The sequence below is a fragment of the Kitasatospora sp. NPDC057936 genome (genome assembly GCF_042887525.1).
Classification (GTDB): Bacteria; Actinomycetota; Actinomycetes; order Streptomycetales; family Streptomycetaceae; genus Kitasatospora.
In genome coordinates, this window is the sequence record NZ_JBHVPD010000037.1 from 1,470 (window position 1) to 57,964 (window position 56,495).

A 56,495-nucleotide genomic window follows, 5' to 3' on the forward strand; every position below is an offset into this window, starting at 1 on the left:
CATTCGCTGCCCGCCCCGCCGCCGTCCGCGCTTTAGGCGCCGGACACGAACTTCTCGTTGCCCGCGCCGGGGACGCAGTCGAACAGGATGATCCGGTTGTTGTTGTCCCAGACCGGGCCCGCGCCCGCCACGTTGAGGCAGCGGCCGCTGGCCGGGTTGAGGAACTGGCCGTCGGCGGTCACCCGGAACGTCTCGTTGGCCGCGCCGGGCACGCACTGCCACAGGATGATCGGCGTGCTGTTGTCCCAGGTCGGACCGGCACCGGAGACGTTGAGGCAGCGGTTGCTCGCGGGGTTGACCAGCTGGCCCGAGGCGGTGAGCTGGAACTGCTCGTTGGCCTGGCCCGCGGCGCAGTCCCACAGCACGATCGCGTTGCCGTTGTCCCAGGGGCCCGCGCCCCAGACGTTGAGGCAGCGGTTGCTGGCCGGGTTGAGCATCGCGCCGGTCGGGCCGGCGGTCTGCTTGTCGGCGGAGGCGAGGGCGAACGTCTCGTTGGCCTGGCCGGCGACGCACTGCCACAGGATCATCGGCGTGCTGTTGGCCCAGGTCGGGCCCGCGCCGGAGACGTTGAGGCAGCGGTCACTGGCCGGGTTGTACAGCTGGCCCGAGGCGGTCAGCTGGAACGTCTCGTTGCCGGCGCCCGGGACGCAGTCCCACAGGATGATCGGGTTGCCGTTCGCCCACGGGCCCGCGCCCGCCACGTTGAGGCACTGGCCGTTGGCCGTGGTGCGCAGCTGGCCCGAGGCGGTCAGCTGGTACGCCTCGTTGCCGGCGCCCGGGACGCAGTCGAACAGGATGATCGGGTTGGCGTTCGTCCACGGGCCCGCGCCGGACACGTTGACGCAGCGTCCGCTGCCCGGGTTGACGAGCTGGTAGGCGCGGTTGACCAGGCCGCCGATCCAGGAGGCGAGGTCGTCGACGCGGGCCTCGGAGGCACCGGTGCGGGTCTCGGCGGGGTCGGTGCCCAGGCAGCCGCCCTGCCAGGCGCGGCTGGTGACGGCGGCGACCGCCGGCTTGCCGTTCTCGGTGCGCAGCGCCGGGGCGCCGGAGTCGCCCTTGCAGACGGTGTCGGCCGCGGTCTTGGCGGTGAGGTCGGTGCCGGCGGCCGAGACCGCGGAGACGGTGAGCGCGGCGCTGTGCGGCGCGTTCGGCACCCAGGCGCTCGCGGTGCGGCCGAAGCCGGCGACGGTCAGGTCCTCACCGGCCGTCGGCGCGGCGGTGGAGACGGCGATCGGGGTGACGTCGTAGACCGGCGCGGCCAGGCGGGCCATCACCAGGTCGCGGTCGGCGCGCGGGGCGAACTCGGTGACCTCGACCGTGTGGCCGCCGACCGTGGCGGTGGTGCGGGTGCGCGGCAGACCGGTCGGGGCGGTGGTGGGGTCGGCCGGGTTGCCGGCGACGCAGGCGGCCGCCGACAGCACCCACTGCGGGGCGACCAGGGTCGCGGTGCAGGCGCGCGAGCCGGGGTGACCGGCCTGGCCGACCGTCAGCGTCCCGACCGCCGGGTAGGTGCCGGCGGGGGCCGTTGCGGCGGGCCCGTCGGTGGCGTTGAGCTCCAGCAGCGTGGTCGAGCCGCTGGTGCCGCCCTCGCCGACCGGCGTCCAGTCGTTCTTGTTGACGGCCACGCTCGTGACCGTGCCCGCCGTGTTCAGCGTGGCCTTGATCGTGTGGTCGTCGCCGCGGATGTTGTAGACCTGCGGGATCTCCAGCGACAGGTACCCGGTGGACCCGGTGATCCTGAAACAGACCTCACTGGGGTTGGCCGCCCGGCTGTACAGCTGCACCAGGCCCGGCCCCGAGGCGCAGTCGGCGAGCACGATGTGCCCGTCGCCCGCCTTGAGGGTCACGTTGTGGTCCGCCAGGACCTTCGCGGCGCCCGGGTAGGAGTAGTCCTCCACCACCGCCGGTGCGACGGCATCCGCAGCCGATGCCGTCACCGCCGGAACCGACCCGGCGATCACCGGTATCGCCACCATCAGGCCCATGGGCCAGGCCAGTCTTCGAATTCCGCGTATGACGCGATTCCCGTGCACAAACTCTCCCGAAAAGGACATGCCCAGGGAGGTGCCAACACCCCCCAGAGCCGGCAAAGAAAAGACCAGCCGGACGGTATCGGTTCACATCCGTGCACGTCAAAGAGTAAATCCGCACCCGGGCGGCACATCTGACACCGCTTTGCACAAAAACTCCAGGATGTGTCCCGGTCTCCGGAAAACACCGCCGGACGCCCGCCGATCATCCCGGTGAACTCCGCGCCCGGCTGCCATCCTGACGGTCATGGACCCCGTCACCGCCGTCCTCGCCCGCACCTGGCCCGTCACCCTGCGCACCCCCCGCCTCCTGCTGCGCCCGGTCGCCCCCGGGGACGCCCCGGTCATGGGCGAGCTGCTGACCGACCCGCAGGTCCGCGCCTTCCTGGGCGGCCCCGCCTGCGCCGAACGGGTCGAAGCCCGGCGGCGCGAATACCCGGCGAAACCGGGCGCGTGGGCGGTCGCGCCCGCGGCCGGCGGCGCGGCGATCGGCCTGGTCACCCTGGCCGCCGACTACCGCCGCGAGGGCCGGGCCGAGGTCTCCTACCAGCTGCTGCCCGCCGCCTGGGGCAGCGGCCTCGGCCGGGAGGCGGTCGCCGCCGCCCTCGCCTGGTGGGCGCGGACGGTGCCGGACGGCACCCCGGTGATCGCCGTCACCCAGCGGGCCAACCACCGCTCCCGCCGCCTCCTGGCGGCGCTGGGCCTGCAACTCGCCGACACCTTCGTGGAGTTCGGCGAACCCCAGTGCCTCTACACGACCTGACCGCGCCCCTCAGGCACCGGCCGGCGGCCCGGTGCACGGGTGCAGGACGACACCGCCGCGCAGCCGCACCCCGCCGGGCAGGTCGAAGCTCGCCCGCCGGTCCGCCACGGTGATCCGCTCGACGGCGACGGTCGCCCCGGCCGTGCAGCGCCCGGCGCGCACGGCCGCCAGTTTCCCCGCGCGCACCACGGCGATGAGCCCTTCGAGGTCGAAGACCACCTCGATGTCCACCCGGAGGGTGCCGACCGGCTGGTCGTCGACGAAGACCTTCACCGTGGGGTGGTGGACCGAGCGGACCCGGTGGTCCAGCAGGGCGACGACCTCCTCGCTGCCGGGCACCTCGCAGGTGCGCCGCGCCGCCTCGGTGAGCTTCGTGTAGGTGAGCCAGCCGCCCGCCAGGAGGTCGATCATGTCCAGCCCCAGGAAGCCGTGGACGACACTCTCGGCCTCCTGCCCGGCCGCGTGGGACAGCGGCCTGGTCAGGCCCTCCAGGGCACTGAGCGCTCCCTGCCGGCGGAGGGTGTCGGCGAACGGCTCCACCGCCCCCAGGAACGTCGCCAGCGAGTACGGGTCATCCGTCGCGACGATCGTCATCGTGCAGCTCCTCGAAGCTCGGCGGAAGGCGTCGGCCCGGTTTCGGCTCCAGCCGGACGCTGTGCCCGGCTGCGTCACCCCCGCCGCCGTGCTCGGTCAGCCCGGTCTCGGGGTTCCCCCATGTGCCCGGCGCGGCCGTCACGCGGGCCGTCACGGGGGGCGGCCGCAGGCGGTGGCGCAGCGTGAGAGCCGTCGTGGCGGCGAGGACGGCAGCGCCGAGGACGATCCAGAGCCAGGTCCAGTGGTGCGGGTGCGGGTGCGGGTTTGGCGTGGTGGTGGTGACGACGAGCGGGAGGACCTGGGCCACCGCGTGCGTGTCCGTGCACTCCTCCACGATGGAGTGGGGGCCCGGGGAGACGGTGGGCGGGAGGGTGACGAGCCCGGTGAACCGCCCGGAGCCGTCGGCCTGGATCGGGTGCGAGGTCGGCCCGTTGTCCAGGGCCAGGACGAGGCTGGGGCAGGCGCTGGCCCGGCCCGAGACGCGTACGACCGCGCCCGGTGAGGCGGTCACCGCCCGCAGGGGGGACGGCGTCGGTGCCGGTGCCAGGGCGCGGAAGTGCGCGTCGGCCGTGATCCCCGGGACGGACGCGCAGGACGCCCGCACGGTGTGGTCACCGACAGTGGCGTCCGGCGGCACGGTGATGCGGGTGGCGAGGTGCCCGTCGGCGTCGGGCGTGCCGGAGACGGGCGGCGCGCCGGTGTCCCAGGCCAGGGCGACGGCGTCGCCCGCCGGGCAGGCGAAGCCCGTCCCGGACACGGTCGTGGCGGAGCCCGGCGCGCCCTGGCCCGGATCCGCCGCCAGGGTGGCCGGTGCAACGGTCACCGCGTCGTCCCGCGAGACGTCCCCGCATGTCGCCGTGACCCTGTGTTCGACGTCTGCGGCATCCGAGGGCACCGGGAACGTGCCGGAGGCGCTCCCGTCATTGCCGATCGGGAAGTGCGTGATGCCGGGCCGCTCGTCCCACATCACTTCGACGGTGGAGCCGGGCGGGCACGTGCCGTACCCGGACACCGTCACCCGAACGGTCCCCAGCCGCGGCGCCCGGGACGGTCTCAGTGTGATGGTCGGCTTCTGCGCGGCCGACGTCGATGGCGACGGCGACGGCGAGGGCGACGGCGAGGGCGAGGGGGAAGGCGACGGTGAAGGCGAGGGCGATATGGCGAGGGACACGGCGGTCAGCAGCACGGCAACGCCGACCGACACCGCCTTCACCGCCGACTCCGTCCTCCGGCCCCCGACGCCTGGCCCCCGGTCATTCTCACCGCCGCGCCGTTCGCATGCATCCCGCGCGTCACAGCGCGCAGCAGCCCTCCCGCCGCAGCGCCTCGCCGACCGCGAGCCAGTCCACGCCCCCGGGCGCCGCGACAGCCGGCCGCCGCGCCCCCTGCCCGCCGCCGCCGTCCACCAGCTCCGAGGGCCGGTACACCACCCCGTCGCGCATCACCCACGCCGTGCGCACCAGGTCCGCGAAGTCGTGCAGCGGATCCCCGTCCACCACCAGCAGGTCCGCCAGCTTGCCCTCCTCCACCGTGCCGAGGTCCTCCGCCACGCCCCACAGCCGCGCCGGCGCGGCCGTCGCCGTGCGCAGCGCCTGGGCCGGCGACAGCCCCGCGTAGCGGTGCAGCGCCCGCAGCCCCAGGTGCACCTGCAGACCGACCGGGGTGAGCGGCGCGTCGGTGCCCAGCGCCAGCGCCCCGCCGTCGTCCAGGATCCGCCGGTAGACGGCCATCTCCCGCTGCAGGGCGCGCAGTTGGTCCGGCGTGGGCGCGATCCTCGCCTGTTGGCGCACCACCGCCGCGTCCCACGGCGGCATCAGCGCCGTCACCCGGGGATCCTCGGCCAGCGACGGGTCCGCGCCCACCAGGCAGAACGCCGAGAACGGCGTGATGATGATCGCGAAGTCCCCGCCCCGGTAGATCTCGTGGACGTCCTGGTAGCTGCGCCCGGTCGGCGAGGACACCCGCCCGTACTCCTGGCGCTGGGTGGCCTGCAGGTGCGTCGTCAGGTCCTGCCCCACCTGCACCCCGGGCGTCAGCAGGTGGCTGCCCGAGGGCACCCCGAGCTCGTGCGCCGCCCGCGCCGCCTCGGCCATCGTCGAAGCCGGCGCCCGCACGTACGTCTTGACGAAGTCGTACTCCAGCGCCGCCGCCCGCTCCATGCTGCGCCGCACCCCCTCGGCGGTGCGGTGGGCGCGGCCCATGCTGTAGGCGACGCGGGTGCCGTCGTGCAGCTCGCCGGTGCTCAGGAACCGCGGCCCGGCCATCTCCCCGGCGTCGACGGACTCGCGCAGGCGCGCCTGCTCGTAGGCGAAGCCGCCCAGCGAGGCGGTGCCGGTCACCCCGTAGGCGAGGTTCAGGCGCAACTGCCGCCCGCCGTAGGTGTTCTGGTACGGGTGGGTGTGGGAGTCCCACAGGCCCGGCAGCACGGTGCAGCCGGTGGCGTCGACCAGCCGCTCCCCGGCGCGGCGCGCGCCCCGGCGGTGCGGCTCGACGGAGGTGACGCGGTTGCCGGTGACGACGATGTCGACGTCCTCGCGCACCTCCTCGCCGGTGCCGTCCCACAGCCGCCCGGCGTGGATGCGGGTGACGTCCGAGCGCGCCGGCAGGCTGCGGGCGGTGCGCAGCGTGAGCGCGACGGTGCTCGCGCCGCCCCCGTCGCGCCCGATCAGCCGCAGCCGCCGGCCCGACAGGTACAGCAGCCGCTGGGAGTCGCCCGACCAGGACGGGTGGTCGGCCGCCTCGTCGGTCAGCCGCCGCGCCTCGCCCGCGGGTGTGCCGTCCGCGCCCACCGGCAGCACCCACAGCGCCGAGTCCACGACCAGCGCCAGGTGCCCGCCGTCCGGCGACCACACCGGGCCGCTGTCGCACCGGTCGGCCACCGAGGTGTCCGGCAGCGGCAGGTAGGCCCTCGCGCTGCCGTCGCGGGTGTCGATCACGCGCACCACGTTGTAGCCCTCGCGGAAGCGGTGGTTGAGCCGGTTGCGGTCGCACAGCGCGACGTAGCGCCCGTCCGGCGACCAACTCGGGCGCCCCGGCAGGCCGTTGCCGCCCAGCGGCGCCGCCGGCCTCGTCTCGGCGCCGGTCGCGAGGTCGACGATCAGCAGGGTGCCGGTGACGTCCTGACAGGCCAGGCGGGTGCCGTCGGGCGACAGCGCCGGGTTGAACCGCCCGCCGCGCGCCACGACCGTGTCCGCCCCGCTGTCCAGCACCAGCCGGTGTACGGCCCCCAGACCGTCGCCGCCCGCGTCGCCGTTCGCGGGGCCGTCGTACACGTACACCACGCTGCGCCCGTCGCGGCTCCAGGAGGGCATCTGCACGTAGTGGGCGGGGGAGGCCTGGAAGAGCTTGCGGGGCCGTCCGCCGATCGGCGCCAGCCACAGGGCGTTGAGCGCGCAGAAGACGACGGAGCGGCCGTCGGGGGAGAGCGCGGGCAGGTGGACGCCGCGCACGTCGCGCTCGTCGGTGGAGGCGAAGTCGCGCGCCTTGCGGCGGTAGCGGGGCCGCGGCACCTCCAGGCGGGCGGTGAACGGGATCTCCTTCGCGCCGTCCAGGGCGGGGGAGCGCTCGGTGAGGCGGCCGTCGGAGAAGTGGACGAGCCCGCCCTCGGGCGTCCAGGACGGCGGCAGCGGCGCGACGTCCTCGGTGCCGGAGACCACCGTGCCGTCGACGGCCAGCGACGAGCTCGCGACCTGGTAGGGGGCCGAGACCTCGCCGAACCACACGTACGCCACGCGGCCGTCGCGCGCGACGGCCGGGCAGGCGACGGTGCCGCTGTCCACGGTGCGCTGCACGCTCACCGGGCCGCCGGCGGCGGGGACGGCGGCGATGGTGCGCGCGCCGGCGGCGTCGGCGCGCACGAACAGGATCCGGTCGCCGTCCGGGTGCCAGGCGGGGTCGTAGTCCTCGGCGTCGGCCCGGTCGGTCAGGCGGGCCAGCCGTCCGGTGGCGACCTCCACCGTCCAGATGTCGTACGAGCTGCCGGTCACCGCGTCGCCGCCGCGCTCGGAGGAGAACGCGAGGAAACGGCCGTCGGGGGACCACGAGACGCCGCGGTCGTCCCACGGACCGGAGGTCAGCTGCCGCAGGTCCGACCCGTCGGGGGCCATCGTCCACAGGTGGAAGCCGCCGCCCTGGTAGGCGCAGAACGCGAGCGCCGAGCCGTCGGGCGACCACGCCGGGCGGGTCGGCTCCAGCCCGGGGGCGGTGAGCGCGCTCGCCTCGCCGCCGCCGCGCGCCAGCGCCCACAGGACGCCCTGGACCTCGATGACCAGGCGCTGCCCGTCGGGGGAGAGGGCGGCGCAGGCGTTGGTGCCCGCGGTGAACGCCAGCGTCCGCGACCGGCGGCCCTCCTCGGCGTCCCCCGCCGCGACGGCGGGCGGTGCGAGGGGCCCGAGCGCGGCCCCGGCGCCCGCGAGCGCGGCCGCCCCGATGAACCCCCGCCGACTGACGTTCGACACGTTCTCTCCCTCGTCGCACCCGAACGGACGGAGCCCCGACGTTACCCGCCCGACTGTTGACGTATCGTCAAAACCTGTGTCACCGCAGACATTTAACGTCCCATGGCGGGGATAGCATGAAGAAATTTAGATGTAAAGGATAAAAAATTATGATGCTGCCCCTCCTTGAACGAGGAGGGGCAGCATCCAAAGGCGGACAAGCAGCACAAGAGAACACGGGGGAGACGGCGGTGCCCCCTTGGCACGCCAAGGGGGCACCGCAAGCAAAAGCATCACCTGGTCACTCCGGCAGGGCCGGGCGGCGTCTCCAGTGACGAGGTGGCGGTAACCGGCCTCTGCCCGGCAGGATCAGTGACCATGCGAATCCTGGTGATGGGTGGAACCTGGTTCCTGGGTCGGGCTGTGGTGGCGGATGCCCTGGCCCGAGGATGGAGCGTATCGACGTTCAACCGCGGCCTGTCGGGTGATGACATCCAGGGAGTGCACACCATCCACGGCGACCGCACGAATACTGATGATCTCAACCATCTTGCGGAGCAGGGACCCTGGGACGCTGTGGTGGACACCTCGGCGTCCGAACTTCCCCCGAGCACTGTCCTCAAGGGAGCTCGAACACTGGAGCCCGTCAGCGGCTCGTACGTCTACGTCTCCACAGTGAGTGTCTATGCCGGATGGCCCGATCTACCGCTGCGGGTCGGCGACGCGCTACTGGACGGGCCCCCTGACGCCGACAAGGACTACGGACGGAATCCAGAAGGCTGGAAGGGGCCGAACCTCCACTACGGCCGGCAGAAGGCCGGCTGCGAGCGCGCGGTGCTTGCGGCTTTCGGTGAGGCCCGGGCATGTTTCCTTCGGCCGGGTGTGATCCTCGGGCCGGGAGAGTACGTCGGTCGCCTTCCTTGGTGGCTGAGCCGTACGCAGCGAGGTGGCGCGATCCTGGCTCCCGCACCCAGCGGTCAACCGATTCAGCCGGTCGACGTACGCGACGTCGCGACGTTCGCACTGGACCGGGCCGCGGCAGCGACGGGCGGCACCTACAACGTGGCCCACCCGGACGCCATCACCTTTGCCGAGTTCCTCGAAACGTGCCGGAACGTGACCGGCGGCTCCGGTCACCCGGTGTGGGTGGAACCGGAGGTGCTGCTGGAAAACGGGGTGAAGGAGTGGACGGAGCTGCCGCTGTGGCGGACCAATGCCGGGGTCTGGGCGGTGGACGCCGGCAGCGCGGTGGAGGCCGGGCTGCGCTGCCGGCCCCTGCGGGAGACCATCGCGGACACGTGGGCGTGGTGGCAGGCTGACGGACGCCCCGTGGACCACCCGCGCTGGGCCGACCACGGGATCGACCTGGACAAGGAAGCGACGATCCTGGCTTCGCTGAGCTGATCAGCCTTCAACGGCAAGCGGTCCCGCGCCGAGCTGGTGCGGGGCCGATTGCCGGGCAAAGTCCTCGATCCTCTCACCCAACTCGACAGCGAGCGTGGCCTGCGCGTACTGGCCGTCGGTGAGCCCGCGTCGCACCCGCGTCGCACGGGCCAGAAGCCCGGTGGCACGTTGCTCTGCCGGCACCGTCCACATCGCTTCAAGAGCCTGCGCCGCGCCGTCGAGGTCACCTCGCAGAAGCCGAGCGGCGGCCAGGTCCGCACCAGCGCCACCCATCACGCGGGCTGAGCGGGCGGCTGAGCACCTCGCACGTGCGAGATCCAAGGCCTGAGCCGCGAATGCCTCGGCCCGGCCTCCGTCGCCGATGAGCAGACAGGTGGAGGCGTTCGACATCGCCGCACGCTCCACGGTGAACCCGAACTCGCCGCCCACATCGTCGTGAAGATCATCCCTGCGCCCACTTCCGTCCGCCACGGAAGCATCCAGAGCCCTCTGCGCGGAGACTGCATCTCCCAGGTGCCCGAAGGCGCGGGCCTCGATGGCCGCCAGCCTGCGCTGCGCCACGTCGCCCAGGCCGTTGAACCCCTGCGCTGCGCGCGCGAGCCGTGCGGCCTCGGCCGGCCGACCCGAGAAGTAGGCGATGTACGCAAGCGTGCCGCCGGCGAACGCCCGCAGCGGATCGAACCGGGCCGCTTCCCCGTACAGTGCGGCCGATCGCGAAAGCCGCCTCGCTCCATCGAGCGAACCGAGATCGAAGGCAGCGGTTGCCAGAAGCGCGCAGGCCTGCCCGGCAATGATCAGCAGCTCCTGCTGCTGGGCGGGGACCTGGGTGCGGTCGCGGTTGGCCTCGGCCAGCTCCCGCATCTCCTTCGCCTTCTGGAAGACGACATAGGTCGGTGTGGTGACGTAGCCGCGCGCCAACGTGGCCACGTCGTCGCGTAGCTGGTCAAGCGCGATGTCGGAAACGGACGCGGCCGCGGCTGCGCCGGCCTCGTTCTGGGCGTCCCGTGCAGTCATGTCGATCTCGTCTTCCAGGTTGAACGCGGGTGCGGGTAGATCCGAGGGAGGCGGATCGAACAACGTCGCAGCATCGATGCCGAGCATGTACTCCAAGACCCGGCAAGTGTCCGGTCCTGGCAGTGTCTTGACCCTGCCGGAGGTCCAGCGGCGGAACTGGGCCTCGGACACCGTGAGATTCCGGGCGCCATCGTCAAGGCATTCGGACGCCGCACGCCGGAAGTGCCGTTCGAAGTCGACGTATCGCCAGCGGCGTTGGTCCACCAGGATCTTGAGCAGTGTGTGAGTGGTCGCTCGCATCTCGGTTCCTTTGAACGCCCGGCGTCGGGCACCGGGCCAACTCCCTCACCCCAGAGGACCTTCCCAACATCACCCGACGCAACCCCATTCCGCCACGCGATACCCGGATGCCACCTTGGTGCCATGTCGGTCACCCGGAAGAGTGCCAGGTGATACCTGCCGCGTGATGGTGATGACATGCCGTTTGCGCCGACCCTTGGTCAGCAGCCAGGCGTTGGCCGAAGTTCACGGCTCACCTGTCGTGGCCGCATCCCCTCACGCTTAGCCGTTGCGCGTCCCGGCTTCACGCCTCCGCTGTCAACGGCCCGTCCATCCTGGGAGTTCATATGCCCAGCAGCACCGCCACGGGGCAGTGCTCGACCCTCATCCCTCAAGGGATCGGCGAGGCCCGGCGCTTCAAGGCCGTGGTCTACCTCTCCAAGACCGGTACCGCCTTTCCCGAACTGGAAATGCAGAGTTGTGAGGAGTACGCGCAGGAGTTCGGCTGGGGCATCGCCTTGACCGTGGTGGACGAGGAGGTGGAGAAGTCCCCGGACCGACGGCGGATGCTCCAGGCCGCCTTGCAGAAGATCACGGACGGGGAGGCCGACGCGATCCTGGTGCCGAGCAAGGCGGCCATTTCGCCCATCGAGGGTGAGTACAACGAGTTCGCCGCACGAGTCGAGAAGGCCGCAGGGTTCGTTCAGGTGGCAGCCCGACGATGACCGGCCGGTACACGATCATCCCCGCCGACACCCTCAACGGGGCCTCGTACCCGGTTTGGGTCGTTCGCGACCACAAGACCGGCACGCTGGTGAAGGCGCTGCCGCCGGCCGACTCGCCGCTGCGCTTCTACTCGTACCACCGCGCCCGTACATGGGTGGCGCGGAACGAACGGTCCTGCCCGGACATGGAGCACGCGTGATGTCCGCGGTCCTTCCTCCGTGTCGCTACGAGATCCGCCTGATCGACTCGCGCAGTCCGCACTTCCTCCTGCTGGAGTGCTGGGGGATCTGGGACCGCGAACAGCACCAGTACGTGCGTGTACCGGGCTCCTCGGAGCGGATCAGGCGCTTCTACACCATGTCGGCTGCTGAGGCATGCCTGCGCAACTCCCTTACCAGTCAGTGAACAACGGAGGAGATCACGTTGCACGACCTCGTCGCGAGTCCGTTCCTCGACAACTTCGTTGTGCTGCTGCCGGGCCGGCTGGAGGGCATCCGGCTGCCCGAACGACGGTTCCGGGAGCTGGAGCGCGCCCGTGACTCCGGGGCCGGTCTGCCGTTCTGGCTCGCGGACGCCGCCCGCGCCCGCTGGGGCATCAAGCCGACGATCCGACCGGCCGGCGAAGCCGTGCTGATCCGCGACGCCCCGGTGTACGGGCACAGCCGCGGGAGCTGGGAGATCAACCTCGGCTGCGACCTCGACTGCCAGCACTGCTACCTCGGGGAGAAGCGGTTCGCGGGCCTGGACGACAAGGGCAAGCGCCGCCTGCTGCTGACTCTGCGGGACGCCGGGATCCTGTGGCTCCAGATCACCGGAGGCGAGGCGCTGATCGACCCGCATTTCGCCGCCTCCAGCCGGCTCGCGCACGACCTGGGAATGATGATCGAGGTACTGACGAACGGTACGCGGCTGTCGAACCCCGCCACCCTGGAAGCGCTTGCCGCATGCAGGCCGTACAGGGTCACCGTCTCCCTCTACGGGGCCACCGTGGAGACGTACGACTCGTTCACCCGGCGCCGGGGCGCCTTCAAGCGGGTCACGCGCGGCCTGGCTGCCGGGATCGAGGCCGGCCTGCCACTGAAGCTGACGCTGATCGTCACCGCGCAGAACGCGCACGAGCACGACCGAATGCGCGGACTGGCAGCCGAACTCGGGCTCCCCTATGAGGAGTACACCCACATGTCGCCGACGATCTACGGCGGCGCCGAATCGCTGGCGTCCCAATCGCCCGCTCACCTGAAGCCGCTCGAACGGTTCACAGGATGCAACGCGGGACACACGTTCCTGCACGTCGACCCGCACGGACGGGCTTCGATCTGCAAGGTCGGCCGCGATGAGCAGATCGACCTCCTGGCCGAGGGAGTCCAGGGCCTCGCCCGGCTCGGCGGAATCGCCGACCGCCTCATGCTTCGCACCGGTGGGTGCTCCGGCTGCCTGCTCTCCGGCAACTGCTCGGTTTGCCGGCCGCTGGCCAAGCGCTACCAGGAAGCGAAGGCACCACTGAACACCTACTGCCGGCACGGACAGAAAGGAAGTGCAGCATGACCGCTGTCGTGGTCGAGATGACCGCCACCCGGTCCAACAGCGAGGAGGAGCTGGAGTTCATCGACGACATGGAGGTCCACGGGGCCGAGGCCCTCCCCGGGTGCGGCGACGACAACCCGTACAACTGAATCACCCGTGAGGCCCGGCGTGTTGCCGGGCCTCACGGCCTTTTCTGGGAGCCTGTACCCATGCCGACCACCCGCATCCACTGGGGCGACCTACCCGCCGCTGTTCACAAGGCTGTTGAGATCGAACTGGGAACCCCGGTCCTCTCCGCCGTAACCGTCGGATCCGGCCGGAACTCCGAGATTGCCGTCAAACTCACCACCGCCGAGGGCAACGCCTTCGTCAAGGGAATGCAGCAGAGCCACCGGTGGGCGTGGACGCAGCGGCGAGAGGTGGCGATCAGCCCGTTCCTCGAAGGCCTAGCCCCCAAGCTGCTGTGGCACCTGGAGGCCCACGGTTGGAGCCTCATCGCCTTCGAACACGTCAAGGCCCCCCATGCCGACTACCGGGCGGCCGGAGACTTGGAACTGATGGTCGACTCCCTCAGCCGGCTCGTCTCTACCCCATGCCCTCCGATCGAGCTCCGTCGTGCCGAACAGCGATGGGCCGCCTTCGTGGACGACCCCGAAATGCTGTCCCGATTCGCCGGCGCCTCCCTGCTGCACACCGACCTGAACAACGAGAACGTCCTGATCCGAGGAGACCGCGCGCTCCTGGTCGACTGGGCGTGGGCCACATGCGGAGCACCGTGGATCGACCCGGCTCTCTGGGTGATCTGGCTGATCGCCGCAGGCGGCCACAGCCCGGCCGAGGCAGAGGCGTGGGCCGCCAGGGTCCCGGGATGGACGACCGTCGATCCGAAAGTGCTGGACGTCTTCGCGCAGGCGCAGTCCCGCATGTGGGCCGACATCGCCGGAGACGATCCGGACTCGTGGACCGCCGGGCTGAATCAGGCGGCTCGGCAGTGGGCCTGCTACCGGAAACGTCACTGATGCTCGCGAAGCCGGCACCCGCCCGGGCCCTGGCCGACCGGCTCATGGTCGTCCCGCCGAAGGACCTGAACCCACAGGCCCCGGCCACCGGCCGCTACAGCAGTGCCATCGCCACGGTGGCGGGCGAGAACCGGGTCTCCCACCCCGACCTGGCGGTGGCCCTGCTCGACCAGACCGACGCGCCCACCCACCACCGTGTGCAGTGGGCCGTCTCCCACCGCCCCACCCGGCACGGCGCCCCGGGCGGATCGGTCAGTCGATCTCCACGTGGTAGACCGTGCAGTCCGGCAGGTCCCCGCCGTCGTCCTGGCCGAAGCGGTGGGAGCCGGTCTGGCCGTGGCACTCGTAGTCGAACAGGCCCGAGTTGTGCCCCGACTGCCAGTGCCGCACCCCGTACGCCTTCGCGTACGACTCGCCGGAGTTCGCCCAGCACGTCCACTTGCCGCCCCCGTCGCGGGCGGCGAAGAACTGGGCCGGGCCGTCGCACGGCCACGCGTCCGTCCGCACGGAGGACGGCTGGGCGGCGGCCGGCGCCGCCAGGGCGACCAGCGGGGCCGCGCCCGCGACGGCCAGGGCGACGACGGCGTGCAGGAACCTGCGCATGAGTGGTTCTCCCTCGCGTTCCAGATGCTGGTGAGCGGCCCCCGTCGGGCCGCTCACCAGCACCCTAGGAACCGGCGGGCCCCACCGGTCCCTGACACCTGTCAGGAGCACGGCCATGATTGACTGGCCGTCAACAGCAGGGCCGGACAAGGGGCGGACAATGACCGACGACCAGCGCGTGTACATCGTGACCGGCGGCGGGACCGGCATCGGCGCCGCCACCACCCGCCTGCTGCGCGCCGCAGGCCACCACGTGGTCGTCTCCGGCCGCCGCCCCGAACCGCTGCACCGCATCGCCGAGGAGACCGGCGCCCTCGCCCACCCCGCCGACACCGGCGACCCGGCCGCCGCCGACACCCTCGTGGACGCCGCCCTGGCCGCCCACGGGCGCCTCGACGGACTCGTGCTCAACGCCGGCACCGGCGTCGGCGGCGCCGTCGGCGACCTCACCCCGGAGAGCTGGGAGGCCGTGATGCGCACCAACGTCACCGGCCCCTTCCTGCTCCAGCGCGCCGCCCTGCCGCACCTGCTGGAGGCCCGCGGCGCCGTCGTCGCGGTCGCCTCCGTCTCCGCACTGCGCAACGGCCGCGGCGACGCCGCCTACGCCACCTCCAAGGCCGCCCTCCTCCAGCTGTGCCGCTCCCTGGCCGTCGACTACGGCGGCCGCGGCCTGCGCGCCAACATCGTCTGCCCCAGCTGGATCCGCACCGACATGGCCGACCGCCGGATGACCCGCTTCGCCGCCGAGAGCGGCCTCGACACCCTCGACGAGGCCTACCGCGCCGCCACCCGCCTGCTGCCCGCCGCCCGCCCCGGCACCCCGCAGGAGGCCGCCGAAGCCATCACCTGGCTCCTGTCGCCCGCCGCCTCCTTCGTCAACGGCGCCGTCCTCACCGTCGACGGCGGCGGCACGGCCGTCGACCCCGGCACCCTCGCCTTCGACTTCCACATCGAACCCCGCGCGCCGCGCCCCTGACCGGCAGCCGGACGGGGAGAGGCGCGGCCGCACCGGCGCCCCGGCCGGACGGGGCGCCGGGCCGGGCGGTCACGGCGCGGGGGCCGGGACGTCGCCGTGGAGGATCATGCGGTGGACGCGGCGGAGGTCCTGGCCGGGGTGGACGGCGAGGTCGTCGCGCAGGCGGCGGCGGGTGCGGTCGAAGACGGCGAGGGCGTCGGCCTGGCGGCCGCCCAGGTAGAGGGCGTGCATCAGCATCGCGGCGACCGGCTCGTTGAGGGGCTGGGCCTCGGCGAGGGCGGACAGTTCGGCGACGGCCTCGCGGTGGCGGCCCAGCCGCAGCTGCCAGCCGAGTTTGCGCTGGGCCAGGGCGGTGCGGTGCTCGGTGAGCCGCAGGCGTTCTTGTTCGGCGAGCGGGCCGGGCTGGCCGGCCAGGGGCTCGCCGCGGAACAGGTCCAGGGCCAGGGCGCACAGGCGGACGGCCTCGGGCAGGTCGCCCGCGCGTTCGGCGGTGCCGGCCGCGGCCCGGAGGTCCTCCATGCGGGCGACGTCCACGGCCACCGTGCCGGGCACCAGCCGGTAGCCGTCGCGGTCGCTGGCGATCACCGCGTGCGGTCCCCCGCCCGTGCGCAGGGCCTTGCGCAGGCGGTAGACGTAAACGGGCACGACCTTGGTGCCGGGCGGCTCCTCGCCCCAGACGCCGTCGACGAGTTCACGCTGGCTGACGGCACGGCCCGGGCGCAGCGCGAGCGCGGTCAGGACGGCCTGCTGGCGCAGGTGCCCGAGGTCGAGGGGGCGGCCGTCGTGCCAGGCCCGCAGCGGTCCGAGCAGCGAGATCCGCAGCGGCGGTCCGGGGGTGCGGCGGGTGCCGTCCGCGGGCGTGGGCCCGGTGGTGCGGCGGCGCGGGCCGTGGCCGGGGGAGACCAGGCCGGAGTCGAAGGCGTGGACGACGGCGGCGGTGCGGTCGGGCAGGCCGAGCCTGGCGAGGAGGCGGGCGAGGAGCCCGGCCACGGCGCGCGGCGGGATGGCGAGGGCGGCGGCGATCTCGTCGTCCTTCAGGCCGCAGCCGACGGCGTAGAGCAGGTCGCGTTCGCGCGGCCCGAGCGCGGCGTCGGCCGGGCGGGCGGTGATCGTGGTGGTGCTGGGTGGCGGCGTGGTGATCGGCATCGTGGCCCCCGGACACTGGATGGCTCTCTGCGGTGGACGCCGTCGATGCTGGTCCGGCCGCCGGGCCGGGGACAGGCCAAGCCACCGGCCATATCCGGCCGGTGACGGGTGGCCGGTCCCCCGTCCCCCGTCCCCCGTCACCGGCCGCCCGCCGCGCCCGCCGCCCCCCCCGCTCACGGGGCGCCGAACACCACCACCGAGTTCTGGCCGCCGAAGCCGAAGTTCTGCTTCACGGCGACGTTGATCGGGGCGGACCGGCCGGTGAGCGGCGTGTAGTCGAGGTCGCAGTCGGGGTCGGGGTGCTCCAGGTTCGCCGTCGGCGGCACGTACTTGTCGCGGATGGCGAGCAGCACGCCGACGCTCTCCAGGACCCCGCACGCGCCGCAGGCGTGCCCGATGACGGACTTGGGCGCGGTGATCGCCAGGTTCCGGGCGTGCGGACCGAAGGCGCGCTTGAGGGCGGCGGTCTCGGCCCGGTCGTTGAGCGGGGTCGACGTGCCGTGCGCGCTGACGAGGTCCACGGCGTCGGCCCCGACCCCGGCGTCGGCCAGGGCGAGGGTGATCGCCCGGGCCGCGATCGCGCCGTCCGGCCGGGGGGCCAGGGCGTGGTGGGCGTCGCAGGTGGTGGCGGCGCCGAGGACCTCCCCGTGAACGGTGGCGCCGCGGCGCAGCGCCGAGCGCTCCGACTCCAGGACGAGGACCGCGGCGCCTTCGGCGGGCACCATGCCGTCCCGGTCGCGGTCGAAGGGGCGGGACGCGGCGGCGGCCTCGGCCGCGGGCCGCCGGGAGAGGGCGTCCAGGAGGGAGAAGGAGGCCAGGCACGGCAGGTCGAGCCAGCTCTCCACGCCGCCGACCAGGACGACGTCGGCGGTGCCGTCGCGCACCGCGCGCAGGCCGGCGCCGATGGCGTCGGTGGAGGACGCGCAGGCGGTGGAGATGGTGAGCACCGGGCCGGTGATGTCCAGTTCCTGGGCGACGAGCCCGGCGGCCTGGTTGGGCAGCAGGCGCAGCAGGCCGAGCCGGTCCATGCGCGACCAGCCCTCCCTGCGCAGGACCGTCACCTGCCGGGCGGCCTCGTCGAGCCCGCCGCCGCCGGTGCCGACGTACAGGGCGCCCGGTGGCGTGTGCAGGCGCGCGTCCGCCCGGGCTTTGACGGCGGCGGCGAACAGCAGTTGCTGGAAGCGGGAGGTGCGACGCACCTGCGGGGCGCTCAGGTAGTCCCGGGGGTCGAAGCCTGTGACGACGCCGCCGACCCGGCAGGGCAGCGGTTGTTCGAGGTCCAGCGCCGAGACCGCGGACTTCCCGGCGGCCAGGGCGGCCCACAGCTCCTCGGGGGTGGGGCCCGCGCACGACTCGACGCCGATCCCGGTGACCAGGACGCGGTGGCGCACCGCCCGGGGCGTCACAGCGTCTCCGGCAGCGCGCCGCCCGCCGCGCCGCTTACCGCGCCGGCCCGGGCACCGCCCGCCGCGCCGCCCGCCGCGCCGCTTACCGCGCCGGCCCGGGCACCGCCCGCCGCGCCGCCCAGCGCGTCGACCACGTCGCCGACGGTCTGCAGGTCGCCGATCCGGATACCGGTGTCCGCGAGCTCGACACCGAATTCCCGCTCCAGGACGACGAGCAGTTCCAGAGCTTCCATGGAATCGAGGCCGAGAACCGGACGGCCGGGTTCACCGGCGTAGAACAAGGCCGATTCCCGGGTGATGGAACCCGGGTTTTCGCCCAGGTCCGGGCGGATCTCGGAAATCGCCCGGACGACCACGGGCAGCACCTCGGTCATGATGAATTCCCTTCGTGATTCCGCTGGGTTCGTGGGGTGTTTTCAGGGACGGGGTGTTTCAGGGATGGATCGCGGAGAAATACACGCAGCGCCGCGTGATCGTGAAAGGCGTGCGCTCGTACTGCTGCTCCAGCGCCTCGGCGAGCAGGCCGGCGGCGGTGTCCCGCTCGATCCCGGGCAGTGCGGCGGCGGCGAACATCGGGGTCGAGCACAGGGCGGTGAGGAACTCCCGGCCGAGGGTGAACTCGCGTTCGGTGCGCTCCACGCCGGTGAAGCCGGCCGCGGCGAGGGCGGCCTGGTAGTCCCCGGCGGTGCGCCGCAGCCCCGGCGGGCGGCCGGTGACGGCGGCGGTGCGGGCCGGTGTCAGGCCGCGGGCCCGGGCGGCGCGGCGGGCCGCGCCGACCAGCTCGGCGTACAGCGGAAGGTCGGCGGCGCTCTCCGCGCCCGCGTAGAAGGCCGAGTTGAACACGAGGCGCCCGCCGGCGGCCAGCACCCGCCCGATCGCGGTGAGCGCCTCGCCGAGGTCCGGGACGAGGTGGATGCAGTTGGCGAGCACGGCGGTGTCGAAGCCGCCGGCCGGGAACAGCCCGGCGACGGCGGCCGCGTCGCCCTCGACGAAGCGGGCCCGGTGGCCCAGGCGGGTGCGCGCCGCGTCGAGCAGGGCCGGGTCGGGGTCGACACCGGTCAGGGCGACGGCCGGGTCGCGCAGCAGCAGTTGCTCGCTCACCGCGCCGTCCCCGCAGCCGACGTCCAGGACGGCCTGCCCGGCGCCGACCGGGACGAGGTCGAGCAGCGCGCGGTTCAGCCCGGCGTACGCCGGGTCGCGGCGCAGGGCGGCGTAGTCCGTGGAAGGCCCGCTGTCCGTTCGTGTGCTCATCAATTGACTCCCCGTGAATTCGGCGTCCCTCGCGACGTGCTTCCCGCGTTCTTTCCGGAATTGTTTCCGGCACGTTTCCGGTGCGCTCCCGGTGTGCCGTGAAGCCCGGTGAACGGCGCCGACGCTAGCAATGGCCGCGGCCGTCGACAAGCGATTCCCGGCCGCCCGGCCGTCCCCGGGCCGCCCGGCCAGCGGAAATGTTTTCGTTTCATCCCCGCTTCATCGCCGCCGGATAGCTTCGGCGGCCCGCACGGAAAAGATCCCCGCATCCTGGCCCCGGAAGTCCGGGGGCTCTGCATTCGAGGCGCCGTCAGCACCGCGGGCGTCACAAGGAGAGCGTCAGTGGAATTCACAGAACTGGGCGACCGCACGACGCCCGCCGGCCGGCTGGTGTTCTGGACGCCGGCCGCCCCCGCCTCGGCCTGGGCCGACGACCCGCGGGCGCCCGCACTCGTCCACGAGCACCACGTCCGCGCGGCCGCCGCCCGCGGCGCGCGGCAGGTGGACCCGGCGTGGATCGGCGTGTCCTTCCGCGTCGGCCCCACCGGCCGCGAGCGCCTGGCCCACGCCCTCGCCGCCTGGCTGCGCGCCCACGAGCACCTGCGCAGCCACCTGCTGCCCACCCCCGGCGGCTGCGCGCGCCGCACGCTGCCCGCGGGCGCGGTCGGGCTGCGCCGCGAGGAGATCGGGGTGTTCGCCGACGGTGCGTCGGTGCGCCGGCAGATCGAGGCGTTCTTCGACCGCGTCGGCCCGCTGGCCTGGCCGCAGGTGCTCTTCGCGACGGTCGAGGACGTGACGGCCGGGGACGTGACGGCCGGGGACGTGACGGCCGGGGACGTGACGGCCCCGGGCGGGGTGACGGTGTTCGCGGGCGCCGACCACGGCGTCGCGGACGGCTTGACGCTCGCCATGGTCCCCGGTCAGATCCGCGACCTGCTGGCCGGCGGCGCCGGGCACCCGGCGGGCCCGACCTTCCTCGACTTCGGCGCCGCGGAGCCGGCCCTGGCCGAGCGGCTGCCCATGCGTCCCGAACACGTCGACCGCTGGCGGGCGTTGCTGCGCGGCGACGCCGGAGCGGCCCCCGCCTTCCCGCTGCCGCTGGGCGCCGGCGACGCCCCGCACGCGCAGCGCAGCACCGGGCGCTGGCTGCTCGACGCGCCGACGGCCGCCCGCTTCGCCGCCGCCTGCCGCGCGGGCGGCGGCACCACGTCCGCGGGGCTGCTGTCCTGCCTCGCCCTCGCCGCGGCGAGGGTCGCGGGCACCCGGCAGCTGTCCGCGGTGGCGCTCGCCAACACCCGCCCCGACCCGTGGCGGGCGGCGCCGGGCTGGTTCGTGGGCCTGCAGCCGGTCCGCATCCCCACCGCCCCGGGGGCGACCTTCGCGGACACGCTCGGGCACGCCGCCGCCGAACTGCGCCGCCACCGCCCGGGCCCGGGCAGCTCGCTCGCGCACGTGCGCCGGATGCTGGGCCGGGACGTCCGCCTCCGGTTCGTCGTCTCGTACCTCGACGTGCGCCGGGTCGACGGCACCCCGCCCGAGCAGGAGGACCGGATGCTGCGCAGCCGCGTCCACAGCCCCGGAGAGGTGCACGTATGGCTGACCAGGAGCGAGCGGGGCGTGCACCTGACGACGCGCTTTCCCGACACGGCCGTGGCGCGCACGAACGTCGCCCGCTTCGAGCGGGCCGTCGCACGGATCGCCGCCCGGACGGCCCTCGCCTCCCGCACCGCGACCGCCCCCGCCGCCGCCCCCGCCGCCGTCCCCGTCCCCGTCCCCGTCCTCGTCCCCGCTTCCGCCCACTGCCCGGAGGAGATGCTGCCGTGCGGATGACCCAGATCCTCGACTGGCGGCCCGCGCCCGGGGAGGTGGTCGAGTTCCTCCCGGTCGCCGACCGCGCCCCCGAGCCGCACGACGTACCGCCCTCCGGCTTCCAGCGCGCCCACCTCGGGATGGCCGCCGCCCGCCGCGCCACCGGGCAGCGGCAGTCGCCCTGGGTGGCCCTGGCCTTCGACCTGCCCGGCCGGGCCGACCCCGAGGCGCTCGCCGGCGCCTGGCAGGAACTCGTGCGCCGGCACGAGGCCTACCGCGCCTGGTACGAGCCGCGCGGCGACGGCCTGGCGGGCTTCCGCCTGCCGCCGCAGGCCCTCACCGTGCGCCCGGTGCGCGTCGGCACCTTCGCCACCACCGCGGACCTGCGCGACCACCTGCACCGCCGGATCGACGAGCACACCGCGCCCGGCCGCCCCGGCCCGGGCCTGCTCGCCGGCGTCGTCCTGCGGGGGACCAGGTCCACCGTCTACGCCGCGATCGACCACGCCTACACCGACGGCCACTCCATGGCCCTGCTCTTCGACGAGCTGCGCACCCACTACGCCGCCCGCGCCACCGCGGCCACCACCGGACCCACCCCGGCGGCCGCGGCCGCCACCGGACCCACCCCGGCCACCACGCCGGCCGGCCCGGACGAGGCCGTCGGCTACCTGGAGTACAACCGCCGCGAGCACGAACGCTCCCTCGCCCTGACCCCCGACGCCCCCGAACTCGCCCTCTGGTCCGCCTTCCTGGCCGCCGGCGACGACGGATCCGCCACCGCCTCCGGCGGCTTCCGGGCCCTGTCCGGCTTCCCCGTCGACCTGGGCACCGACGGCCACGCGCTCGTGCCCGGCGTCCGCCTGCACTACCCGGTGCTCACCGGCGCCCAGGCCGAGGCGTTCCGGGCCTTCTGCGCCCGCCACGGCGGCGGGTTCGCCGCCGGCGCCTTCGCCGCGCTCGCGCTCGCGCAGCGGGAGTTCACCGGCAACGACGTCTACCGCGTGCTGACGGCCGTGTCGACCAGGGCCTACCCGCGGCTGCTGCCCGTGCATGGCTGGCTGGTGAACTTCGGCCCGCTGCTCTTCCGGCTGCCCGCCGCGCCGGACCTCGCCGCGGCGGTCCCCGCCGCCCAGCAGGGCTTCCAGCGCGCCCGCGCCGCCGGCGACGTGCCGCTGCACCGGGCGCTGGACCTGCTCCCCGGTACGGCGCTGCCCGTCATCCCGCCGATGGTCTCCTACCTGGACGGCCGCGCCGCGCCCGGCTCCCGCGACTTCCTGCGCACCGACGCCACACTGCTGACCGGCCCGGACGGCGCGGCGGGCGTCTCGATGTGGTTCAACTGGTTCCGCGACCGGGCCGACCTCGTGGTCACCGTGCCGGACACCCCGCAGGCCGTCCAGGGCGTGCCGAAGTACCTCGACCGCGTCCGGGAGATCATCCTCACCGCCGCCACCCGCCCGGCCCCCTGACACGCCCGGCGGGTCGGCCCGGGCATCCCGTGCCGGCCCGCCCCACTTCGTCACGCTCGGTGGCGACGGAAGCCCCCTCCTGGGGCGACCGTCGCCACCGCGACCACGGACCGTCATTCCCCTCACCGTTTCGAGTGATTCCGGGCCTGCGCTGTATCCACGGGTGATTAAGATCCACTTTCCGTGACCGAAAGTCAGAACACCCGCACGGCCCGGGAGAAGGCCGACGTCGTCGTCCTCGGCGCCGGACCCGCCGGGCTCACCCTCGCCAACCTCCTCCACGCCCGCGGCATCGACTGCGTCGTCCTGGAACGCGCCGACCGCGCCCACGTCGAGACCCGCGCCCGCGCCGGCTTCCTCGCCGCCAACACCGTGCGCACCCTCGACCGCCACGGCCTCGCCGACGGCCTGCACCGGCGCGGACAGCCCCACGGCACCTGCGAGTTCCGCACCGACGGCGGCAGCTTCCGCCTCGACTACGCCGGCCTCGGCCGCCGCGAGGCCCACACCGTCTACCCCCAGCAGGACCTGGTCACCGACCTGCTCGCGCACTACCTGGCCGCCGGCGGACGCATCCGCTTCACCACCGAGGCCCTCACCGTCCACGACGCCCACGGCCCCCGCCCCACCGTCGCCGCCCGCGACACCGGCGCCGGCACCGACGGTGAGACCGTCCACTGGCAGGCCCGCTACGTCGCCGGCTGCGACGGCCGCCACGGCGCCGCCCGCCGCTCACTGCCCCCCGGCACCCCCCGCCATCACCGCGACCACGGCATCTCCTGGCTCGGCCTGCTCGCCCAGGCCCCGCCCAGCCTCGACGCCGTCGGCTACGCCGTCCACCGCCGCGGCTTCGCCGGCCACATGGCCCGCACCCCCGACGTCACCCGCTACTACCTCCAGTGCGAACGCGGCACCGACCCCCACGCCTGGTCCGACGAACGCGTCTGGGACGAACTCGACACCCGCATGCGCAGCGCCGACCACCACCCCCTGCACCGCGGCCCGATCATCCAGCGCACCGTCATCGACCTCGAATCCGACGTCATCCAACCGCTGCGCCACGGCTCGCTCCTCCTGGCCGGCGACGCCGCCAGCCTGCCCGCCCCCGCCGCCGCCAAGGGCGCCAACCTCGCCGTCCTGGAAGCCGAACTCCTCGCCGACGCCCTCACCGACACCCTCGCCCACGGCGACACCGGCGCCCTCGACCGCTACTCGAGGACCAGCCTGACCCACATATGGCGCGCCCAGGAGTTCTCGCACTGGATGATCCAGCTCCTGCACGCCCCGCCCGGACCGGACGGCGAATCGTTCTTCCACGAATCCATGCGGCGCTCACGCCTCGACTCGCTGCGCACCTCCCGCGCCTTCCAGGACTGGTTCGCCGAGAGCTACGTCGGCATCTGAGCCCACCACGGCCGCACCACAGCCGCACCACCCGCACGACCGCATCCGCACGACCACACCCTCACGAGCACCGAACCAAGGACGCCCACTCGATGACGACGACGCCCCCGGACGATGCGACCCGCCTGCACGCGACCGCCGACTTCGTCCGCCAGCAGGACACCGCCGACCTCCTCCCGCTCCTGCTGCCCGGCCTCGACGGCCCGGAACTGCGCGCACTGGCCGACCACTGCCACTTCGCCCACGCCGCCCTGCTCCTCCTGCCGCCCGACGAGGCCACGCTGCGCGCCCAGCTCGCCGCCTGCGCCCTGGACCCCGACACCCCGCAGCACCCCAGCGTCGTCGTCCGCGACCGCCTCGCCCACCGCCACGGCCTCGACCCCGCCGCCCTCGACGTGCGCATCCTGCGCCCGCCCGTCACCGGCCCCGGCGAGGAGCCCCGCCTCGTCGAGGTCTTCGCCCTCACCGTGCCGCCCGGCTCCGCCCTCGCCGAACTCGCCGCCCACGAACGCGCCCACGAGCACGAGACCCACCTCGCCTTCGAGGTCACCCGCCCCGACCCGCTCGTCCTGCGCGGCCTGTGCGACCTCCTCGCCCGCCACGGCGCGGCCCCCGACGGCGGCGGCTACAACCCCCACGAGGACGGCACCGTCCTCTACTTCACCGCCCCCGCCGACGCCAAGACCGGCTACCGGCGCATCGAGCTCTACGTCCCCGGCGACCACCGCCCCGCTCTCGCCGCCCACCTCCACGACTCCCGCGCCCACCAGCCCGCCGAAACGCTCCTGCGCCTGATGACCGGCGCGTGGACGACCCAGGCCCTCGCCGTCAGCGCCGAACTGAAACTCCCCGACGCCCTCGACACCACCGCCGCCACCGCCACCGACACCCTCGCCCGCCGGATCGGCGCCCACCCGCAGAGCCTCACCACCCTCCTGCGCTACCTCGCCATGCTCGGCGCCGTCACCGAGGCCCCCGACGGCTTCCGCCTCACCGAACTCGGCGCCCTGCTGCGCACCGACACCCCGGGCTCGATGCGCCCGCTGGCCCTGATGTACGGCGGGCCGTTCTACGAGTCCTTCGGCCGCCTCGCCCACACAGTGCGCACCGGGCAGACCGCCTTCGACCACCTCTTCGGCGAGAACCACTTCGACCACTTCGCCCGCGACCCCGAACTCGCCGAGCTCTTCGACCGCTCCATGGCGGCCAGTTCGCGCATGTTCGAGCCGGTCCCGGCCCACCCCGCCCTCGCGGCCGCCGCCCAGGCGCCCGCCCCCGCGACCGTCGTCGACGTCGCCGGCGGCAACGGCGAACTCCTCGGCCGCATCCTGGCCGCCCACCCCCGCCTGCACGGCGTCCTGCTGGAACGCCCGCACGCCGTCGAGGCCGCCCGCGGCCTGCTCGACGCGGCCGGCACCGGCGGGCGCGTCGACTACCGGGCGGGCGACTTCGCCGACGTCCCGGCCGGCGGGGACGTCTACGTCCTGTCCCGCGTGCTGCACGACTGGGACGACGAGCGCTGCCGCGAGATCCTGCGCCACTGCGCCCGCGCGATGCCCGCCCACGCCGACCTGCTCATCATCGAACGCGTCCTGCCCGCCGACGGCTCGCCCTCGCTGGCGACCGCCTGGGACCTCCACATGATGTGCAACGTCGGCGGCCGCGAACGCCGCGCCGACCACTACGCCCACCTCCTGGCCGACGCCGGCCTCCACCTCGTCGGCCAGAGCCCCCTCCCGCTGGGCGCCACCGTCCTGCACGCCCGCAAGGCCGTGATCCCCGCCCCCGCCCACGGGTCCGCCCCCGACCCGGTCGCCACCACCGGCCGCTGACGACGAACGCCGACGGCGTCCTCTCGCGGGAGGACGCCGCCGGCGCGGGCGTGACCCGGCGTCAGCGCAGGCCGGCGAACAGGTCGTCCTCGGGCAGCGGCGCGTTCGTGGTGTCCCGCACGCGCACGAAGGTCTCCAGGCCCATCAGGTCCGTGAAGCGCTCCTGGCCCATGCGCAGGAAGAAGATGTTCTCGCCCTGGCTCGCGTGCGCCCGCAGCGCGTCGAACTTCCGCCCGCCGAACTCGGTGGTGTCCACCCAGGTGGTGACGGCCTCGTCGGGCAGGCCGATCTCCGGCATCTGCTCGGCCTCGCTCCCCTCCCCGGACCGCTCCGGCTGCGGCTCGTCCTCGGCGAACTCCCGCATGGCCTCGCCGAAGCGCCGCATCGTCGAGTGCGGCACGGTGGTCCAGTACACCTTGGGCGTCAGCCCGCTGCGCTCCAGCGCGGCCATGGTGATGCGGTGGGCCTGGATGTGGTCGGGGTGGCCGTAGAAGCCGTTCTCGTCGTAGGTGACGACGACGTCGGGCCGGTAGTGCAGCATCAGGTCGGCCAGGCGGGCGGCGCCTTCGGCGACGGGGGTGCCCCAGAACGAGCCGGGGGCGTCGTTGGCCGCCCAGCCCATCATCCCGGAGTCGCCGTAGTCGAGCGTCTCCAGGTGGCCCACCCCGAGGACCTGACAGCTGGCCTCCAGCTCCTTGCGGCGCAGCGCGGCGACGGCGGCGGGGTCGTGTCCGGGCTCGCCCGGCTTGACGCCGCCGGGGCCGTCGCCGCAGCCGCCGTCGGTGCAGGTGACGAGCACGGTGCGGATGCCCTCGGCGGCGTAGCGGGCGAGGACGCCGCCCGTTCCGGTCGCCTCGTCGTCCGGGTGGGCGTGCACTGCCATCAGGGTCAGCGGCCGGTCAGCCATGGGTCCGTCCTCGGTCGGTCGAGTGATCAGTGCCCAGTCTGCGTCAGGACCGGACCGAAGGTCACATCACTTCTGCCCGTTTCCGCGCAGTGCGCCGGCCGCCCGTTCTTCCGTGAACGGGCGGCCGGGCCCGTCAGGCGCGGTGGTACTGCACCGGCGAGTGGACCTGCCCGCCGAGCGCGGCGGCGGCGTGGCGCGCCCAGGAGGGGTTGCGCAGCAGCTCGCGGCCGATCAGGACGGCGTCGGCCCGGCCTGCGGCGAGGATGTCCCGGGCCTGGGCGGGCTCGGTGATCAGGCCGACGGCCGCCACCGGCATGCCGGCCCCGCTGCGGACCGCCTCGGCGAAGGGCACCTGGAAGCCGGGGGCGGCGTCGATCTTCGCGTCGGGGACGAGGCCGCCGGTGGAGACGTCCATCAGGTCCACGCCGCGGGCCTGGAGCTCCTTGGCCAGGCGCACGGTCTCCTCCAGCGTCCAGCCCTCGCGCCCGTCCTCGGGGTTCTCGGCGATCCAGTCGGTGGCCGAGACGCGGAACAGCAGCGGCAGTTCCCCGGGCCACACGGCGCGCACGGCGTCGACGACCTCCAGGGCGAAGCGGGTGCGGCCCTCGAAGGAGCCGCCGTACTCGTCGGTGCGGCGGTTGCTGGCGGGGGAGAGGAACTGGTGGATCAGGTAGCCGTGGGCGCCGTGGAGTTCGACGGCCTGGAAGCCGGCCTCCAGGGCGCGCCGGGCGGCGTCCGCGAACTGCCCGACGATCTCGCGGATCTGCTCGCGCGTCAGCTCGTCCGGCGTGGTGTGGTCGGGGGAGAAGGCGACGGCGCTGGGGCCCACCGGGGTCCAGCCGTGCGGCTCGTGCGGGGCGAGCGCGCGCCCGCGCTCGACCCAGGGGCGCTCGGTGGAGGCCTTGCGCCCGGCGTGGCCGAGCTGGATGGCGGCGACGCTGCCCTGGTCCTTCAGGAAGGCGGTGATCCGCCGCAGTGCCTCGGTCTGGGTGTCGTTCCACAGCCCGAGGTCGTAGGGGCTGATGCGGCCCTCGGGGGAGACGGCGGTGGCCTCCACGATGATCAGGCCGGTGCCGCCGGCCGCCCGCGCCGCGAGGTGGGTGAAGTGCCAGTCCGTCGCCACCCCGGCCGCCCCGCCGTCGGGCGCGGCGCTGTACTGGCACATCGGCGGCATCCAGACGCGGTTGGGGACGGTCAGTTCCCGCAGCGTGTAGGGGGTGAAGAGGGTCGTGCTCATGGAGGCTCCCCGGCGGCATTGATTGCAGGTGCACTATCTGCTGCAACAATAATTGCGGACGCTTGCCATTGCAAGGGCGGGCTTTCCCTGAGCAGCGAGGTCCCGGGCTGACGATCCGTCATATCCCGTTTTCCGGTGGCCACCCCGTAGTCGCGCGGCTAGGGTGGGCGACGATCCGTCGGGCTCCTGACGGGCCGAGCAGGGGGCGGGATGCGGATGGCGGCCACTGCCGGCATGAGGTCACGGGCGCACCGCTTCGGCGGCAGGCCCGCCGCGCCGCCCACCACCCCGGGCCGGCTGCGCCGGACCGTGGTCGCGCTGGTCCTGTGCACGGCGGCGCTGTGGGGGACGCTGCAGACGGCGCTCTCCGGCGCGCACACGACGGTGTCCGCCGCCGAGGCCCACGCCGATCCGGCCCTCGTCGACACCGCGCAGCTGTCGTACCTGCTCGCCGACGCGGACCGGGTCGCGGCCGGGAGCTTCGCCTCGGGGACGGTGCGCCTGAGCGGACCGGGGCAGCGCTACCAGGACGACCTGAAGTCCGCCCACCAGGCGCTCGCCCGGGCCGCCGAGCACGACGCGACCGGCCCGGCCGGCAGCGGGCGCCTGCAGGCCGTCGAGGGACTGCTCGTCGAGTACACCGGCCTGATCGAGCAGGCGCACGCCACCGAGAGCCAAGGCGCCCTCGGCACCGCCTACTTGAGCTACGCCACGAACCTGATGCACAAACCCGGCGACGGAGTCCTCGCCCAGGTCCGGCAACTGCGGGCCGCCGAGCAGCAGGAACTGGACCGGCAACGGCAGAGCGGATGGCTCGCCCCGGCCGTGCTGCTCGGCGACCTCGCCCCCGCGCTGCTCGCCCTGGTCCTGCTGGTCGCCACCCAGCGCTTCCTGAGCCGCCACTTCAACCGGCGGCTCAACCCGTGCCTGCTCACCGCGTCCGTCCTGCTGCTCGCGCTGGCCGGCTGGACGGCGGCGGCGACCCTGCACACCGACCGGGCCTTCGCCACCGCCGCCGACGAGGCGCTGCCCCGGCTGACCGCCGCCTGGCAGGCCCGCGCACTCGCCGCCGACGCGGCGGGCGGCGACGCGCTGGCGGTGGTCCAGGCCGTCCCCGGACAGGACCTCTCCGACGACTTCGCCACCTACACCGGCCAGTTGGCGGACCGTCCGGTCACGCCGGGAGAGGTCGCGGCGGCCGAGAGCGAGCCGCCCGCGTTCCACGGCATCCTCGCCGACCTGATCGACGCCGACCTCCGCCCCGACTCCTCCCCAGCGAAACGGGACGCCGCCGTGCACACCCTCCAGGACTTCCGGCAGTTCACCGCGGCCGACGCCGAGCTGCGCCGGCAGGCCGCCACCCGCGGCCCCGCCGCAGCGGCCGCCGCCGACCCCGCCGTGACGGCCACCGCCGTCGGCCCCGGCCCCGCCCAACTGGGCGGCGCCGGCACGGCGTTCGACGCCGACCTGGCCCGGCTCGCGGAGCCGGACCGGCAACGGCTGGCCGACGCCGAGTCGGCGGCCCGCTCCGACCTGGGCCTGGGCCGCGCGCTCCCGGTGCTGTGCGCCGCCATCGCGCTGCTCTGCCTGGGCGGCCTCTGGCCACGGATCGACGAGTACCGGGCCGCGCGATGAGCACGGCGGGCCGCTGGGCCCGGGCCGCCCTCGCCCTGCTGCTGGTCGCCCTCGCCGGCCCCACCGCCTGCAGCGGCGGCCGGTCGGGACCGGTGGTCCACGTGCTCGGCACCTGGACCGGCAGCGAGCGGGACTCGTTCCTGGCCATGGTCGCGCCGTTCGAGCAGCGGACCGGGATCAAGGTGGACTACCAGGGCTCCCGGGACTCCGACACCGTCCTGGCCGACCGGGTCGGCAACGGGACACCGCCCGACCTCGCCGTCCTCTCCAGCCCCGGAAAACTGGTGCAGTACGCCCGGGCCGGCCGCCTGGCCCCGCTCGACGGCGCGCTCGACCTGCCGGGCATGGCCGCGCAGTACGGAGAGAGCTGGGTGCGGCTGGGCGCCGTTGACGGCAAACAGTACGCCGTGTTCGTCAAGGCCACGGTGAAGAGCCTCATCTGGTACTCGCCCAAGGCCCTTGCCGCACACGGCTGGACACCACCCGGCAGCTGGGACCAGCTGAACACCCTGGACCGGCAGATCGCCGGGTCGGGCGTCCCCCCGTGGTGCGTCGGCCTGGAGTCGAGCTCCGCCTCCGGCTGGCCGGGCACCGACTGGCTGGAGGACATCGTCCTCGCCCAGTCCGGACCGGACGTCTACGACCAGTGGGCGAGCGGCGCGCTCGCCTGGAACTCCCCGGCGATCAAACGGGCCTGGCAGACCTGGGGAGACGTGGTCGCCGCCAAGGGCATGGTCCGCGGTGACGCCCGCGGCATGCTGCTCACCGGCTTCGCCGGCTCGGGCGGCTCGCTGTTCGGCCCGCAGCCGGGCTGCTACTTCGAGCACGCGGCGTCCTTCATCACGGACTACTACCGGCAGGGCGACCCGCGGCTCAAGGCCGGCGAGGACTACGACTTCGCCCGGTTCCCGGCCATCGACGAGGGGTTCAAGGGCACCGAGGAGGTGGCGGGCGACCTGCTCGGCATGTTCCACGCCACCCCGGCCGCCCAGCAGCTCGCCGCCTACCTCACGACACCCGAGGCGCAGCGGATCTGGGTGGCCCGCGGCGGCGCGCTGAGCCCCAACCGCCAGGTGCCCGCCACCGTCTACCCGGACGCCCTGTCCCGCCGCCTGGGCCAACTGCTGGTCGACGCCCGGGCGGTACGGTTCGACGCCTCCGACCTGATGCCGGACGCGATGCAGAGCGCGTTCTACCGGGCCGTGCTCGCCTACGCCAACGACCCCTCGCAGCTGGACACCCTGCTCGCGGACCTGGACCGGGTCCGGGCCGCCGTCCACGCCTGACCGGTGCTCGCCGACCAACCGCCGAGCGACCCACGGCTGACCGGGCCGGCGCCCGGTTGCTCCGCCCGGGCGGCAGGCGCCAACACGGCGCGCCCGCGACCGGCACCGGCCGCAGGAGGCGCCTACAGTCCTTGCGTGAGCGACGACCCCACCCGCACCAAGGCCGCGAAGGAACTGGACCTCCCGGAGGGCTGGGTCTCGGGATTCGCCATGGCGGCGCTCGCGCTGATCATCGGGTTCCTGAGCTACGAACTCTCCCAGGACACCACGCCCAACCTGGGCCAGCTCGGACTGTCGGGGATCGTGAGCCTCATCATCGGCACCCTGGCGAACCCGCAGGGCAAGGGGCAGCGGTTCTGCTGGTGGGCGCTGCTGGGCTGCACCTTCCTCGGCGCCGTCACCGGCGCGCTGATGACCGGGCTCACGGACCGGTCCGCGGCCGCCCCGGCGCTGTCGATCTTCGCGGCGGCGTTCTTCGGCCTGCTGGTGGACGGGGAGAAGCTGTCGGTGGGCAGCCCCGGGAAGTGAACCGGGCGGGCGCCGGCCGCCGGCACCCGCCCGGTCTGTTCCCGGAGGCGTTCTCAGCCCGCGCGCGTGCAGAGGTAGAGCTGCCGGCCGCCGGAGTCGTCGCCCGCCGCCCGCCAGCGCGATCCGCCGCCCGGTGAAACGGCTGAACCTGACCGCCGCGAGCAGCGCCAGCGCCGCCACCCTCAGGACCACCACGACCGGCGCCAGCCACGGCAGGAACGACGGGAACTCCCGGGCCAGGAAGACCGACCAGAGGGCGGTCCCGGCGACCGCGGCCGGAAACGCCCATGCCCGCGCGCCGCCGCGGTGGAAGCCCTGCCACAGCAGCACGGTCCCCGCACCGCACAGCGCCGCCAGCGGGGCCGCGATCACCCCCGTGTCAGTGGCGTGCGCTACGTTCATCACGGCAAATCGAGTGGGGGTGTTCCATTATGTTGTCCGGCCGTAGGTATCGGCTCGAACTCGACGCGGCACAGGCCGAGTTGTGCGATATGTTCGGCGACCTGTGTCGGTCGGTGTGGAACACTGCCCTTGAGCAGCGCCGGGAGTACAGGCGGCGCGGGGCGTGGATGAACTACGTGCCGCAGGCCGCCGAGCTGGCCGACGCCAAACGGGAGTTCCCGTGGCTGGCGGAGGCACCGTCGCAGGTGTTGCAGCAGACTCTTCGGGATCTGGACCGGGCGTGCCGTGAGCACGGCACGCTCAGGGTCCGGTGGCGGTCGAAGGTGCGCTGGTCGCCGTCGTTCCGGTTCCCGGCCGGAAACCTGATCAGGGTTGAGCGGATCGGGCGGAAATGGGGGCGGGCGAAGCTGCCGAAGCTCGGATGGGTGCGGTTTCGCTGGTCCCGGCCGCTTGGCGGCGATGTGCGCTCGGCGACGGTCAGCCGGCAGGGACGGCACTGGTTCGTCTCCTTCCTGGTGGAGGACGGCAGGTCCACGCCGGAGCGGCACGCGATGTCGGACACGGCCGTCGGGGTGGACCGAGGAGTGAAGGTCGCCGCGACGACCAGCACGGGTGTTTTCCACGACCGCCCGTACACCACGCCGGGTGAGGCGAAGCGGCTGCGGCGGTTGCAGCAGCAGCTCTCCCGGTGCGAGCGTGGCAGCAACCGGCGCCGGGTGGTGGTGGCGAAGATCAATGCGATCACCGGACGTGTCCGCGACCGGCGTGCGGACTTCTGTGCGCAGACCGCCTCCAGCCTGGCCACCGACAACGCGCTGGTGGTGCTGGAAGACCTCAGAATCAGGAGCATGACGGCCTCGGCAGCCGGCACGGTCGAGGAGCCGGGCCGTAACGTCCGGCAGAAAGCAGGACTGAACCGGGCCATCCTGGACAAGGGCTGGTACATGCTCGAACTTGCGCTGCGCAACGCGGCGCGCACCACCGGCACGGACATCGTTCTGGTGAACCCCGCGTACACGTCGCAGACCTGCCATGCCTGCAGGCACGTGGACCCGAAGAGCCGCGAGAGCCAAGCGGTCTTCGAGTGCACCGCCTGCGGGCACCGGGACCACGCCGACGTGAACGCCGCGAAGAACATCCTCAACGCCGCAGGGCATGCGGTGTCAGGGCGTGGAGACCTCGGCACTGGCCGGTCTGTGAAGCGCCAACCACCGGCCACGCGCACACGCACGGGGCGAAGCCCCCGCGCGGCCCGCGGTGCTGGAATCCCCGTGCTTTAGCGCGGGGAGGAAATCAAACCTACGGCACGTCGATCGGCCCACCCCGCCGCCGACCTGTGAACGATCCGTGCGCCTCCCGGCCGTGCCGCCGGCCCGCGGTCCGCCGCCGTCAGCCCTTCGGCGTCCGTCCGGCGCCGGCGAGGAGCGTGCGGACGGTGGCGGCCATGGTGTGCCGCGCCTCCTCCGGGCTCTGGCCGCAGCTGCGCCAGTGGTGCCAGGCGCTCCACGTGGTCACCGCGTCCAGGCCGTCGAGCAGCTCGCTCCGGGCGGGTTCGGGGAGCGGGTCGAGTTCCGCGGCGAAGACCTGGGCGAGCCGCAGGCGGGCGAAGTCCATCATCTGCCGCACCGCCTCCTGGATCCGCGGGGACGGGTTCTCCAGCCGCATGACGGCGAGTCTGGTCGGGGTGACGCCCTCCAGGATGCGGGCGCGCTGCTCGGTGAGGGCCGTGACCCGCAGCTCCCGCGGCCCCTCGGTGGGAAGCGGCCCGATCCGGGCCGCGAGCTGCTCCAGGCGCCGGTTGACGGCCACCTCGGCGAGCTCGGCCATGTCGGCGAAGTGGTGGAACACCAGTCGGCGGGAGACGCCCGCCCGTGCGGCCACCTTGTCGGCCGGGAAGTGCGACTGGTTCTCATCGAGCAGCGACAGCACCGCGTCGGCGATCTTCTCGCGGGTCTGCCGCCCGCGTTCCGTGCGCCCGTCGGCGGCGGGCGCGGCGGCCTCGGACCGTTTCACGTGGGGCTCCTCCGCACTCTCGTTGACATTCTTGCACCGTGAGTGCAAGTCTACGCGTTGCACGGGGAGTGCAATAAGTTTCCGGTGGGGGCGGCGCGCCCTTCCGCCGCGTACGAAAGGCCGTTCGCCGCAGATGTTCACCACGGTGGGGCGCTGGTGCGCCCGCAGACCCAAGCGCGTCGTCGCGGCCTGGCTCCTGCTCCTGGCCGCCGCGCTCACCGCCGTCGGGCTGCTCGGGCGGGTCACCAGCGAGGACGTCTCCATCCCCGGCAGCGACAGCCAGGCCGCGCTCGACACGGCCACCCGCGCGTTCCCCGCCCCGCCTTCCGGCAAGCAGCCGGTCCTGTTGCACACCCCCGCCGGCGCCGCCCCGCTCACCGCCCCCGGCGCCGCCGCCGCCGTCCGCAGCGCCGCCACCGCCATCGCCGCGGTGCCGCACGTCGTCGCCGTCACCACCCCCTACGACCCGGCCGGCGCCGCGGCGACGAGCGCCGACGGCCACACCGCCTACCTCTCCGTCGAACTCGACGTCTCCGGACGGGAGGTGACGCCCGAGACGACCGACGCCGTGCTCGCCGCGGCCGCACCGGCCACCGCCGCCGGCATCGAGGTGACCCCCGGCGGCCAGCTCGCCGCGGCGGTCGACCGGGGGAGCACCGGGCGCAGCGAGGCCATCGGCCTCGGCACCGCCCTGGTGATCCTCGCCCTCACCCTCGGCAGCCTCCTCGCCGCCGGCCTGCCGCTGCTCGCCGGGGTGGTCGGTCTCGGCATCGCGCTGCCCGTCCTCGGCCTGGTCGGCCACCTGATGGACGTCCCCCAGGCCGGCGAGACCATCGCCGCGATGATCGGCCTGGGCGTCGGCATCGACTACACCCTCTTCGGGCTCACCCGCTTCCGGGAGCTGCGCGCCGCCAGGGCGGGCGTCGAGGACGCGGCCGTGCGCACCACCGCCGGTTCCGGCAAGTCCGTCGCCTTCGCCGGCAGCGCCGTCGTCGCGGCACTGGCCGGCCTGGCCCTGGGCGGACTGCCGCTGCTGTACGCCCTGGCCCTCGCGCCCGCGATCGCCGTGGTGGTGGCGCTGGGCGTCAACCTCACCCTCCTGCCCGCGGTCCTCGTCCTGCTCGGCACGCGCCTGACACCCCGCCCGGCCGCCCCCGCCCCGGACGGGCGCCCGCGCGGCTGGGGCCGGATCGCCGCCCTGGTCGCGGCCAGGCCGTGGCCCCTGCTGCTGGCCGGCCTCGCCCTGCTCGGCGCCCTCGCCGCCCCGGCGGCGCACCTGCACCTCGGCCAGCTGGACGCCGGCGCCAAGGCCCGGGGCACCATGAGCCGCACCGCCTACGACCGCATGGCCCAGGCCTTCGGCCCGGGCGCCAACGGCGTGCTCCAGGTCGTCGACGTCCTGCCCGCGCCGGTGCAGGCGGGCGCGGGGAGCACCGACCCGCGCCTGACGGCCGTCACCACCGCCCTGCGCGCCGCCGAGGGCGTCGCCGCCGTCGGCCCGCCCGCCCGCCCTCGCCGCCGACGGCCGCACCGCCCGCTGGCAGGTCACCCCGGCCACCGCCCCCTCCGACCCGGCCACCACCGCACTCGTCCGCCGCCTGCGCTCGGACGTCCTGCCCGCCGCCACCGCCGGCAGCGGCCAGGTGCCGCACGTCGGCGGCGCCCCGGCGGCCCAGGCCGACCTCAACGCGCGCATCGCGCAGCGGATGCCGCTCGTCGTCGGCTTCGTCCTGACCGTCGCCGGCCTCCTCCTGCTCCTCGCCTTCCGCTCGCCCGTCGTCGCCGTCAAGGCCGCCGTCATGAACCTGGTGTCGGTCGCCGCCGCCTACGGCGTGCTCACCGCGGTCTTCCAGCACGGCTCGGGCGCCCGGCTGATCGGCCTGGAGGGCGCCGTCCCGATCCCCGGCTACGTGCCCCTGCTGATGTTCGCCGTGCTCTTCGGCCTGTCGATGGACTACGAGGTCTTCCTGCTCAGCGCCGTGCGCGAGGGCTACCTGCGGGAGCGGGACAACCGCCGCGCCGTGGTGGCCGGCCTCGCCGCGACCGGGCGGATCATCAGCTCCGCCGCCCTCATCATGGTCGCGGTCTTCCTGAGCTACCTGCTGTCCGACGACCCCGTCGTCAAGATGTTCGGCGTCGGCCTGGCGAGCGCCGTCGCCCTGGACGCGACCGTCGTCCGCGGCCTGCTCGTGCCCGCCACCATGGTCCTGCTCGGCGACGGCAACTGGTGGCTGCCCCGCTGGCTCGACCGCCTGCTGCCGCACGTCGACATCGAGGGCGACGGCCACACCGGGCACCCCGCCGCCGCCGACCCCGCCCCGCCCAACTCATTCGCCGGAAGCCCTTCCTGATGTGTCATCACATCCGCGGGCTCAGTCCTCGTCGAACGGTTCGTCGCTCCACCGGAACCAGGCGCGGCCGTCCTCGATGTGCAACAGGAACTCGGCGACCGGACCCGACGGGGCCACGAGCGACAGGGCCCGCGCGATGCGGTCGTAGACGTCGTCGAAGCGCTCGATCCCGTCCGCCTCAAGGAGGGCCAGCGACTCGTCGAACCACGGCTTCACCGCGGCGAACGCCGGCGTGGGGACGAAGCGCCCCTCCAGCCACGGGAAGTCGGACCCGTCGACCAGGATCTCGCCGAGCAGTTCCTCCTGCCGCACCAGCCGCCAGACCCCGTCCCCGAAACCCATCCCGCCGGCCCTCCGTCCCGCCGCCCACCGCCGTCGCGGCAGCCTCCCACACGGCACGGACACCGCCCGGCGCCAGCGCGCGAAAAGGCCCGGGTCCGGGCGGCCGAGGGGGAGACGGCCGTCCGGACCCGGGAGCTTGGGGGCGGCGCGCCCGGTGGGGCGCCACCACACGCGGTGGACCGCGTCGCGGGCCCGGCCGAGGTAGAGCCCCTCCCTCCGGCACCGGCCCGCGGTCCGGGCGGGTCGCAGGCTCAGGAAGCTATGCGGCGCGCGTCAACGGACCGTCGACGATCAGTAGACGAGCAGTCGCCCGCGGTAAATCGGTTGGGCCGGTCCGCTCCTTGCTGTTACTGTCTGTGCAGCCGTGAAAGAACGTGAGGAGGTGTGAGACCCATGAAGGCTGTATCCGTGTGGGTGCTCCCCCTCGTCGTCACGGTGGGCGATTGACGTTTGGTGTCGCCCGGGAGCCCCTGCGACAAGGCACTCCCGAAAGGCAACACCATGAACGCATCCTCTTCCCCGCACCCCGTCCCGGGCCCGCGCGAGCACGCGCTCACCGTCACCCGTACCGCCGACACGCAGTGGCAGGCCCTCGACGGCGACCTGGTCGTCGGCCGTGCCGACGCCTCGAACAGGCCCGACGGGCGGCTCTTCGTCAGCATCGACGCCTGGCACGACGCGGCCCGCGACCGCCTCGCCGCCACGATGCTCGCCGACCTGCCGGCGCCGCTGCACACCGTCGCCGACGAAGCCGACCACGACGCGGTGGCCGCCTGGCAGCGGCTCGGCTTCACCACCGCCCGCCGCGAGCGGACCTACGTCGTGCCCACCGACCCGCACACCACCGGGCTCGCCCCGGCACGGCCCCCGGCGGGCGTGACGATCGTGCCCGCCGGCCAGGCGCAGGAAGGCCCACTGCACGACCTGGACCGCGCCGTGCGCGACGAGGTCGGGGCCGGCCCCGGCTGGCGGACGATGCCGGCCGAGGTACTGCCCCGCCCGGCGGGCACCACCGTCGTCGACCCGTCGAAGTACGTCGTCGCGCAGCAGGACGGCCGCTACCTCGGCCTGCTCCGCCTCGCCCCGGTCACCCGCCGGCCGCGGATCGGCCTCATCGCCGTCCGCGCCGAGGCGCAGCGCAGGGGCATCGCCCGGGCGCTGCTGGCCCACACACTGGGCTCGCTGCACCACGCCGGGACGGCCTCGGCCTGGGCCGAGGCCGACGAGACCAACACGGCCGCCATCGCCCTCCTCGAAGGCGTGGGCGCCGAGCATGTGGGCAGCATCCTGGAACTCGTCCGCCGCTGACGCCCCGCCACACCACACAAGCGATCCACCGCCCCACCGACCGGAAACGGGAAACCATGACCAAATCAACAGGAGCCATCGAAGTCGAGGGCACCGTCACCGAGTGCCTGCGCAACGCGACCTTCAAGGTGCAGCTCCAGAACGGGCACGTCGTGCTCGCCCACATCAGCGGGAAGATCCGCAAGAACTACATCAAGATCCTCCCCGAGGACCGCGTCCTCGTGGAGCTCAGCCCCTACGACCTCTCCCGCGGCCGCATCCGCTACCGCTACAGGTAGAACCGGGCCCGCCCCGGGCCGCCGGCCTCCGCCCGGCGGCCCGGGCATTCCCAGGTGATCGTCTTCGAATTCCTTCGAACCATTCGACCGGCACCCCACCCACGACGTTCCATGGGTGGGGTTCCTGACGATCGGTCACGAAACGGAAGGAAGAGCCGATGAAGAGCCTGAAGGCCGTCCTCGCAACGGGCGCCGCCGCGGCCGCCCTCGCCGCCACCACCCTCGTCGGCACGGGCACGGCCCGGGCCGACACGGTCGAGCAATGCCCGCGGGAAGCCGTGTGCATCCTCGTCCCGGACCAGCCGATCATGGTCTTCTACGGCTACGGGGTGCACACCCCGTCCAACGTGCACGGCATGGGATGGCTGGATAACAACCTGACCGGCGGCCGGGTGTCGCTGTGCCGAGGCCCCGGGGGAGTCGACTGCGAGCCGCTGCTCGGGCCGGGCCGGATATTCGTCGACTTCGACACCATCCGCTCGTTCGTCATCACGCCCTGACCGCGGCCCGGGCCGTCGACCGCGACGGCCCGGGATCAGCCCTGGCCGCGCAGCGCGCAGACCCAGCAGTCGCAGTCCGTCACGGAGTTGGCCCCGCAGTGCGCGACGGGCCAGTACTGCGACGCGCACGGCCCGGGATCGACCGCGGTGCCGTCGCCCGGCAGCGTGCGCCGGCACCAGTCGCACCGGACGTCGGCCGGCACACCGGCCTCGCGCAGCTGCCGGGCCAGCCGGACGGCGATGTCGAACGGGGCACCCGCCTGGACGACGGCGGGCGGGCCGTCCAGCACCTGCCGGCTGCGCCACAGGCTCAGGCCGGTGACCGCCCGCACCGCCCGCAGGGCGGTCGCGTCGCGGGCCGGGGTGCCGGTCAGCCGGACCTCGAAAGCCGGGGCCTCCACGGATTCCTCCTCGCCGCCCGATGCCGTGTCCGCCCCAGTCAACCGCCCCACCCGCCCGTCCGGCCACGGGTTTTCGCCCGGCCGGGCGCGAAAGCACGGTGTGGGGCGCCAGGACGGTCCCGGGCGCCCCACACCGGTTCACCGGGTCACCAATTCATCGGTTCACCAGGTGACCGGGACGGCGGCCGGGGTGATGGCCATGCGGTTGGGGTGCCAGGGGATGTCGGCGGGCGGGGCGGCGAGGCGCAGGGTGGCGGGGAGGTGGGTGAGCAGGGTGCGGAAGGCGGTGTCGGAGTGCCGGCGCACCAGGTGGGCGCCGGGGCAGTGGTGGCGGCCGTAGCCGAAGCGCAGGTGGGGGTTGGGGGAGCGGGCGGGGTCGAAGTCCTCGGCGCCGGTGAACGCCGCGGGGTCGTGGTTGGCGGCGTCCAGGGACAGCAGGACCAGGTCGCCGGCCGCATGAACTCCAGCCCCCGCGCCCGAACAGCGGCAGCACGGCGCGGCGCACGCGCTCGTGGTGCTCCCCGGTCATCTCCAGGAACGTCGGCAGGCACGGCGGCGGCCCGTCCCCGTCCCCGGTGGGCGGCCAGGCGTAATGCGCATCAGTGGGGCGGGCCGGGCAGTCCCAGCACCGCGTCCGCGAACGCCCCGGGAGCCTCCTGCGGCACGTTGTGCCCGATCCCCGGCAGGACGGTGACCTCGCACGGCCCGCGGAAGCGCCCGGTATCGCCCTGTACGTCGACGGGGATCACCCCGTCCGCGCCGCCGACCAGCACGACCGTCGGCACCGTGATCGGCGGCCCGGCCGCGAGCCGGTCCTCCAGCGCCTGGTAGCGCGGATCCCCCGCCACGAGCCCGAACCGGTGCCGGTAGGAGTGCACCACGACGTCGACGAAGTCCGGATTGTGCAGGCTCGCCGCCGACGCCCCGAATGCCTCGCCGGCCCCGGCCCACGTCGGCGACCACAGCCGCCAGAGCAACGCGCACAGCTCCTCGCGGTTGCGCTCCAATCCCCTTCGCCCACGCTCCGAGTGGAAATAGTGCTGGTACCAGAGATTGCGCTCCGCCTCCGGCGAAACCGGCTCCACCGAACCCGCGATGTCCTGGACGAGATAGCCGCCGCCCGTCACCAGCCCCGCGACGCGTTCCGGCCACAGCGCCGCCGCCACGCACGCCGCCCGCCCGCCCCAGTCGTACCCGGCGACCACCGCCCGCCCGATCCCCAGCGCGTCCAGGAAGTCGGCCAGGTCCTGCCCGAGCGCGGCCTGCTGCCCGCTGCGCATCGCCCCCTCGTCCCGGAACGCCGTCGGCCCGCACCCGCGCAGGTACGGCACCAGCGCGACCCGCCCGCGCGCGGCGAGCCGCGCCGCCACCTCGTCGAACGCCCGCACGTCATAGGGGAATCCGTGCAGCAGGACCACCGGCACCCCCGCGCCCGCCCCGGACTCCCCGGACTCCCCGGACTCCCCGAACTGCTCGTACGCGATGTCGAGAACCGGCGTCGTCACGCGCTTCCGAGCCCTGAAGATCACATCCATCCGTCCATGCTGACACGTCGTTCGTCAACGATCCGCTGGTGTCGGCAGGGGGCCGTCGTGGCGGGCGCTGGCGCGCCAGTCGGCGACGCGGACGAGGGTTTCGAGGAAGGCGAGGCGGAACGGGCCGAGGCCTGGGGTGTCGCGCAGGGCGAGGGCGCGTTCGGTCCAGGCCTGCGGGAAGCCGGCGGTGTGCAGGGTGAGGGCCGGGAAGTGCTCGCCGGTGGACAGGTCGACGGGCGGGGTGCGGTCGCCGTCGGCGACGCCGAGCAGCAGCGGGGCCTCGTCGCCGCGCGGGCGCACGGTGACGCGGACGTGGCCGTGGTGGGCGGCGGCCAGGTAGGTCACCAGGGGGTCGTGACCGCCGTGCCACAGCAGGAGGGCGCTGACGAGCTCGTGCCGGAAGTAGGGGCGGGTCGGACGGTAGGGCGGCAGGGGGTCGGCGCCGTTCTTCGACTTGGCCAGCAGGCCGGCGGGCGGGTCGGTGCGGCCGGCCCGCAGCTTCTCCTGGAAGGCGTCGTGGCACTTGCCGAGGTCGTGGTAGCGGGCCGCCTCGACGACGGCCTCGCCCAGCCCGGCGGGGAGTCGAGGAAGTGCGGCGAGCAGCGACTGCGCCTCCTCGGCGGTCTCCTGGAGGTGCTGGTCGAGACCGACCCAGGCAGTGCAGGCGTAGAGCGGCGTCCTCGGGCCGGGCGCCTCGCACGGGACGGGGGCCGGGCTCGCCGGGCTCCAGCCGAGGTCCGGCAGGTAGCCGCCGGCACGGGCGTCCAGGAGCACACGGACGCCGGGGCGCAGGTCGTCCGGCTGCGCGGGGCGCCACCAGCCGTCCAGGGCATCGCGCAGCCAGGCCCGGCCGGCGGGCAGCCGGCGCAGCTCGCCGAGCGGCACCGGGCAGAGTTCGGCGCTCGCCGGGTCGGGCTCCTCCTCGCCGGGCGCGCCGGACTCCCACGCGCGCCAGGCGGCCAGCGCCGGGAGCGAGTCCGCCTCGGACGGCCCGCAGATCCACCGGTCCACCGCGTCGGCCCGGTCGGCCCGTTGGTCGGCCCGGTCGGTGGGGTCGGCCCGGTCGGTGGGGTCGGTGGGGTCGGCGGCGTCGGCGGGGGAGTCGAACAGGGCCAGGACGTCCTCGCGCCCGGGCCCCGGCGGCGCGGGCGGCGTCCCGACGCGGGCCGCCAGCAGGTCGCCGGGGGTGACGGCCCGGCCCTCGTGGGCGGTCAGCCAGCGCGCGACGGCCGCATCGCCGCCCTCGGGCGGCGTGCACCACAGCAGGTCGCCGCCATCCGGGTGCTCGCCGTGCCGGTTGCAGCGCCCGGCGCGCTGCACCAGCGAGGCCCAGGGCGCGAGTTCGGTGACCACGGTGCGGCCGGAGAGGTCCGGCCCGGCCTCCACGGCGGGAGTGGTGACGAGCACGAGGTCGCCTTCGGCCTCGGCGGCGGCCAGGACGCGGCGGCGGTCGGCGGCCCGGAAGTGCGGGTGCAGCAGGAGCGCCGCGCACCCCAGTTCGGCCAGGCCCGCGTGCACGGCCCGCGCCCGCTCCGGCGAGTCGAGCACCACGACGGTCCGGGTGCCGGGCACGTGCGCACCGGCGACGGCCCGCGCCAGCGCGGCGGCGTACCGTCCGGGCCCGACGTCGAGCCGGGCGATCCGCCGCAGCGTCCCGGCCGCCTCCGGCGCACGTACCGCGCTGCCGCCGGGGTCGAAAGGCCCGCGCACCGACGACATCCACATCGTCCGGGTCGCCGCCGCCGTCCCCAGCTCATCGCGCAGCCGCTGGAGTTGCACACCCGTGGACAGGCCGGGCCCGAGCAGGTGCGCCTCGTCGAACACCCACTGCGCGTCCGTGTGCAGCAGCGCGTACGAGACCGGCGCCATCGTCCGCGCGTCCGCGTAGCCGCGCATGAGCGCCCGGCTGAGCAGCACGTCGTGCGCGCCGACCAGGATCGCGCTGCGCTCGGGCGCGCGCCGCCAGCCGCCCTCCTGCGCCGCCGCGCCCGCGAGCAGGTGCAGCCCCACCTCGCCCGTCAGCCCCAGGCGTTCCAGCCACCCCGCGATCCGGGCGAAGGTCTGGTCGGCGAGGCTGTGCCGCGGCAGCACCAGCACCAGCCGTCGCGGCGTGTCCCCGGGCGCCGTGACCAGCCGCCGGTACAGCCACGGCAGCACGGCGGCCACGGTCTTGCCCGCCCCGGTGGGCGCCTCCAGCAGCGCGGGCAGTCCCTCGGCGGCCAGCGCCACCTGGTACGGGTAGGGGGTGAAACCGGTGGCGGTACGCGCGAAAGTCTCGAACTCGGCCGTCATCCCGCCAACCTACGGCGAAAGGCCGCCCGCCGGGCGGAGCGGAAGGCTACCCGGCGCCTACGGCGAAAGGCCGCCCGCCGGGCGGAGCGGAAGGCTGCCCGGCGCCTACGGCGTACCGGCCGCCGCCCGGTACGCCGCCACCGCGGCCGGCAGGACGGCCTCCACGCTGGACCGGGGCTGCTGCGCGACGGTCTTGTGCACGGTGAGGATCACGTCGCCCTCGCGGACCAGTGCCACCTCGGTCACGTACGGCTCGCCATCGCCGGGGCCGAGCGCGGAGATCCGCAGCACCAGGCCGTCGTCGGCCGCCACGCCGCCCACTCCCGCCGTGGACACCGTGTTCCTCGTCGGGGAACCGTCGACGGGAAGCGTGGCGGTGTACGAGGCGCAGCGCTGCGCGGCGCCGTGGACGGCCGCCATGACGGCGGCGGCCCGCCCGGGCGGGTACCGGTCGAGCGACTCCCGGCCGAACCAGTCGTCGGACGGCTTCTCCAGCCCCACCGACACGCCCTCCGCGGGGCGGTCGTGCCTCGCCGTGAAGCCCTCCACCACGAGCTCCTCGCACGGCATGGCCGTGATCGGGACGTCCGAGAAGTGCCGGTCAGGTGTAGCCGAAGCAGTCAACAGTCGGAAATCGGGCGGCAGTTGACGGTCGGTCAGGAGTGCGTCGCGCAGCCGGACCTGCGCCGGAGCCCCCGCCGGGGACGGGCCGCCGTCCGCCGCCCGCACGGGCGGTTCCTGCGAACAACCGGACAAGGCGAGCGCCGCCGCGACGACGGCAGCCGACACCACGCCACGCAACCGCACCGGGTCCCCTCCCTGGAGTCCATGATCGACTCGCATCCTGCCACACCCGGGACCAGATCCTGCCGGTACGACCGAAATTGGGGCCCTGTACGAAGCACCCGAATCGTGACCTTCCCGGCCGCGACCGCCGGAACCCGCAGTTCACGGCCCGCGTCCCCGCCGGTAGTCGGCGTGCCGTAAGGTGCGGCGCCGCGGAGCCGAGCAGGCAGCGAGCAGGAACGGGAAGAGCGCAGGACGATGGACGACAGACAGGCCGAGGGCCACAGACCCGGCGGCGGCGACACCACGCCCGCCGAACACCTCTGGGAGCTCCCGGAGTACCTCTACGAGCGCGAGCTCGGCGCCGGGGCGAGCGGGCGGGTCGTGCTCGCCCGCCACCGCGACACCGGCACCCCGGTGGCGATCAAGCACCTCCACGCCTCCGCCGCCTCCGCCGCGCTGCGCGCCGAGGCCGAGGTCCTCGCCGGCATCGACTCCCCGTACGTCACCCGGCTCTACGAGTACGTCGAGGGCGAGCAGGGCTCGGCCATCGTGATGGAACTGGTCGACGGCATCGCGCTGCGCGACCTGCTGCGCGCGGAGGGCGCCACCACTCCGGAGGCCGCCCTGGTGGTCCTGAAGGGCTCGCTGCTGGGCCTGGCCGCCGCGCACGGGGCCGGCGTCGTGCACCGCGACTACAAGCCCGCCAACGTCCTGGTCGACACCGTCGGCACGTCCAAGCTCGTCGACTTCGGCATCGCCGTGCCCAGCGGCGCCGACCGCGACGTCTCCGGCACCCCCGCCTACATGCCGCCCGAGCAGTGGGCGGGCCGGCCCGCCTCCCCGGCGGGCGACGTCTACGCGGCGACCGCCACCTTCTTCGAGTGCCTCACCGGCGCCCGCCCCTACGAGGGCGCCACGATCGTCGAACTCGCCGTCCAGCACAGCGAGGCGCCGATCCCGGCCGAACTGGCCCCGGAGCCCGTCCGGCCGCTGATCCTGGCGGGCCTGGCCAAGGAACCCGAGGCCCGGCCCGACAGCGCGGCCGCGCTCGTCGAACAGCTGGAGGCCGTCGCGGCCGCCGCCTACGGGCCGTACTGGGAGGAGAAGGGCCGCCGCGACCTGACCGCGCTGGTCGCCCTGCTCGCGCTGCTGCTGCCCGGCGCCGGCGGAGCGGCCGGCGGCGGCACCTCGCTGGCCCACACCCTCCTCGGCCCGGCCGAGACGGACGCCTACACGGACGCCGCCATGGACGTGGGCGCCGACGCCGCACCGGCCGCCGCCAGCCTGCCCCTGACCGCCCGTATCGGGACCCGCGGCAAGGTCCTCACCGGCGTCGCGGCCGGCGTCATCGCCCTGGCCACCCTCACCACCGTCGCCATGGCGGGAGCCGCCGACGGCGGCGCCCGCACCGTGCTCGGCGGCGCCTCGCCCGAGGCCACCACCAGCCTCGGCGCGCACGACCCGACCGGCAGCCCGTCCGCCCCGCCCAGCACGACCGGCGCCACCGCGACCCCGCCCGCCACGGCGACGCCGACGGCCACCGCGTCCACCAGCGCGACCGCCACCGCGACCCCGTCCGCCCCGGCCACGCCGGGCGGCAAGACACCCGCCGCACCGGGCACGCCCGCGGCCCCCGCCACCGGCCCGCAGCCGGCCCCGGCCGGCCCCGGCGCACCGGCGTCCGCCCCGCCCGCCGGCCCCGGCCCCGGCCCGGGGCCCGGTCCCGTGCAGGGCGGGCCGACCTCCTCGGCGCCCTCGCCCTCGCCGACCCAGACCGTCGCGCCCGCCACCCTCACCATCAGCTCGGTGAACCTGGACTCGCTGTCCTGCAGCGGCCAGTGGGCCCTGACCGCCACCGTCACCGTGGCCGCCCAGGGCAACGCGACCGGCACCCTGACCCTCAGCTGGTACCACAGCTCGGGCGGACGCGCCGCCACCGTCGCCACCGACACCGTGCCGGTCCAGAACGGCCGCGCCACCATCACCCGCGTCCACAACTTCGGCTCCGCCGACAACTCCACGACCTGGGGCGTCCGCGTCGGCACCAGCCCGGCCGCGACCGCACCGGGCAAGACGTCCGCCGAGCTGTACGCCTTCACCTGCAACCCGCCCCGCTGACGCCCTGTCGGTCCCGGTCACAGCCGCCCCACCCCTCGCCCTGGAGAAAGCCATGTCCACGCCCCACCCCGACGCCGCCCCCACCCCGGGCGCCGACCAGACCGTCCGGCTCGGTCCGGGTACGGGCGAGGGGGAGGAGACCAGCCGCACGGACGCCGCCGAGGCGACGACGCGCCTCGGCGGAGTTTCCGACCCGCGCGCGGACCGGACCGTCCGGCTGCCGCGCTCGCCGCTGGGCGGGCCGGATGCGGTGGAGACGGTCCGTCTGGACAACGAGGAGCGCCTGCGTCTGACGGGGGAGTCCGGGACGGTTCCGCTGCCGCGCCCGCCGCTGGCTGGGCCGGATGTGGTGGAGACGGTGCGCCTCGACAACGAGGAGCGCCTGCGCCTGACGGGGGAGGGTGAGACCGTCCCGTTCCCCCGGCCGCCGCTGGGCGGGCCGGACGCGGTGGAGACGGTCCGTCTGGACAAGGGGGAGTCCGGGACGGTCCCGCTGCCCCGCTCGCCGCTCGGCGCGCCCGACCCGCGCACGGACCGCACCGTCCGGCTCTCCCCGGCGCCCGCGCCCGCCGCCACACCGGACGCCGAGGCCACCGTGCGCCTCGACTCCGCCGAGGCCGAGAGTGCGACCTTCCTCGACCCGCGGGTGTGGGGCGGCGCGCCGGGGGCGGGGGAGAGCGCCACGCTGCCCGAGCCGATCCCGCTGCCCGAGGCCGGGGCGGAGGCGGAGGCCGAGAGCGCGACGTTCCTCGACCCGCGGGTGTGGGGCGGCGCGCCGGGGGCGGGGGAGAGCGCCACGCTGCCCGAGCCGATCCCGCTGCCCGAGGAGGCCGCGCCCGAGGAGCCCGCGCCCGAGGCCTCCGTCTCCACCCCGGCCGCCGCACCGGACGAACACCCCCTCGCCCCCGGCGAGTTGCGCCGCTTCGGCCCCGGCGTCCCGCCGCAGGCCGCCGCCGCGTGGCACGGCGAGACGCCCGCGGACCGGCAGCCCAAGCGGCCCCGCCGCGTGCGCAGGTGGCTGGTGCCGGTGGCCGTGCTCCTCGCCGTCCTGGCGCTGCTGTTCTGGCGCTTCCACACGACCGCCCTGGCCGTCACCTCCGTCGGCGTGACCACCGACCCGGCGGGCCCCGGCTGCGGCGGCACCGCCGTCGTCACGGCCTCGGTGGAGACCAACGGCGGCGCCGGCAGCATCCGTTACCGCTGGCAGCGCAGCGACGGCACGACCTCGGACGAGCTCGTGCAGGACGTCCGCTCCGGCACCCGCCACACCGACCTGGTGCTGCGCTGGACCTTCGACGGCCAGGGCTCCCTCCAGGCCACCGCCACCCTGCAGATCCTCTCGCCCGGCGCCCGCACCGCGACCGCCACCTTCCCCTACCACTGCTCCTGATCCCCCGAGCCTGGGACCCGCCTCGGACGCCCCGCCCGTCCCGTAGCGTTTGCCTCCCGCCGCGGGGACCCGCGGCACGCCAAGGGGAGGGCACCGTGAACTCGCTCGTGTCGAAGGCTCGTTGGTTAGGCGCTCTGGTGACGGCGGGAGCACTGCTGCTCGCCGGGGCCGGCGCCGCGGGGGCGGACGACGCGCCCGACGGACCGGTCCGGGGTGTCCCGCAGACCGTCGCCCTGGGCTCGGAGCCCGCCTCGGTGGCGGTCAGCCCGGACGGGCGCACGGCGTACGTCTCGGTCAAGGACGGCATGAACGGCGTCAAGCTGAAGGCGGTCGACACCCGGAGCGGTGCGGTCACCGCCACGGTCACGCTGACCACCGGGTACGGGGCCGACGCCGGGCCGGTGGCGGTCAGCCCGGACGGCTCGCGGGTCTACGTGCTGTTCGGCGCGATGAGCCTGCTGCCGCTGTCCACGCTGGGCGCCGTCGACACGGCCACCGGCACGGTGGTCTCCACCACGCTCGCGCCGGACCAGCCGCGCCCGGACGGGACCAGCCCCGGGGGCCTGAGCGCACTGACGGTCAGCCCGGACGGCTCACGGGTCTACGTCACCCAGGACGGACCCTCGCCCTGGCACCAGCCGGTCCAACCGGGCGCCCGGGTCCTGGAGTTCTCCCCGCAGCAGCAGGCGTTCACCGCCGCCGTCACGGTACCCGGCCGCTCCCTGTGGTCGGTGGTCACCCGGCCGGACGGCGCCGACACCTACGTCAGCACCGACGAGGGCCTGGACCACCTGGACACCAGCGCCGAGCCCCCGGCCGTGGCCGGGACCGTCGCCGCCCCCGGCACCAGGACCGCTCTGGCACTGGCCCCGGACGGCACCCGCGTGTACGGCGTGAGCAGCACCGGCACCGGCTACACGGTCGACCCCGCCGCCGACACCGTCACCGCGACCACGGACCTGGGCATCACCCCGGCACAAACGCTGCACGACCCGTCGGTCAGCCCGGACGGCACCCGGCTGTACATCGCCTGCCTGGACTCCTCCAGCTCCACCGGCAAGGCCCGGATCCTCTCCCTCGACACCTCGACCAACACCCTCGTCCCGGCCGAGGCGGTCACCGGTCTCAACTGGGTGACGGCCCTGGCGGTGGGCCCCGACGCCCACACCCTCTACATCGCGGACGGCGACCTGCGGATCGTCGGCATCTGACGGGATCCCGCCGGCCCGCGCACGGCGCGCGGGCCGGCGACCGGCCGCTTCGATCGTCGTTACCCCGCCAGCAGCGCGCAGACGAAGTCCTCCTCGACGGCCCGCAGTCGCTCCAGCAGCGCCGGGCTGTTGCGCTGGTTGACCTGCTCGGTGACGGACACGGTGACGCTGCGCCGCCCGTCCGGGGTGCCCGCGCCGAACTGGGTGTAGCCGGCGGTGTTGCCCGTGTGCCCGTACACGACGCCGCACCGGGTGGTGTACTCGAAGATCCCCAGCCCGGCCCGGTTGGCCCCCGGGCCGGCCGGCTCGGAGGCCCCGGCGACGAAGGCCCGCTGCTCCAGGCGGGTGGCGTCGCCGATCAGCGGCCCGCCCGCGTAGGCGGCCGCGAAGGTGCTGAAGTCCCGAGGGGTGGAGACCAGCCCGCCCGAGGCCCAGGCACCCGAGGCGCCGAACCGGGTGCTGACGTCCTCCACCGGGTGGGGCGGCTCGACGGCGTAGCCGTGCAGGTAGGGCCTGGGCAGCTCGAAGCCGGAGGGCAGGCTCGTCCCGTCGAGCCCGAGCGGAGCGTAGACCTCGGAGGCGAGCAGGTCCTCGTAGCGCTGCCCGGTCGCGGCCTCGGCCATCAGGGCGACGGCGATGTTGTCGGAGTTGGAGTACTGGTAGCGCGTGCCGGGGGTGAACTCCAGGGGGTCACCGGCGACGAAGTCCAGCAGGTGCCGGGAGTCGAACACGTGGTGCGGCTCGGCGAGGATGATGTCGACGAAGTCCGGCGCCGAGCTGTAGTCCGGCAGCCCGCTGGTGTGGTTGAGCAGCTGGCGCAGCGTCACCGCGCCCCAGTCGGCGGGCAGCGCGGGCAGCCGCCCGGCGACGGTGTCGTCCAGGCCGAGCAGCCCGCAGTCGACGAGCCGCAGCGCGACCGCGCCGCTGAACGCCTTCGCGGCGCTGGCGAGCCGCATGTGGTCGGCGGGCTCCGGCGGGCGGCGGGTGCCGACCTTCGACACCCCGGCCCGCACCACCCGCACGCGGTCGCCGTCGCGCAGCACCGCGATCGCCCCGGGCGGCCCGTCCGGACGGTCGACCAGCTCCTGCAACCGGGCCCGCAGCCCCCGGCCGTCGTCCCCGTGACCGCCCCCGGCCGAGGCGGGAGCGGCGGGCACCAGCACCACCGAGGCGGTGGCGAGCAGGACGGCGAGCGCGCCCCCGGGGCGGCGACGAGAGCGAAGCGGCACGGCGGATCCTCCGGACGACGATTCGGCGAGGGGACGGGAACGGCCCCGGCGGCAAGGAGTCACCCGCCGACGCCCCGGGGAAACGGCCCGCCCACCACCTTGACCCGCCCAGCCGAGCCCCCTGCCCGCCGTCCGGTCGCGCCCCGCCCTGCGGACCCGACGGGTGACGTTCACGCGGGTCGCCCGCGACCACACCCGGCGCCCGGCCGCCCCCACCCGATACTGCGCGCATGACACCCACCCGCAGGACCACCCGGAACGCCCTGCTGCGCCTCGCCGCCGTCACCGCGCTCCTCGCCCTCACCGCCCCGGCCGCACCCGCCGGCGCGGAGCCCGAGGGTCACCACCACCGTCCCTGCGCCGCCTCCGCCCCGCCCGACGGCGGCCCGGCCGCCGACGTCCTGCGGATCGCCGAGCAGGCCAAGGCCGAGCTGGACCTGAAGTCGGTGATCCTGCGGGTCACCGTCGACGGCCGCGAGCTCGTCACCGGCGCGCTCGGCGAGTCGATGACCGGCGTCCCGGCCGAGCCCGCGATGCACTTCCGCAACGGCAACATCGCCATCAGCTACCTGGGCACCGCACTCCTGCGGCTGGTCGACCAGGGCGTCGTCGGCCTCGACGACCCCGTCTCGCGCTGGCTGCCCGACCTTCGGGGCAGCGACCGCGAGTTCACCCTGCGCATGCTCGGCGCCTCCACCACCGGCCTCGCCGACTACGTCAAGGACCCGTCCTTCGGCCCGGCCGTCTACGCGAACCCGTTCCGCCAGTGGACGGCCGACGAACTGGTCGCCATCTCCACCCGCCAGGACCGGCTGTACGCCCCGGGCACCAACTGGAGCTACTCCCACGCGAACTTCGTCCTCCTCGGCGAGGCCCTGGAGAAGATCACCGGAACCCGTCTGGACGTCCTGCTCCAGCGCGAGGTCCTGGGCCCGCTCGGCCTGCACGAGACCCGCAACAGCTACACCCCCGACATCCCGACGCCCGTCCTGCACGCCTTCACCTCCGAACGCGGCACCTACGAGGAGTCGACCTTCTGGAACCCCTCGTGGACCACCGCCCCCGGCGCCGTGGAGACCACCGACATCTGCGACCTGGAACGATCGGCCGTCGCCATCGGCGCCGGCGAACTGCTCTCCCCGGCCTCCTACCAGCAGCTGCTGAACCCGGGGACGGTAGGACTCGGCCACCCGACCGACACGTGCCTGGCGACGATCTGCATCCCGCAGACCGAGGCCACCCACTACGGCATGGGCGTCCTCGTCGTCGGCGGCTGGATCTCCCAGCACCCGCTGTTCTTCGGCTACTCCGCCTCCCAGGACTACCTCCCCTGCGAGCACCTGGCCATCGCCGTCTCGACCACCAACGGCCCGAGCGCCCCGGCCGACCACAACGCCCACACCATCGCCCAGCGCATCGCCGCCGCCCTCGCCCCGGGCCACCCCATCCCCGACTTCGGCTGAGCCGCCGCCCCTGCTCCTCCTCGGCCGGCCCCGTTCCGGCAGGATGACCCCGTGAGCTCTCCCCGCCGGCACGTCCACCGGATCACCAAGTACGACCCAGCCGACCGCAACGAGTGGGGCCACTACACCGGGACGCTGGACTCGGCCAGCGACCACGGGCCGGTCGAGGCCGCCTACCTGGCCGCGGTCGCCGCCTTCGCCGAGGCGGACGGCGTGCGGCACCTGACCATCCGCGAGCCCCAACTCGGGCCCGGCTTCACGCATTTCGGCCTGGAACCGGCGGTCGAGGGCCACGGCCTGGCCGGGCTGTTCCCGCCCGACCTGACCGGCTACCACGACGGCGCCCGGGTGGCACTGCCCGTCGCCCTGGAACTCGTGCGGGCCATGCTGCGCGACAACGGCGCCTGGTGCCGCCTGGAGAGCGACGACGGCTTCACCGTCCACGTCGGGTACGACCAGTACCTGTACGTGGGCACGGCCGGGCTCTGCGAACGGGCCGTGGCCCGCATCCGGGCGACGGGGCTCTTCCCGGAGCCGATAGACGCTTCCCCGTACGACCACGAGTCGGACGGTCTTGACGGACAGCGCCCGGCCGACGAGGTCTTCTGGGCCCGGGTGCGCTGGTGCGCGGCGACGGGCCGGGCCGGGCTCCTGGAGGAGAAGCCCGTCGGCAACCTCTCCCACTGGCACCGGCTCGCCGACGACGACGCGATCGAGGCGGTGCGGGCGCGGCTCGCCCCGCGTGCACAACTGGCCGTGTGGCCTGCTCTTTCCCCCGACGTCGCCGCCGTCCTGGCCGGCCTCCCGGAGGAGGACCTGATCGAGCTCGTCTGGGAGGACGCCGAGGGCCGGATCACCAGCACGATCGCCGACGAGGACGACTTCGCCGCCCTGACCGTCCGCGTCGCCGGAGCCCGCGCCGCCGCGGTCCTGCCGATGTGCGTCGACGAACGCACCCCCGTGCTCACCGCCGTGCTCCCCGACCCCGACGGCGTCCTGCGCGCCCGCTGGCGCACCGACCCGGCCCCCGGCGACCGGGACTGGGCCCTGCTCAAAACCCTGAGCCCCGGCCGGCCCGTGACCGGCACCGTCACCGGAACCACCGCCCCGGGCGCCGTCCTCGTCGACATCGGCGGCTTCACGGCCACCCTGGCCGCCGCCGCCATCCCGGTCGGCCGCAGGGTCACGGCGCAGGTCCTCGACGTCGACATGGTCAGGGAACAGGTGTCCTTGTCCCTCATTTCGGCGCAGTCGGACGAGGCCTGACGGACGAGCCCGTCCGGCGGTGGCGACCGCGCCACCGCCGGACGGGCTCGTCCGTGTCGTCAGCCGGTGGGCAGGGTGGTGCCGGGCAGGGTGTCCAGGGGGGCCCACTTGGGCATGCCGGGCTTGTAGGAGGTGTGGTTCACGGCGCCGTCGGCGCCGGCGGCGAAGAGGTCCATGGTGTTGGAGGAGGCGCTGAAGACAGTGGTCGGGATCCGGCCGGAGAACTTCCAGTTCCCGAGGGTCTCCCAGGCGCTCCACGGCTTGCCGTTGTTGAACCAGTAGGCATGGTAGAGGAAGGCGTCGCGGCCGGTGGCGAACAGCTCGATCGCGTCGGTGGCCGGGTTGTAGACGGCGCTGGGGGCGCCGGCGAACCGGTAGTCGCCGTTGATGGTGGCCCAGTTGCTCCAGCCGGTCATGCCGGGGGTGTAGTAGCGGTGGGCGATGGGGCCGTCGGCGGTGGTGGCGAAGACCTCGGCGGTCTTGGTGGAGGGGTTGTAGACCAGGCTCGGGCTGCCGGTGACGGCGGCCCCGTCCAGGGGGAGCCAGTCGCTCCACGGCTTGCCGTCGTTGAACCAGTAGGTGTGGTACATCGTGCTGTTGTCGCGTCCGACCGCGAACAGCTCGATGGCGCCGGTGGCCGGGTTGTAGATCGCGCCGGGGGTGGCGTTGAACTTCCGGTCGTAGATGGTGGTCCAGTCGCTCCAGCCGGTCATGCCCGGGGTGTAGTAGGTGTGGGCGACGGGGCCGTCGGCGGTGGTGGCGAAGACCTCGGCGGTCTTGGTGTCGGGGTTGTAGACGGCGGTGGCGCTGCCGGTGAACCTGGTCGATCCGGTGCCGGCCCACGGGCGCCAGCCCTGGGCGTCGGCCGTGTAGTAGGTGCGCCACATGAGGCCGTCGCTGTCGACGGCGTACAGCTCGATCGCGGCGGTGGCGGGGTTGTACAGGGCGGTGGGCGAACCCACGAACGGCTTGGCGCCGGCCGGCCGTTCGCTGATCCGCGACCAGGAACTCCAGCCCTGACCGTTGATGTTGTACGCGCCCACGACACGGCCGTCGGCGTCGACGGTGAACACCGTCGACGTCTGCTTGACCGGGTCGTACACCGCACTGGCGGTCGGCGCGACGGCGTTCGCGGCGGCGTAGCGCACCTGCTGCACCCACCCGGAGAGGTCGTCGGTGCGGGTGCCGGTGGCGCCGGTGCGGGTCTCGGTCTCGCCGAGGCAGCCGCCCTGCCAGGAGCGGGAGGCGACGGCGACGAGTTCGGCCTTGCCGTTCGTCTCGCGGATGGCGGGGGCGCCGGTGTCGCCCTTGCAGATCGCTGCGCCGCCGGTGCCGGTGACGGCGATCCCGGCCGGGTTCACGCTGTCGAGGGTGAAGGCGCCGGTGTGCATCGTGCCCGGGACCCACTCGTCCTTGGTGCGCCCGTAGCCGGGAACGCGCAGCTTCTCGCCGGACGTGGGTGCGGCCGACGCGAGGGCGAGCGGGGCGACGCCCTGCACGGGCGCGGCGAGGCGGGCCACGACGAGGTCGCGGTCGGCGCGCGGCGTGAGCGAGGCGACGTCGACGGCCTTGCCGGCGATGGTGGCGGTGGTCTTCCACTTCGGCACGCCGGCCTTCAGCGCCTGCGGCTGGGCGGGGTCGTCGGAGAAGCAGCTCGCGGCGGTGACGACCAGGTACGGGTCCACCAGCGCGCCGGTGCAGGTACGGAAGTTGTCGCCGATGGCGAGCTTGGCGGTGTAGGCGTAGGCGCCGTCCGCGGCGGGGTCGCCGACGACGGCGCCGGCCGGGGAGAGGGTGGCCAGCGTGCCGGCGGCCACGGCCGCCGTGAGCACGGCCGCCCGCCGCGGACGGGACGAGATGGTGTGGGGCATGGAGGGGTTCCTCGAGAGGTCTCGGACGGTGACGGTTCGGGCAAGGCGGATGCGCCCGGGAGGCCCTGACGGACCGAAGAGTCCGCCAGGGCGCAGGGCGCAGGCCGGTCAGGGAGCGGAGGGGCCGCCGTGGAAGCGGGTCCAGCCGGGGCCGCGGGGGTCGACGGACCACAGGGTGTTGTTGGTGTCGCGGACGAAGGTGGTCAGGTGTCCGTTGGCGGGGTCGGGGACGGTGTGGGGGCTGGTGTCGGTGGCGAGGACGGTGCCGGCGGGGGTGGGGATGAACGGCGTCCACTTGCCGGCGCTGTAGTCGAGCGAGTGGAGCTGGTTGTTCGGCCCGTTGACGTACACCATGACGTGGTTGTCGTCGGGGTTGACGACCGCGCCGGGGTCGGTGGCGGCGTTGGCGCCCCAGTCGCGCCACCCCGCGCCGAGCGGGTCGACGGACCACAGGTGGTTGGCGGTGTCGCGGACGAAGGTCGTGAAGTGGCCGTTGGCGGGGTCGACGACGGTGACCGGGACGGCGCCGCGGGCCAGGACGGTGCCGGAGGTGGTCGGGACGAAGGGGTCCGCCTTGCCGCTGTTGCGGTCGACCCGGTGGAGCTTGTTCTCGGGGCCGTTGACGTAGACGGCGATGTGGCCGTCGTTGGGGTTGACGATGGGGGCGGGGTCGCCGGCGGCGAGGGCGCCGAAGTCGCACCAGCCCTCGCCCTGCGGGTCGACGGACCACAGGTGGTTGGCGGTGTCGCGGACGAAGGTGACGAGGTGCCCGTTGGCGGGGTCGACGACGGTGCGGGGCACGGCGTCGGCGGCGAGCACGGTGCCGGCGCTGGTGCGGTCGAACGGCGTCCACTTGCCGGTGTTGCGGTCGTAGGACCAGAGCCAGTTGTTCTGGCCGTTGACGTACACCATGACGTGGTTGTCGGCCGGGTTGACGATCGTGGTCGGCATGGCCGCGGCGTTGGCCCCCAGGTCCGTCCAGCCCTCGCCCTTGGGGTCGACGGACCACAGGTGGTTCTTGCTGTCCTGGACGAAGGTGACCAGGTGCCCGGTGGCCGGGTCGACCGCGGTGAACGGCGAGGCGCTGACCGTCGTCCCGGACGGGGTGGAGTGCTTGGTCTTGGTGATCCACTGCCCGATGTCGTCGACGCGGGTGCCGGTGGCGCCGGTGCGGGTCTCGGTCTCGCCGAGGCAGCCGCCCTGCCAGGAGCGGGAGGCGACGGCGACGAGTTCGGCCTTGCCACCCGTCTCGCGGACGGCGGGGGCGCCGGTGTCACCCTTGCAGATCGCCGCGCCGCCGGTGCCGGTGATGCCGATCCCGGCCGGGTTCACGCTGTCGAGCGTGAAGGCACCGGTGTGGGCCCTGCCCGGGACCCACTCGTCCTTGGTGCGCCCGAAGGCGGGCACGCGCAGCGTCTGCCCGGCGGCGGGTGCGGCGGTGGCGATCGCCAGCGGCTGCACGTTCTGCACGGGCGCGCCCAGGCGGGCCATGACGAGGTCGCGGTCCTGGCGCGGCGCCAGTTCGACGACGTCGACGGTCTTGCCGCCGACAGCGGCGGTGGTCCTCGGCTTCGGTTTCCCGGCCGCGAGGGCGGCCGGCTGCGCGGGGTCGTCGGCGAAGCAGGAGGCGGCGGTGAGCACCCAGTACTGGTCGACGAGGGCGCCGGTGCAGGCGCGGAAGGTGTCGCCGATGGTCAGTTTGGCGGTGTAGGCGTACGTGCCGTCCGCGGCGGTGTCTCCGGTGACGGCGCCGGCGGGGGAGAGGGTGGTCAGCGTGCCGGCGGCCACGGCCGCGGCCAGCACGGCGGCGCGCCGCAGGCGGGCCGGGATCGGGTGGGACATGGGGAGTTTCCTCCGGGAGGTTCGTGAGGTGACGGCCCGCCGGGCCGGCAGCCGTGAGACTGCCGGCCCGGCGGTGCAGGTGTGGCCGGGTCAGCCGGTGGTGGTGGCGGTGATCGCCTTGGCGCCTGCGGCGCCGCCGGGGACCTCGCCCCACTTGCTCCACTGGCCGGCGTTGTAGTCGGCGTCGAGGTTGTAGACCTTGTCGTCCTCGTTGATCGCGAAGACGTGGACGACGTTGCCCTCGGCGCTGCTGGTGACGGCCTTGAGCCGGTTGTCCCAGATCTTGTTCCAGCGGTTGCCCCAGCTGCCGGCGGCGTAGTCGGCGGTGGTGCTGTAGAGGGAGCCGTCGGAACCGATGATCATGAGGTCGGTGGTGTTGCCGCGCGCGGAGGCCGTGATGGCCTTGGCACCGGCGGCGCCGTTGGGCACCTCGCCCCACGTGGTCCACCGGCCGGCGTTGTAGTCGGCCTCGATGGTGTGGACCTTGCCGTCCTCCCCGATGCCGAAGACGTGGACGACGTTGTTGGAGGCGCTGCTGGTGACGGCCTTGAGGCGCCGGCCGTCGATGAGGTTCCAGCGCCCGGACCACTGGCCGGCCGCGTAGTCGGCGGTG

At 74.4% G+C, this 56,495-nt stretch carries 47 protein-coding genes and 2 pseudogenes (1 of these 49 only partly in view); 26 read left to right on the plus strand and 23 right to left on the minus strand.

All coding sequences use genetic code 11. The features are described 5' to 3' along the window. Window positions 1–32: 32 nt before the first annotated feature. Window positions 33–1,985 carry a ricin-type beta-trefoil lectin domain protein gene (locus ACFVU9_RS20380; RefSeq protein WP_387595112.1) on the minus strand — a complete coding sequence of 651 codons (1,953 nt, stop codon included), beginning with the start codon at window positions 1,983–1,985 and terminating at the stop codon, window positions 33–35. Window positions 1,986–2,277: 292 nt separating this feature from the next. On the opposite strand from ACFVU9_RS20380, the gene ACFVU9_RS20385 reads away from it, so the two are divergent. After that, on the plus strand, window positions 2,278–2,793 hold the full coding sequence (locus ACFVU9_RS20385; RefSeq protein WP_387595115.1) for a GNAT family N-acetyltransferase: 516 nt from the start codon (window positions 2,278–2,280) through the stop codon (window positions 2,791–2,793). A gap of 9 nt (window positions 2,794–2,802) precedes the next feature. Here the strand turns inward: ACFVU9_RS20385 and ACFVU9_RS20390 are convergent, their stop codons facing one another. The 3 genes from ACFVU9_RS20390 to ACFVU9_RS20400 form a co-directional block, all read right to left on the minus strand. After that, window positions 2,803–3,387: a hypothetical protein gene (locus ACFVU9_RS20390; protein WP_387595118.1), complete on the minus strand. Its 585-nt coding sequence runs from the start codon at window positions 3,385–3,387 to the stop codon at window positions 2,803–2,805. Beyond that, on the minus strand, window positions 3,365–4,210 hold the full coding sequence (locus ACFVU9_RS20395) for a hypothetical protein (protein WP_387595121.1): 846 nt from the start codon (window positions 4,208–4,210) through the stop codon (window positions 3,365–3,367). The genes ACFVU9_RS20390 and ACFVU9_RS20395 overlap by 23 nt, the downstream gene beginning before the upstream one ends. Before the next feature lie 469 nt (window positions 4,211–4,679). Continuing rightward, window positions 4,680–7,844, minus strand: coding sequence for an amidohydrolase family protein (locus tag ACFVU9_RS20400; RefSeq protein WP_387595124.1), 3,165 nt, complete (start codon window positions 7,842–7,844; stop codon window positions 4,680–4,682). A gap of 357 nt (window positions 7,845–8,201) precedes the next feature. On the opposite strand from ACFVU9_RS20400, the gene ACFVU9_RS20405 reads away from it, so the two are divergent. Further along, on the plus strand, window positions 8,202–9,227 hold the full coding sequence (locus ACFVU9_RS20405; RefSeq protein WP_380448011.1) for an NAD-dependent epimerase/dehydratase family protein: 1,026 nt from the start codon (window positions 8,202–8,204) through the stop codon (window positions 9,225–9,227). Here ACFVU9_RS20405 and ACFVU9_RS20410 read toward each other — a convergent pair whose 3' ends face one another. Further along, on the minus strand, window positions 9,228–10,541 hold the full coding sequence (locus ACFVU9_RS20410) for a DNA-binding protein (RefSeq protein WP_380509986.1): 1,314 nt from the start codon (window positions 10,539–10,541) through the stop codon (window positions 9,228–9,230). It abuts the gene before it with no gap. Window positions 10,542–10,867: 326 nt separating this feature from the next. Between ACFVU9_RS20410 and ACFVU9_RS20415 the strand changes: the two genes are divergently transcribed. The 5 genes from ACFVU9_RS20415 to ACFVU9_RS20435 all read left to right on the plus strand — a co-directional run bounded on the left by ACFVU9_RS20415 (window position 10,868) and on the right by ACFVU9_RS20435 (window position 13,789). Continuing rightward, window positions 10,868–11,245 carry a hypothetical protein gene (locus ACFVU9_RS20415; protein WP_380448015.1) on the plus strand — a complete coding sequence of 126 codons (378 nt, stop codon included), beginning with the start codon at window positions 10,868–10,870 and terminating at the stop codon, window positions 11,243–11,245. After that, a complete protein-coding gene (locus tag ACFVU9_RS20420; protein WP_380448017.1) occupies window positions 11,242–11,445 on the plus strand; it encodes a hypothetical protein in 204 nt (67 codons plus the stop codon). Before ACFVU9_RS20415 ends, ACFVU9_RS20420 begins: the two co-directional genes overlap by 4 nt. Before the next feature lie 224 nt (window positions 11,446–11,669). Then, complete coding sequence (locus ACFVU9_RS20425; RefSeq protein WP_380448019.1) at window positions 11,670–12,791, plus strand: radical SAM protein; 1,122 nt, start codon at window positions 11,670–11,672, stop codon at window positions 12,789–12,791. After that, window positions 12,788–12,919: a hypothetical protein gene (locus tag ACFVU9_RS20430; RefSeq protein WP_380448021.1), complete on the plus strand. Its 132-nt coding sequence runs from the start codon at window positions 12,788–12,790 to the stop codon at window positions 12,917–12,919. The genes ACFVU9_RS20425 and ACFVU9_RS20430 overlap by 4 nt, the downstream gene beginning before the upstream one ends. 60 nt (window positions 12,920–12,979) lie before the next feature. Next, window positions 12,980–13,789 (plus strand): aminoglycoside phosphotransferase, encoded by an 810-nt coding sequence (locus ACFVU9_RS20435; protein WP_380448023.1) that lies wholly within the window; start codon window positions 12,980–12,982, stop codon window positions 13,787–13,789. Between the two features lie 252 nt (window positions 13,790–14,041). Here the strand turns inward: ACFVU9_RS20435 and ACFVU9_RS20440 are convergent, their stop codons facing one another. Further along, window positions 14,042–14,392: a hypothetical protein gene (locus ACFVU9_RS20440; protein WP_380498085.1), complete on the minus strand. Its 351-nt coding sequence runs from the start codon at window positions 14,390–14,392 to the stop codon at window positions 14,042–14,044. A gap of 160 nt (window positions 14,393–14,552) precedes the next feature. On the opposite strand from ACFVU9_RS20440, the gene ACFVU9_RS20445 reads away from it, so the two are divergent. Further along, window positions 14,553–15,368 carry an SDR family NAD(P)-dependent oxidoreductase gene (locus tag ACFVU9_RS20445; protein ID WP_387595131.1) on the plus strand — a complete coding sequence of 272 codons (816 nt, stop codon included), beginning with the start codon at window positions 14,553–14,555 and terminating at the stop codon, window positions 15,366–15,368. A 69-nt stretch (window positions 15,369–15,437) separates the two neighbouring features. On the opposite strand, the gene ACFVU9_RS20450 is transcribed toward ACFVU9_RS20445, so the two are convergent. From ACFVU9_RS20450 to ACFVU9_RS20465, 4 genes are all read right to left on the minus strand, one after another. Further along, window positions 15,438–16,514 carry a BTAD domain-containing putative transcriptional regulator gene (locus ACFVU9_RS20450; RefSeq protein WP_387595134.1) on the minus strand — a complete coding sequence of 359 codons (1,077 nt, stop codon included), beginning with the start codon at window positions 16,512–16,514 and terminating at the stop codon, window positions 15,438–15,440. Between the two features lie 173 nt (window positions 16,515–16,687). Next, on the minus strand, window positions 16,688–17,920 hold the full coding sequence (locus tag ACFVU9_RS20455) for a beta-ketoacyl-[acyl-carrier-protein] synthase family protein (RefSeq protein WP_380508326.1): 1,233 nt from the start codon (window positions 17,918–17,920) through the stop codon (window positions 16,688–16,690). Continuing rightward, on the minus strand, window positions 17,917–18,294 hold the full coding sequence (locus ACFVU9_RS20460; protein ID WP_387595137.1) for an acyl carrier protein: 378 nt from the start codon (window positions 18,292–18,294) through the stop codon (window positions 17,917–17,919). Before ACFVU9_RS20460 ends, ACFVU9_RS20455 begins: the two co-directional genes overlap by 4 nt. 58 nt (window positions 18,295–18,352) lie before the next feature. Beyond that, window positions 18,353–19,171 carry a class I SAM-dependent methyltransferase gene (locus tag ACFVU9_RS20465; protein WP_380508331.1) on the minus strand — a complete coding sequence of 273 codons (819 nt, stop codon included), beginning with the start codon at window positions 19,169–19,171 and terminating at the stop codon, window positions 18,353–18,355. A 342-nt stretch (window positions 19,172–19,513) separates the two neighbouring features. Here ACFVU9_RS20465 and ACFVU9_RS20470 point away from each other — a divergent pair, with 342 nt between their 5' ends. The 4 genes from ACFVU9_RS20470 (at window position 19,514) to ACFVU9_RS20485 (ending at window position 25,688) form a co-directional block, all read left to right on the plus strand. Next, entirely contained in the window at window positions 19,514–21,001 is a 1,488-nt protein-coding gene (locus ACFVU9_RS20470; RefSeq protein WP_387595140.1) for a hypothetical protein, read from the plus strand. After that, on the plus strand, window positions 20,992–22,452 hold the full coding sequence (locus tag ACFVU9_RS20475; RefSeq protein WP_387595143.1) for a hypothetical protein: 1,461 nt from the start codon (window positions 20,992–20,994) through the stop codon (window positions 22,450–22,452). The genes ACFVU9_RS20470 and ACFVU9_RS20475 overlap by 10 nt, the downstream gene beginning before the upstream one ends. A gap of 183 nt (window positions 22,453–22,635) precedes the next feature. Then, entirely contained in the window at window positions 22,636–23,856 is a 1,221-nt protein-coding gene (locus ACFVU9_RS20480; protein ID WP_380498079.1) for a 4-hydroxybenzoate 3-monooxygenase, read from the plus strand. Between the two features lie 92 nt (window positions 23,857–23,948). Next, window positions 23,949–25,688, plus strand: coding sequence for a methyltransferase (locus tag ACFVU9_RS20485; RefSeq protein WP_387595146.1), 1,740 nt, complete (start codon window positions 23,949–23,951; stop codon window positions 25,686–25,688). 61 nt (window positions 25,689–25,749) lie between these two features. On the opposite strand, the gene ACFVU9_RS20490 is transcribed toward ACFVU9_RS20485, so the two are convergent. Then, a complete protein-coding gene (locus tag ACFVU9_RS20490; RefSeq protein WP_387595149.1) occupies window positions 25,750–26,595 on the minus strand; it encodes a PIG-L family deacetylase in 846 nt (281 codons plus the stop codon). 133 nt (window positions 26,596–26,728) lie between these two features. Continuing rightward, complete coding sequence (locus ACFVU9_RS20495) at window positions 26,729–27,832, minus strand: NADH:flavin oxidoreductase/NADH oxidase (RefSeq protein WP_387595152.1); 1,104 nt, start codon at window positions 27,830–27,832, stop codon at window positions 26,729–26,731. A 234-nt stretch (window positions 27,833–28,066) separates the two neighbouring features. Between ACFVU9_RS20495 and ACFVU9_RS20500 the strand changes: the two genes are divergently transcribed. The 4 genes from ACFVU9_RS20500 (at window position 28,067) to ACFVU9_RS20515 (ending at window position 32,963) form a co-directional block, all read left to right on the plus strand. After that, window positions 28,067–29,467, plus strand: coding sequence for a hypothetical protein (locus ACFVU9_RS20500; protein WP_387595155.1), 1,401 nt, complete (start codon window positions 28,067–28,069; stop codon window positions 29,465–29,467). Further along, window positions 29,464–30,753: an ABC transporter substrate-binding protein gene (locus tag ACFVU9_RS20505; protein ID WP_387595158.1), complete on the plus strand. Its 1,290-nt coding sequence runs from the start codon at window positions 29,464–29,466 to the stop codon at window positions 30,751–30,753. Before ACFVU9_RS20500 ends, ACFVU9_RS20505 begins: the two co-directional genes overlap by 4 nt. Before the next feature lie 135 nt (window positions 30,754–30,888). Further along, window positions 30,889–31,281 carry a hypothetical protein gene (locus ACFVU9_RS20510; RefSeq protein WP_380446382.1) on the plus strand — a complete coding sequence of 131 codons (393 nt, stop codon included), beginning with the start codon at window positions 30,889–30,891 and terminating at the stop codon, window positions 31,279–31,281. Between the two features lie 431 nt (window positions 31,282–31,712). Beyond that, window positions 31,713–32,963, plus strand: coding sequence for an RNA-guided endonuclease InsQ/TnpB family protein (locus ACFVU9_RS20515; RefSeq protein WP_387595161.1), 1,251 nt, complete (start codon window positions 31,713–31,715; stop codon window positions 32,961–32,963). 109 nt (window positions 32,964–33,072) lie between these two features. Here ACFVU9_RS20515 and ACFVU9_RS20520 read toward each other — a convergent pair whose 3' ends face one another. Further along, window positions 33,073–33,696 (minus strand): TetR/AcrR family transcriptional regulator, encoded by a 624-nt coding sequence (locus ACFVU9_RS20520; protein ID WP_387595164.1) that lies wholly within the window; start codon window positions 33,694–33,696, stop codon window positions 33,073–33,075. 133 nt (window positions 33,697–33,829) lie between these two features. Here ACFVU9_RS20520 and ACFVU9_RS20525 point away from each other — a divergent pair. Further along, a pseudogene (locus ACFVU9_RS20525) lies at window positions 33,830–34,858 on the plus strand (MMPL family transporter); the annotation flags it as partial. 388 nt (window positions 34,859–35,246) lie between these two features. Then, window positions 35,247–36,047: pseudogene (locus ACFVU9_RS20530) on the plus strand (MMPL family transporter); the annotation flags it as partial. A gap of 21 nt (window positions 36,048–36,068) precedes the next feature. On the opposite strand, the gene ACFVU9_RS20535 reads toward ACFVU9_RS20530, so the two are convergent. Further along, window positions 36,069–36,389 (minus strand): hypothetical protein, encoded by a 321-nt coding sequence (locus ACFVU9_RS20535; RefSeq protein ID WP_380498070.1) that lies wholly within the window; start codon window positions 36,387–36,389, stop codon window positions 36,069–36,071. Window positions 36,390–36,890: 501 nt separating this feature from the next. Here ACFVU9_RS20535 and ACFVU9_RS20540 point away from each other — a divergent pair. The 3 genes from ACFVU9_RS20540 (at window position 36,891) to ACFVU9_RS20550 (ending at window position 38,475) form a co-directional block, all read left to right on the plus strand. Continuing rightward, window positions 36,891–37,697, plus strand: a complete 807-nt coding sequence (locus tag ACFVU9_RS20540) for a GNAT family N-acetyltransferase (protein ID WP_387595167.1) — start codon at window positions 36,891–36,893, stop codon at window positions 37,695–37,697. Window positions 37,698–37,753: 56 nt separating this feature from the next. Continuing rightward, window positions 37,754–37,975, plus strand: coding sequence for a translation initiation factor IF-1 (infA, locus tag ACFVU9_RS20545; protein WP_387595170.1), 222 nt, complete (start codon window positions 37,754–37,756; stop codon window positions 37,973–37,975). A gap of 158 nt (window positions 37,976–38,133) precedes the next feature. After that, window positions 38,134–38,475: a hypothetical protein gene (locus tag ACFVU9_RS20550; protein ID WP_387595173.1), complete on the plus strand. Its 342-nt coding sequence runs from the start codon at window positions 38,134–38,136 to the stop codon at window positions 38,473–38,475. 35 nt (window positions 38,476–38,510) lie between these two features. Here ACFVU9_RS20550 and ACFVU9_RS20555 read toward each other — a convergent pair whose 3' ends face one another. The 5 genes from ACFVU9_RS20555 to ACFVU9_RS20575 form a co-directional block, all read right to left on the minus strand. Then, window positions 38,511–38,876 carry a ribosomal protein L7/L12 gene (locus ACFVU9_RS20555; protein WP_380498067.1) on the minus strand — a complete coding sequence of 122 codons (366 nt, stop codon included), beginning with the start codon at window positions 38,874–38,876 and terminating at the stop codon, window positions 38,511–38,513. Window positions 38,877–39,038: 162 nt separating this feature from the next. Then, entirely contained in the window at window positions 39,039–39,320 is a 282-nt protein-coding gene (locus ACFVU9_RS20560; RefSeq protein WP_387595251.1) for a cytochrome P450, read from the minus strand. Window positions 39,321–39,475: 155 nt separating this feature from the next. Then, on the minus strand, window positions 39,476–40,381 hold the full coding sequence (locus ACFVU9_RS20565; protein WP_387595176.1) for an alpha/beta fold hydrolase: 906 nt from the start codon (window positions 40,379–40,381) through the stop codon (window positions 39,476–39,478). Window positions 40,382–40,435: 54 nt separating this feature from the next. After that, entirely contained in the window at window positions 40,436–42,703 is a 2,268-nt protein-coding gene (locus tag ACFVU9_RS20570; RefSeq protein WP_387595179.1) for a CRISPR-associated endonuclease Cas3'', read from the minus strand. 105 nt (window positions 42,704–42,808) lie between these two features. Then, on the minus strand, window positions 42,809–43,510 hold the full coding sequence (locus ACFVU9_RS20575; RefSeq protein WP_387595182.1) for a hypothetical protein: 702 nt from the start codon (window positions 43,508–43,510) through the stop codon (window positions 42,809–42,811). Window positions 43,511–43,747: 237 nt separating this feature from the next. Here ACFVU9_RS20575 and ACFVU9_RS20580 point away from each other — a divergent pair, with 237 nt between their 5' ends. The 3 genes from ACFVU9_RS20580 to ACFVU9_RS20590 all read left to right on the plus strand — a co-directional run bounded on the left by ACFVU9_RS20580 (window position 43,748) and on the right by ACFVU9_RS20590 (window position 48,211). After that, on the plus strand, window positions 43,748–45,610 hold the full coding sequence (locus ACFVU9_RS20580; RefSeq protein WP_387595185.1) for a serine/threonine-protein kinase: 1,863 nt from the start codon (window positions 43,748–43,750) through the stop codon (window positions 45,608–45,610). A 52-nt stretch (window positions 45,611–45,662) separates the two neighbouring features. Beyond that, window positions 45,663–47,000 carry a hypothetical protein gene (locus ACFVU9_RS20585; protein WP_387595188.1) on the plus strand — a complete coding sequence of 446 codons (1,338 nt, stop codon included), beginning with the start codon at window positions 45,663–45,665 and terminating at the stop codon, window positions 46,998–47,000. Window positions 47,001–47,137: 137 nt separating this feature from the next. Beyond that, entirely contained in the window at window positions 47,138–48,211 is a 1,074-nt protein-coding gene (locus ACFVU9_RS20590) for a hypothetical protein (RefSeq protein ID WP_387595191.1), read from the plus strand. 59 nt (window positions 48,212–48,270) lie between these two features. Here the strand turns inward: ACFVU9_RS20590 and ACFVU9_RS20595 are convergent, their stop codons facing one another. Next, window positions 48,271–49,440: a serine hydrolase domain-containing protein gene (locus ACFVU9_RS20595; protein WP_387595194.1), complete on the minus strand. Its 1,170-nt coding sequence runs from the start codon at window positions 49,438–49,440 to the stop codon at window positions 48,271–48,273. A gap of 230 nt (window positions 49,441–49,670) precedes the next feature. On the opposite strand from ACFVU9_RS20595, the gene ACFVU9_RS20600 reads away from it, so the two are divergent. Next, the gene (locus tag ACFVU9_RS20600; protein WP_387595197.1) at window positions 49,671–50,903 is read left to right on the plus strand and encodes a serine hydrolase domain-containing protein; all 1,233 of its coding nucleotides are present in this window, start codon (window positions 49,671–49,673) and stop codon (window positions 50,901–50,903) included. Between the two features lie 51 nt (window positions 50,904–50,954). Further along, a complete protein-coding gene (locus ACFVU9_RS20605) occupies window positions 50,955–52,169 on the plus strand; it encodes an RNA-binding protein (protein ID WP_387595200.1) in 1,215 nt (404 codons plus the stop codon). Between the two features lie 59 nt (window positions 52,170–52,228). Here ACFVU9_RS20605 and ACFVU9_RS20610 read toward each other — a convergent pair whose 3' ends face one another. The 3 genes from ACFVU9_RS20610 to ACFVU9_RS20620 form a co-directional block, all read right to left on the minus strand. Next, window positions 52,229–54,040 carry a trypsin-like serine protease gene (locus ACFVU9_RS20610; RefSeq protein ID WP_387595203.1) on the minus strand — a complete coding sequence of 604 codons (1,812 nt, stop codon included), beginning with the start codon at window positions 54,038–54,040 and terminating at the stop codon, window positions 52,229–52,231. A gap of 108 nt (window positions 54,041–54,148) precedes the next feature. Continuing rightward, window positions 54,149–55,882, minus strand: a complete 1,734-nt coding sequence (locus ACFVU9_RS20615; RefSeq protein WP_387595206.1) for a trypsin-like serine protease — start codon at window positions 55,880–55,882, stop codon at window positions 54,149–54,151. A 90-nt stretch (window positions 55,883–55,972) separates the two neighbouring features. Next, window positions 55,973–56,495: the 3' end of a trypsin-like serine protease gene (locus ACFVU9_RS20620; protein ID WP_387595209.1), read on the minus strand. Its footprint extends 1,085 nt past the window's final position; 523 of the gene's 1,608 nt are visible here — the last part of the coding sequence; its start codon lies beyond the right edge, outside the window; its stop codon occupies window positions 55,973–55,975.

What these genes read in the sequence shown, in the direction of transcription:
- ACFVU9_RS20585 (WP_387595188.1), top strand. Translation starts at nt 45,663, where the DNA reads ATGTCCACGCCCCACCCCGACGCCGCCCCCACCCCGGGCGCCGACCAG.
- ACFVU9_RS20495 (WP_387595152.1), bottom strand. Translation starts at nt 27,832, where the DNA reads ATGAGCACGACCCTCTTCACCCCCTACACGCTGCGGGAACTGACCGTC.
- ACFVU9_RS20540 (WP_387595167.1), top strand. Translation starts at nt 36,891, where the DNA reads ATGAACGCATCCTCTTCCCCGCACCCCGTCCCGGGCCCGCGCGAGCAC.
- ACFVU9_RS20460 (WP_387595137.1), bottom strand. Translation starts at nt 18,294, where the DNA reads ATGACCGAGGTGCTGCCCGTGGTCGTCCGGGCGATTTCCGAGATCCGC.
- ACFVU9_RS20615 (WP_387595206.1), bottom strand. Translation starts at nt 55,882, where the DNA reads ATGTCCCACCCGATCCCGGCCCGCCTGCGGCGCGCCGCCGTGCTGGCC.
- ACFVU9_RS20610 (WP_387595203.1), bottom strand. Translation starts at nt 54,040, where the DNA reads ATGCCCCACACCATCTCGTCCCGTCCGCGGCGGGCGGCCGTGCTCACG.
- ACFVU9_RS20405 (WP_380448011.1), top strand. Translation starts at nt 8,202, where the DNA reads ATGCGAATCCTGGTGATGGGTGGAACCTGGTTCCTGGGTCGGGCTGTG.
- ACFVU9_RS20485 (WP_387595146.1), top strand. Translation starts at nt 23,949, where the DNA reads ATGACGACGACGCCCCCGGACGATGCGACCCGCCTGCACGCGACCGCC.
- ACFVU9_RS20550 (WP_387595173.1), top strand. Translation starts at nt 38,134, where the DNA reads ATGAAGAGCCTGAAGGCCGTCCTCGCAACGGGCGCCGCCGCGGCCGCC.
- ACFVU9_RS20415 (WP_380448015.1), top strand. Translation starts at nt 10,868, where the DNA reads ATGCCCAGCAGCACCGCCACGGGGCAGTGCTCGACCCTCATCCCTCAA.
- ACFVU9_RS20505 (WP_387595158.1), top strand. Translation starts at nt 29,464, where the DNA reads ATGAGCACGGCGGGCCGCTGGGCCCGGGCCGCCCTCGCCCTGCTGCTG.
- ACFVU9_RS20450 (WP_387595134.1), bottom strand. Translation starts at nt 16,514, where the DNA reads ATGCCGATCACCACGCCGCCACCCAGCACCACCACGATCACCGCCCGC.
- ACFVU9_RS20420 (WP_380448017.1), top strand. Translation starts at nt 11,242, where the DNA reads ATGACCGGCCGGTACACGATCATCCCCGCCGACACCCTCAACGGGGCC.
- ACFVU9_RS20500 (WP_387595155.1), top strand. Translation starts at nt 28,067, where the DNA reads ATGAGGTCACGGGCGCACCGCTTCGGCGGCAGGCCCGCCGCGCCGCCC.
- ACFVU9_RS20430 (WP_380448021.1), top strand. Translation starts at nt 12,788, where the DNA reads ATGACCGCTGTCGTGGTCGAGATGACCGCCACCCGGTCCAACAGCGAG.
- ACFVU9_RS20600 (WP_387595197.1), top strand. Translation starts at nt 49,671, where the DNA reads ATGACACCCACCCGCAGGACCACCCGGAACGCCCTGCTGCGCCTCGCC.
- ACFVU9_RS20445 (WP_387595131.1), top strand. Translation starts at nt 14,553, where the DNA reads ATGACCGACGACCAGCGCGTGTACATCGTGACCGGCGGCGGGACCGGC.
- ACFVU9_RS20465 (WP_380508331.1), bottom strand. Translation starts at nt 19,171, where the DNA reads ATGAGCACACGAACGGACAGCGGGCCTTCCACGGACTACGCCGCCCTG.
- ACFVU9_RS20490 (WP_387595149.1), bottom strand. Translation starts at nt 26,595, where the DNA reads ATGGCTGACCGGCCGCTGACCCTGATGGCAGTGCACGCCCACCCGGAC.
- ACFVU9_RS20390 (WP_387595118.1), bottom strand. Translation starts at nt 3,387, where the DNA reads ATGACGATCGTCGCGACGGATGACCCGTACTCGCTGGCGACGTTCCTG.
- ACFVU9_RS20385 (WP_387595115.1), top strand. Translation starts at nt 2,278, where the DNA reads ATGGACCCCGTCACCGCCGTCCTCGCCCGCACCTGGCCCGTCACCCTG.
- infA (WP_387595170.1), top strand. Translation starts at nt 37,754, where the DNA reads ATGACCAAATCAACAGGAGCCATCGAAGTCGAGGGCACCGTCACCGAG.
- ACFVU9_RS20580 (WP_387595185.1), top strand. Translation starts at nt 43,748, where the DNA reads ATGGACGACAGACAGGCCGAGGGCCACAGACCCGGCGGCGGCGACACC.
- ACFVU9_RS20410 (WP_380509986.1), bottom strand. Translation starts at nt 10,541, where the DNA reads ATGCGAGCGACCACTCACACACTGCTCAAGATCCTGGTGGACCAACGC.
- ACFVU9_RS20535 (WP_380498070.1), bottom strand. Translation starts at nt 36,389, where the DNA reads ATGGGTTTCGGGGACGGGGTCTGGCGGCTGGTGCGGCAGGAGGAACTG.
- ACFVU9_RS20440 (WP_380498085.1), bottom strand. Translation starts at nt 14,392, where the DNA reads ATGCGCAGGTTCCTGCACGCCGTCGTCGCCCTGGCCGTCGCGGGCGCG.
- ACFVU9_RS20380 (WP_387595112.1), bottom strand. Translation starts at nt 1,985, where the DNA reads ATGGGCCTGATGGTGGCGATACCGGTGATCGCCGGGTCGGTTCCGGCG.
- ACFVU9_RS20515 (WP_387595161.1), top strand. Translation starts at nt 31,713, where the DNA reads ATGTTGTCCGGCCGTAGGTATCGGCTCGAACTCGACGCGGCACAGGCC.
- ACFVU9_RS20435 (WP_380448023.1), top strand. Translation starts at nt 12,980, where the DNA reads ATGCCGACCACCCGCATCCACTGGGGCGACCTACCCGCCGCTGTTCAC.
- ACFVU9_RS20570 (WP_387595179.1), bottom strand. Translation starts at nt 42,703, where the DNA reads ATGACGGCCGAGTTCGAGACTTTCGCGCGTACCGCCACCGGTTTCACC.